Origin of the sequence: Parahoeflea alexandrii, from assembly GCF_027214025.1 — a bacterium.
GTDB lineage: Bacteria > Pseudomonadota > Alphaproteobacteria > Rhizobiales > Rhizobiaceae > Hoeflea > Hoeflea alexandrii_A.
This window is the reverse complement of sequence record NZ_JAPWHB010000006.1, coordinates 283,177-339,503: the sequence shown is the minus strand read 5'-3', so window position 1 is coordinate 339,503 and position 56,327 is coordinate 283,177. Positions and strand designations below refer to the sequence as shown.

The following is a 56,327-nucleotide window of genomic DNA, read 5'->3' as shown; positions in this document are numbered from 1 at the left end:
GTCATGATGCCGGTCATTCCGGCGATGCGGCCATTGAACATCATCAGCAAGACCGCCGATATGCCTATCAGGACACCGCCGGCCAGCGACATCCAAGGCGTGAATTCTGTTTCCATCGTTGCTTCCCTCCTAGATCAGGCCGATTCCCAGCCGCGGCGTCGTTGCGCCTGACTCACATATATATAAGCGATTTTCCATATTCAAGAGGTTATATATATTTGCAGACCCGGAATCTTCACGCAAAAAAGCGCCGCGATTGCGGCGCTTTCCGAGCTGCGGGAACAGGGGATGTTTCGACTTAGACGGCGGACATCTTCGGCTTGCGGACATCCGGGTGCAGGGTCTTGCCCAGAATGTGATCATCGGTGCCGATGACATGGCTGCTCGATCCGACGATCAGCCGGTCGGGATGATGCACGACCAGATGATCCTTGTTCGGATAGGGAAGGCTCGATAGGAAGTGCTTCATGCAGTTGAGCCGGGCGCGCTTCTTGCAATCGGACTTGACGATGGTCCAGGGCGCGTCGGCGGTGTCGGTGTAGAAGAACATCGCCTCCTTGGCCTCGGTATAGTCGTCCCACTTGTCGAGCGAGGCCTTGTCGATGGGAGACAGTTTCCACTGCTTGAGCGGGTCCTTCTCGCGCTCGCCGAAGCGCCTGAGCTGTTCGCCTTGCGTGACCGAGAACCAGTACTTGAACAGCAGGATGCCGGAGCGGGTCAGCATGCGCTCGATCTCGGGCGCCTCGCGCATGAATTCGAGATATTCGGTGGGCGTACAGAAACCCATGACCCGCTCGACGCCGGCGCGATTGTACCAGGAGCGGTCGAACAACACCATTTCCCCGGCCGCCGGCAGGTGCTCGATATAGCGCTGGAAGTACCATTGCGAGCGCTCGCGATCGGTGGGCTTGTTGAGGGCAACCACACGAGCCGTGCGCGGGTTGAGATGCTCCGTGAACCGCTTGATGGTGCCGCCCTTGCCGGCGGCGTCACGGCCTTCGAACAGCATCACCACCTTCTGCCCGGTTTCCTCGATCCAGCGCTGGGCCTTGAGCAGTTCGACCTGAAGTTTGGCCTTTTCCTGTTCGTAGGCCACACGGCGCATCCTGGTCTTGTAGGGATAGACACCCTGCTCGAACAATTGCGCGATGGCAGCATCGTCCTTGCGGATTGCCGCCGTGTTCAGTCGCGGTTTTGCAGCGGCGGCGGCTTCGCCCTCAGCCATCGCGCCATCAACCATCACGACATCGGCGCCGGTGCCGTCAACAGGCTTTTGCTCGGCAACCTCGGGAGCTGCGTCCGCGCCATTGGGTTTTGTGTTCAGTTCGCTCTTGACGTCCGTCATTCCGACCCCTCTTCGATTGAAGAAATAAATATGACTCCAAATCGCTCCGGGGGCTTTGACTCGCGTCAAACCGCATCAAATATATTTGTTGCCACTCGTGCCGCCCAAACAATCAGCGTGGCTTGAGGTGATCCATGAGATGGACGATGAGGCCTGCGAGCAGACCCCAGAAGGCCGCGCCGATCCCAAAGGCTGCAACACCGGAGGCCGTGACCGCGAACGTCGCGGCGGCTGCGAAACGGGTCGCCGGCAGTTCGAAGGCGGAGACCAGCGCGCCGATCAGCGGCGGGACCAGGGCGAGACCGGCAACCACGGCAATGATTTCGGGCGGCATCGCCAGGATGGCCGGCACGATGACCGGACCGGACAGGCCGAGCGTGATCCAGACCAGCGCATAGACCAGCCCCACCTTCCAGCGCTGGTTTCGGTCGGGATGGACATCGTCGCCGAGGCAGATGGCAGCAGTGATCGCCGCCATGTTGATGGTGTGGGCGCCAAACAGCGCGAAGAAGGCGGAGAGAATGCCGGTCACGCCGAGCGCTTCGGTGACCGGCGGCTCGTAGCCGTTGGCGCGCAGCACGGCAAAACCGGGCAGGTTCTGCGAGGCCATGGTGACAAGATAGAGCGGCACTCCGAGGCCGAGAAGCACTGCAGGATCGAACTCCGGACGGACAAAGCTCAGCGATGTCCAGTCGACATCCATGGAGGGAAGCGGCGCTCCGGCAATGGTGAAGGCGATGAGCAGCCCGGCGATCAGCGCCGCCAGAACCGCCATCAGCGGATGGACCATCCGCACGATCAGAAAGACCGCAATCAACGGCAGCACCAGAACTGCCTCATTGGCCGCATGCAGGGCGACGGCCATCGAGAAAGGCAGCAGCACACCGGCGAGCATGCCCGAGGCGACACCTGTGGGAATGGCGTTGACGGCACGGTTGAGCGGGCGGATGGCGGCGGTCAGGGCGATCAGCAGGCCGGCGAAGATGAACGCACCGACGGCCTGGTGGATATCGACCCCGGTGGAGGCGGCGATCAGGGCCGCGCCCGGCGTCGACCAGGCGAGCACCACCGGTACCTTCTTCCAGGAACTCAGCAATGCCGATCCGATGGCCTTGGAAAAGCAGATCGCCGCCACCCAGGATGCGGTCTGCCCGGCATCGGCGCCGACGGCGGCAGCGGCCGCAAGCACCAGCGCGATGGTCGAGCCGTAGCCGACAAGGGCTGCGACCAATGCGGCGGAAATCATCGAAACAGGCACTTTGACGCTCCGTGAATATGAAGGCGGAAAACCACTTCAACCCAGCGTGAAGGGCAGATCGCTCAGCCGGCCGCTCAGTTTGTGGCGGCCACCAGACGGGCAACCCGGTCGATCGCCAGCAGATAGCCTTGCGTGCCGCAGCCGGCGATGACGCCGTCGGCGCGCAGCGACACATAGGAATGGCGGCGGAATTCCTCGCGCTTGTGCACATTGGAAATGTGGACTTCCATCACCGGGCCTTCAAACGTGTTGAGCGCATCGAGGATCGCGATGGAGGTGTGGGTGAAGGCGCCGGGATTGATGACGATGGCTGCGCCGTCTTCGCGGGCCTCGTGGATCCAGTCGATCAGCTGGTGCTCGGCGTTGGATTGCAGAAACCGGACGCCGAGTCCGTAGCTTTCGGCCTGGCTCAGGCAGGCGGTCTCGACATCGGCCAATGTCTCGTGGCCGTAGATTTCCGGCTGGCGCTTGCCCAGAAGATTGAGGTTCGGTCCGTTGAGGACATAGATCGTGCCGGTCACCGGGTCTGCCTTTCGCTGAGAGTCAGGTCGCTTGCCCCCTGAAACGGGGCGATGCGAATTCCTAGCCCGAGCGGATGACATGCCGCAAGCCTTGCCGGCGATCATTCCAATCCGTAGGGCACTGTTTTGCGGGTGTTGGGATCGACCACCAGGCGGCGCTTGAGCGGCGGGACTGCGCGCTGATGGCAATTGCGGCGCTCGCAGATCCGGCAGGAGACGCCGATCGGCTCGAAGGCCTCGGCGCGGGCGATATCCAGATCATCGGCATAGACCAGCTCGCCCGCATGCGCCACCTCGCAACCGAGCGCCAGCGCGTAGGACTGCACCGGATCCCGCCAGCCGCCGGATGGCTTGGAGACCGCGGTGGCCAAACAGAGATAGCGCACACCATCGGGCGTCTCGGCCAGTTGCCTTATGATGCGGTTCGGTGTCTCGAAGGCCGAGTGCGCGTTCCACAACGGGCAGGCCGAACCGAAGCGGGCAAATTGCAGCTTGGTGGCGGAATGACGCTTGGTGATGTTGCCGGCCTTGTCGACCCGGGCGAAGAAGAACGGTACGCCCTTCTGCCCCGGCCGCTGCAGGGTGGAGAGGCGGTGCGCCACCTGTTCGAGGCTGGTCGAAAACCGATCCGCCAGCAGCACCAGGTCGTGGCGCAGTTCGCGCGCCGCGGCGCTGAAGGCGCCATAGGGCAGAATGGCGGCGCCGGCAAAGTAATTGGCAAGGCCGATGCGGCAGATGCCGGCGGCGTCGGCGGAACGGAAGCGGGCCTCGTCGATGATCCGGGTCATCACCGCGTCATGCTCGATCAGCGCGATCTGGCAGGCAATCTGGAAGGCTTGCGTCGAGACCGGCGTGCGCCGATTGAGCCAGAGCACGCGGCTGACCGGATCGAAACGGCGCAGACCGCCGCCACCGGCATCGCCCTGCCCTGCCCCCGGTTCACCGCCGGCGCCGATCACCACGCGCACCCGGTGGCGGCGCTCGATGTGATCGGCCAGCGCCTTGAGACTGACGCCGCGGCTTTTCGCCAGCTCCCGGCTCAGCGCCTCACCGGCGAGGTCGAGTTCGTGGATGTAGTTGTCGACGTAATGGAAGAAGTCGCGGACCTCTTCGTAAGGCGTCGGCTCGCTCAGGGCGCCGGAGCGTTCCAGCGTCTCGTCGAGTTCGGCGAGCTGGTCGCCAGATCGGCGCATGGCCTGATGCAGCGACAGGAAGGCGCGGGCAAAGGACGGGGCGTTCTGCACCACCAGCTTGACATCGGTCAGCGACGGCTGCGCCCCGCCCGACACCGGATCGGCGAGCGCCTCGGAAACATCGGCAAGCAGCCTGTCGCTGTCCTGGTCCGACAGCGTGGTGATATCGACGGAGAAGGCTTCGGCCAAGGCCAGCAGCACCGAGGCGCTGACATGGCGCTGGTTGTTCTCGATCTGATTTAGATAGCTGGTCGAGATGCCAAGCTTCTGGGCAAAGCCGGCCTGGGTCAGGCCGTGTTCGCCGCGAATGGCGCGGATCTTGCCGCCGATGAAGAGCTTGCGTGCGCGCATGGATATTCGCAACTTTGCAAAATTGCAGTTGCAAACATTGCTAGTGCAACATGCTTACCTTTTCAACCCTGTCGCAGGACGTTCATTCGCGCTACCACCGTCCAATCAATTCCCGGTTTCACGGAGTGTCCGCCTTGACCCTTTTTGCCACCCTGACCGCCACCCGGCCCGAAAAGCTGGCCATCGCAAGCCTTGTGGCCATTGCCGGCTCCGTTCTGCTGACGCTGTCGGCGAAGATCTCCATCCCCTTCTACCCGGTGCCGCTGACCATGACGACCTTCGTCGTCATCGGCCTGGGGCTGGCGCTGGGGTCGCGGCTCGGTTCTGCTGCGGTGGCGCTGTATCTGGTCCAGGGCGCGCTCGGCCTGCCGGTGTTTGCCGGAACGCCGGAAAAGGGCATCGGGCTTGCCTACATGATGGGACCGACCGGCGGCTATCTGTTCGGCTACCTGCTGGCCGCGTTTGCCGCCGGCACGCTGGCGGAGCGCGGCATGGACCGCTCGCCGCTGACCGCGTTCCTCGCGGCGCTGATTGCCAGCGCCATCATTTATGTGCCTGGATTGCTGTGGCTCGGGGCGCTGTTCGGATGGGACCAGCCGATCCTTGCCTGGGGGCTGACGCCGTTCATCCTGGGGGATGCAACCAAAGCAGCCTTGGCAGCGATTGTATTTCCGGCAACATGGGCGATGATTGCCAAAAAGGGAGGCCTGTGATGCGGGAGATAATAGAAGAAGTTGAACACCGGCGCGAACAGGCCCGCCTTGGCGGTGGCCAGAAGCGCATCGACGCGCAGCACGCCAAGGGCAAGCTGACCGCGCGCGAACGGCTGGACGTGCTTCTCGACGAGGGATCGTTCGAGGAATACGACATGTACAAAACCCATCGCTGCACCGATTTCGGCATGGAGGCCCAGGTGTTTCCGGGCGATGGCGTGATCACCGGCTGGGGCACCATCAACGGCCGCCCGGTCTATGTCTTCAGCCAGGACTTCACCGTGTTCGGCGGCTCGCTGTCGGAGACCCATGCCGAGAAGATCTGCAAGGTGATGGATCTTGCCGTCCAGAACGGCGCGCCGCTGATCGGGCTCAATGATTCCGGCGGCGCGCGCATCCAGGAGGGCGTGGCCTCGCTTGGCGGCTATGCGGAAGTTTTCTGGCGCAACGTGCAGGCCTCGGGCGTGATCCCGCAGATCTCGGTGATCATGGGCCCCTGCGCCGGTGGCGCCGTCTACTCGCCGGCGATGACCGACTTCATCTTCATGGTCAAGGACACGAGCTACATGTTCGTGACCGGCCCGGACGTGGTCAAGACCGTGACCAACGAGATCGTCACAGCGGAAGAACTCGGCGGCGCCTCGACCCACACCAAAAAGTCTTCGGTCGCGGACGGAGCCTACGACAACGACGTCGAGGCGCTGATCGAGATCCGCAGGATGTTCGATTTCCTGCCGCTGTCGAGCCGCGAAGCCCCGCCGGTGCTGCCCACCGCGGACGCGCCCGACCGGATCGAGAATGCGCTCGACACGCTGATCCCGGACAATCCGAACAAGCCCTACGACATGCGCGAGGTGATTGCCCGGGTCGGCGACGAGGGCGATTTCTTCGAGATCCAGGCAAACCACGCCAAGAACATTCTCTGCGGCTTCATCCGGCTCAACGGCTCGACCGTCGGCGTCGTCGCCAACCAGCCGATGGTGCTGGCCGGCTGCCTCGACATCGATTCGTCGAAGAAGGCCGCGCGCTTCGTGCGCTTCTGCGACGCCTTCAACATCCCGATCCTGACGCTGGTCGACGTGCCGGGCTTCCTGCCGGGTGTGAGCCAGGAATACAACGGCATCATCAAGCACGGCGCCAAGCTCTTGTTCGCCTATGCCGAGGCCACCGTGCCGAAGGTCACCGTGATCACCCGCAAGGCCTATGGCGGCGCCTACGACGTGATGGCGTCCAAGCACATCCGCGCCGACATCAACTACGCCTGGCCGACGGCGCAGATCGCGGTGATGGGCGCAAAGGGCGCGACCGAGATCCTCTACCGCTCCGAGCTTGGCGACCCGGACAAGATCGCCAGCCGCACCAAAGATTACGAAGACCGCTTCGCCAACCCGTTCGTCGCCGCCCAGCGCGGCTTCATCGACGAGGTGATCATGCCGCACTCGACGCGCCGCCGGGTGGTCCGTGCCTTCGAGATGCTGAAGACCAAGAAGGTAACGCAGCCGCTGCGCAAGCACGACAACATTCCGTTGTAAATCGCCGCGACCTCGGGAGGAGCACACCATGAAGATCACACGTGCAGGATCGACGCCCTCGGCCAAGGGGCCGGATGATTACTTCACCGGCACCGTCAGGCTCGACAAGCTGTTTGCGGCGGAGGCGCCGGGGCGGGTTCAGGGCGCGGCGGTGACGTTCGAGCCGGGCGCACGCACGGCCTGGCACACGCATCCGCTGGGGCAGACGATCATCGTGACATCTGGGCTCGGGCGGGCGCAGCGCGAGGGCGGTGCGATCGAGGAGATCCGGCCCGGCGACGTGGTCTGGTTCGAACCGGGCGAGAAGCACTGGCACGGTGCATCGCCTGAGGTGGCGATGACCCATCTCGCCATCCAGGAGGCGCTGGACGGGGTTGCCGTGACGTGGCTCGAGCAGGTGGAAGATGCAGATTATCTTGGCTGATACGACTTCGGACGGGCACTCACGGCTATTTGACAGTCTGTCCCGGGTAAAGGGCGGCTGCAATTTTCCGGCCTTCGGCCTATATGGTTCGGTGAGACAATTCTCGCCAACAAGGAACCTTTTTCATGACTGATGACACCACATTCCCGCCCGAGAAGAATTTTCCCGCCGGCTATCAGCCTGCCAAGGTGTGGGAATGGAAGCAGGGCAATGGCGGCCGCTTCGCCAATATCAACCGGCCGATCTCCGGCCCGACGCATGAGAAGGAACTGCAGGTCGGCAAGCATCCGCTGCAGCTCTACTCGCTGGCGACGCCGAACGGCGTCAAGGTCACGATCATGCTGGAGGAGCTGCTGGCCGCCGGCCACAAGGGTGCGGAATACGACGCATGGCTGATCAATATCGGCGAAGGCGACCAGTTCGGGTCGGGCTTTGTCGACGTCAATCCGAACTCGAAGATCCCGGCAATGGTCGACCATTCGACGCCGGAACCGACACGGCTGTTCGAAAGCGGCTCGATCCTGCTCTATCTCGCCGAGAAGTTCGGCGCCTTCCTGCCGAAGGATCCGAAGGGCCGTACCGAAGCGCTCAACTGGCTGTTCTGGCAGATGGGTTCGGGTCCGTTCCTGGGCGGCGGCTTCGGGCATTTCTATGCCTATGCGCCGATGAAGATCGAATACGCGATCGATCGCTTCGCCATGGAGGTCAAGCGCCAGCTCGACGTGCTCGACAAGCAGCTTGCCAAGAACGAGTTCATCGCCGGATCGGAATACTCGATCGCCGACATGGCGATCTGGCCATGGTACGGCACGCTGATGCAGGGCCATGTCTACAATGATGCGGCCACCTATCTCGACACCGGCATCTATACCAACCTGAAGCGGTGGACCGACCAGATTGCCGGGCGCCCGGCAGTCAAGCGGGGGCGCATGGTCAACCGGGCCTTTGGCGACCCGTCGGAGCAGTTGCCCGAGCGCCACGACGCCAGCGATTTCGAACTTCGCACCCAGGACAAGCTCGACGCCCAGAAGGAAGGCAAGGCCTGATGGCAAAATTGCCTGAAATGACCAAGCATCGCGGGATCCCGTCCGGCCTGCCCGGCACGGGGTTCCAGTTCACCATCCGCCGGGCGAACCCGCGCGGGGTTTCGCCGATCATCAACCGCCGCCGCATGGCGGACCGAACGGCGACGGAGAAACTCGCCGACGCGGCGTTCCTGCATGCGCTGTGGCACCGGTTCGGCGACGAACCGTTCGAGCGCGGCAATCTCGATGCGGGGCGGATCAGCTGGCTGTTCGGACGCGAGATCGTGCCCGCCGAAGAGCCCTTCGATCCGAAATCCTACACGGCGCTGCTCAGGATCGACGAACGCGCGGGGCGGGCGAGCTATCCCGCAGCATTCGAGGATGTGCTCGAAGTCTGAAGACAATGGCTCTCCCCTTCGATGGGGAGGGCCGACAACGGGCCTCCGCACCAGCGGCGGCAACAATACCCCGGGCACGGCCCGGGTGAAACGACTGGAAGTCATGGGCCATCGGCCCATCAGCGGGGGTAGAAGTGCATGTTTTCCAAGATCCTCATCGCCAACCGTGGTGAAATTGCCTGCCGGGTCATCAAGACCGCGCGGGCAATGGGCATCAAGACTGTTGCCGTGTATTCGGATGCCGACCGCGATGCGGTGCATGTGGCGATGGCCGATGAGGCGGTGCATATCGGGCCTCCTCCTGCCAACCAATCCTACCTGATCGCCGAGAAGATCATCGCCGCGTGCAAGGAGACCGGCGCGCAAGCCGTGCATCCGGGCTACGGGTTCCTGTCCGAGCGGGCCTCGTTCTGCGAGGCGCTGGAAAGGGAAGGCATTGCCTTCATCGGCCCGAAGGTCAAAGCCATCGAGGCGATGGGCGACAAGATCACCTCGAAGAAGATCGCCGCCGAAGCCGGCGTCTCCACCGTGCCCGGCCATATGGGGCTGATCGACGACGAGGCGCATGCGGCGCAGATCGCCGCCGAGATCGGCTATCCGGTGATGATCAAGGCTTCGGCCGGCGGCGGCGGCAAGGGCATGCGCATCGCATGGAACGACGCCGAGGCGCGCGAGGGCTTTTCGCGCTCGAAATCGGAGGCCGCAAGCTCGTTCGGCGACGACCGGATCTTCATCGAGAAATTCATCGAGGAGCCGCGCCACATCGAGATCCAGCTGATCGCCGACAGTCACGGCAACGCGATCTATCTCGGCGAGCGGGAATGCTCGATCCAGCGGCGGAACCAGAAGGTGGTGGAAGAGGCCCCCTCGCCCTTCCTCGACGCGGAAACCCGCAAGGCGATGGGCGAGCAGTCGGTGGCGCTGGCAAAGGCCGTGGATTACCAGTCGGCCGGCACGGTGGAATTCATCGTCGACAAGCACCGCAAGTTCTATTTCCTTGAAATGAACACGCGGCTGCAGGTCGAGCATCCGGTGACCGAACTGATCACCGGCGTCGACCTGGTCGAGCAGATGATCCGGGTGGCCGCCGGCGAGAAACTGCCCTTCACGCAAGCCGATGTGAAGCTCAATGGCTGGGCGGTGGAAAGCCGTCTCTATGCCGAGGACCCCTACCGCAACTTCCTGCCCTCGATCGGCCGGCTGACGCGCTACCGGCCGCCGCAGGAAGGGGTGACCGACGGCGTCACCATCCGCAACGACACCGGTGTGACCGAGGGCTCGGAAATCTCGATGTTCTACGATCCGATGGTGGCGAAGCTCTGCACCCATGCGCCGACCCGGCTCGAGGCCATCGACGCCATGGCCGACGCGCTGGACCGGTTCGAGGTCGAGGGTATCGGCCACAATCTGCCGTTCCTGTCGGCGCTGATGCAGCATCCGCGCTGGCGCGAGGGGCGACTGTCGACCGGCTTCATTGCCGAGGAATATCCCGACGGCTTCGGCCCGGTGCCGCCCAATGATGCGACCGTCGAGCGCTTTGCCATCGCGGCGCTGCTGCTCAGCCACATCTCGGGCGAGCGCAATGCAAAAATCTCCGGCGCGCGGTTCAGCCAGGCGGAGAAACGGGCGCACGAGGACAAGGTGGTCCGCATCGCCGGCCAGGAGATCACCGGGCATATCGACGATACCGACGACGTCTACATGGTGCGCCTGCCCGGCCGAGAGCCGATGGCGGTGGCGACCGACTGGATGCCCGGCGCGAAGCTGGCGATCTTTGACATCGATGGCACGATGCATGCGATCAAGGTGGAGCCGGCCGATGCCGGATGGCGGTTGAGGCAGCTGGGCGTCGATGTGCGCGTGCAGGTGTTTTCCCCGCGCGTCGCCGAGCTCGCCCGGCTGATGAAGGAAAAGGTGGCGCCCGACACGTCGAGCCTGCTGCTCTGTCCGATGCCCGGCCTGATCGTCTCGATCGCCGTCAACGAGGGCGACGAGGTGCAGGAGGGCCAGACGCTGGCCGTGGTCGAGGCGATGAAGATGGAAAACGTGCTGAAGGCAGAGCGCAAGGGTGTGGTCTCGCGCATTCCGGTGAAAGCCGGCGACAGCCTCGCCGTCGACGAAATCATCATGGAGTTCGCGAAATGAGCAAGACCACCCGCGACTGGCTCGAGCTTGCCACGAAGGATCTCAAGGGCAAGCCGGTCGAGAGCCTGAACACCGAGACGCCGGAAGGCATCACGCTGAAGCCGCTCTACACCGCCGAGGACCTGCCCGAAAGCGCGGCTGGCGAGCTGCCGGGCTTCGCGCCGTTCACCCGCGGCGTACGCTCGACCATGTATGCCGGCCAGCCCTGGACGATCCGTCAGTATGCCGGCTTCTCGACGGCGGAGGACTCCAACGCGTTTTACCGCAAGAACCTCGCCGCCGGGCAGAAGGGCCTTTCGGTCGCCTTCGACCTTGCCACCCATCGCGGCTATGATTCCGACCATCCGCGGGTCACCGGCGATGTCGGCAAGGCCGGTGTGGCGATCGATTCGGTCGAGGACATGAAGATCCTGTTCGACGGCATTCCATTGGGCGAGATGAGCGTGTCGATGACCATGAACGGCGCCATCATCCCGGTGCTGGCGATGTTCATCGTCGCAGGCGAGGAACAGGGCGTCGAGCGCAAGGCGCTCACCGGCACGGTGCAGAACGACATCCTCAAGGAGTTCATGGTCCGCAACACCTACATCTATCCGCCCGAGCCCTCGATGCGGATCGTGGCCGACATCATCGAGTTCACGGCCGCCGAAATGCCGAAGTTCAACTCGATCTCGATTTCCGGCTACCACATGCAGGAAGCCGGGGCGACGCTGGCGCAGGAACTGGCCTACACGCTGGCCGACGGCATGGAATATGTCCGTGCGGCGCAGGCCAAGGGGCTTGATGTCGACGCGTTTGCCGGCCGGCTGTCGTTCTTCTTCTGCATCGGCATGAACGTGTTCATGGAAGCCGCGAAACTGCGCGCGGCGCGTCAGATGTGGTCGAAGATCATGACAGACTTCGGCGCCAAGTCGGAGCGCTCGAAGATGCTCAGGACCCATTGCCAGACCTCGGGCGTGTCGCTGACCGAACAGGATCCGTACAACAACGTGGTCCGCACGGCGTTCGAGGCGATGGCGGCGGTGCTCGGCGGCACCCAGTCGCTGCACACCAACTCCTTTGACGAGGCGATCGCGCTGCCGACGGAATTCTCCGCCCGCATCGCCCGCAACACCCAGCTGATCCTGGCGCACGAGACCGGGATCACCAATGTCGTCGACCCGCTCGGCGGCTCCTATTACGTCGAGAAGCTGACCGCAGATCTCGCCGAAAAGGCCTGGGAGCTGATCGCCGAGGTGGAGGCGCTGGGCGGCATGACCAAGGCTGTCGAGCAGGGCCTGCCGAAGATGCGGATCGAGGAGGCAGCGGCAAGACGTCAGGCGCGGATCGACCGGGGCGAGGATGTGATCGTCGGGGTCAACCGGTTCCGGCTGGCCGACGAGCCACAGGTCGACATTCTCGACATCGACACCGACAAGGTGCGCGCCGGCCAGATCGCCCGGCTGAAGAAGATGCGCGACAGCCGCGATCCGAAGGCGCACGAAGCGGCGATCGCCGCACTCGAGCAGGTGGCGAAATCAGGCAAGGGCAACCTGCTCGCAGCCGCGGTCGACGCGGCGCGGGCCCGGGCTTCGCTGGGCGAGATCTCCGACGCCATGGAACGCGGTTTCGGCGGCCGCCACCACGCGGTGACCAAGGTGATCGGCGGGGTCTACGAGGATGTCTATCACGACGATCCGGAATACCAGGCGATCCGCTCGCGCATCGCTGACTACACCGCCGACAAAGGCCAGGCGCCGCATGTGCTGGTAGCCAAGATGGGCCAGGACGGTCATGACCGCGGCGCCAAGGTGATCGCCACGGCGTTTGCCGACATGGGCTTCAAGGTCAATCTCACCGACATGTTCGAAACGCCGGCGGAAGTCACCGACAAGGCCATCGCGCTTGGCGTTGACGTGGTCGGCGTTTCCTCGCTCGCCGCGGGCCACAAGTCGCTGGTGCCCGAACTGATCACCCGGCTCAAAGACAAGGGCCGCGACGACATCCAGGTGGTGGTCGGCGGCGTGATCCCGGAACAGGACTACGCGTTCCTGCGCGAAAAGGGCGTCGCCGAGATCTTCGGCCCGGGCTCGAACGTGCTCGATGCGGCGAATGCCGTGCTGGCGCGGATCTCGGGGCTAAAGCGGAACGTGTGAGCCCCCTCATCCGTCAGCTGCGCTGACACCTTCTCCCACGAGGGGAGAATGGAGGGGCGGCACGGCGGTTGGCTCAGCTTCCCCAGGTCCGCTCCAGTAGCGATACCCAGTTCTTTCGGGCGATCTTTTCGATCAGCGCCTCGCCGTACTGGCGTTCGCGCATCTGGTCGATCAGCGCCTGAACGCCGGTGACGTCGCCGATGACGTCGGGGAGTTCGGCGCCGTCGAAATCGGAGCCGAAGCCCAAATGGTCTTCGCCGAGCGTTTCAACGAGGTGATCGAGGTGGCGCATCACCGGGTCCCAGCCGCAATCGGTTGCCTTGCGACCGTCCTCGCGAAGAAACACGGTGGCGTAGTTGAGGCCGACCATGCCGCCGCTCTCGCGGATCATCCCGAGCTGGCGGTCGGTCAAGTTGCGGGTCGAGGGCGTGACCGCATGGGCGTTGGAATGGGTGGCGACCAGCGGAGCGTCCGAAAGGCTCGCGACATCGTCGAAGCCCTTCTCGTTCAGGTGCGACAGGTCGATCATGATCCTGAGTTCGTTGCAGGCCCTGACCAGCGCCTTGCCGGCGTCGGTGAGGCCCGGGCCGGTGTCCGGATCACCGGGGAAGCGGAACGGGACGCCGTGACCAAACACGGTCGGACGGCTCCAGACCGGGCCGAGTGAACGCAGGCCCATGGCGTGGAAGGCGTAGAGCGCATCTAGATCGGGGTCAATGGCTTCCGCGCCCTCCATGTGCATGATTGCGGCGATGGTGCCGGTTTCCATGCAGACGCGGAGGTCGGCGGAGTTGCGGCAGATCTTCAGCGCGCCCCGGGAGGCCCGCTCCATCCACATCAGCAACGCCGCCATCTGCAAGGCGGTCGACTGAGCTTCGCTCGCGGTCATCAGGTCAGGCAGGGGCAGATCATAGGGCGGCGCGTCCATCATCGCCTGATAATCGGGTTCATCGTCCTCGTGCGGCGAAGGAATGTAGATGGCGAAGAAGCCGCCGGCAAAACCGGCCTTCTTCATCCGCGGCAGATCGAGATGGCCCTCCTGGCCTTCTTCAAGCCAGAGGGCTTCGCGGCGTTCAGGCTCGCGCAGCAGGCGCAGCAGGAAATCATTGTGGCCGTCGAAAAATGGCATTGTCGCCATGGCTGGCTCCATCAGCGCTGAACGGCGGGATCCCGGGTGAACCCCTCGCTCGCCGTCAGCAGGTTGCGGGTGTAGTCCTCGGTCGTAGCATGGGCCTGCAGAGCCTCGCGGGTCAACTGCTCGACCACCTCGCCGCCCTGCATCACCACCAACCGGTCGCACATGTGCGAGACGACGGCCAGATCGTGGCTGACCAGAACATAGGTCAGGCCACGCTCGGCGCGCAGCCGGTCGAGCAGATTGAGAACCTCGGCCTGGATCGAGGCATCGAGAGCCGATGTCGGCTCATCGAGCAGGATCACTTTCGGCTCCAGGATGAGGGCGCGGGCGATGGCGACGCGCTGGCGCTGGCCGCCGGAGAGCTGGTGCGGATAGCGGAAGCGGAATCCCGACCCCAGGCCGACATCCTCGAGCGCCTGTTCGACCCGGTGCTCGGCGTGGTCAAAGCCATGGATGGCGAGCGGTTCGGAGAGCACGCGGTCAACCGTGTGGCGGGGATGCAGCGAAGCATAGGGATCCTGGAACACCATCTGGACGCGGCGGTAGAAGGCCGGGTCTCGCGGCGTCTGCACAGGCTCACCGGCAATGCTGATCCGGCCGCCGGTGACCGGCGCCAGGCCGCACAACGCGCGCAGCACGGTGGACTTGCCGGAGCCGCTCTCGCCGACGATGCCGAAACTCTCCTCTTCGCCCACGGCGAGCGACACGCCCTTGAGCGCACGCACCTGCCGGCCGCTGCCTTCAAAGGTGACTTCAAGGTCTTCGATATCGATAAAAGCCATCAGGGCGCTCCTACTCGAGCCAGGCATCGTCGCGCGCCAGCACGGGCAGCGGGCGGCTGTCGCCGGTGATGGTCGGCAGGCAGTTGAGCAAGCCCCTGGTGTAGGGGTGCGTGGCCTCGTTCATCCTCCGGGCGTCAAGTTCCTCGACCACCCGGCCGGCATACATGACCAGCACCCGGTCGCAGAAGGTCGAGACCAGCCTCAAGTCATGGCTGATGAAGATCAGCCCCATGCCGCGCTCGGTGACCAGGCGGTCGAGAATGCGCAGGACCTCGATCTGCACCGTCACATCGAGCGCCGAGGTCGGTTCGTCGGCGATCAGCAGATCGGGTTCGGTGACCAGCATCATGGCGATCATGGCGCGCTGGCCCATGCCGCCGGAGAGTTCGTGCGGATAGGCCGCCATCACCCGTTCGGGATCGCGGATCTGCACGGCCTCGAGCATGGCGATCGACTTGTCGTGCGCCTCGGACTTGCCACCGTGCAGCTTGACCGCCTCCATCAGCTGGCGGCCGATGGTCATCACCGGGTTCAATGAAAATTTCGGGTCCTGCATCACCATCGACATGCGCGCGCCGCGAAGCTTGCGCCATTGCCTGGTGCTGGCGTTGCGCAGATCGACACCGTCGAATTCCAGCCGGTCCGCGGTCGCGGTTCCCGAGACCGGCGTCAGCCCGAGGATGGCGCGGCCGGTCTGGGACTTGCCGGAGCCACTCTCGCCGACGATGCCGAGCCGTTCGCGGCCCAGACTGAAACTGACGCCGCGCACCACCTCGACCGGCCCCTGGCGCGAAGGGAAGGCAATGCGCAGGTTCTCGACCGACAGCAGCGGGCTCATTTTTCGGCCTTCGGATCAAGCACGTCGCGCAGGCCGTCGCCGAGCAGGTTGAAGCCGAGCGAGACGGTGAAGATGGCAATGCCGGGCATGGTCGCGACCCACCAGTAATCGATGATGAAACGGCGGCCGCCGGCGATCATCGCGCCCCATTCCGGCTGCGGTGGCTGCGCGCCGAGCCCCAGGAACCCGAGGCCGGCGGCGGTGAGGATGATGCCGGCCATGTCGAGGGTGACGCGGATGATCACCGAGGACAGGCAAAGCGGCACCACGTGGCCCCAAATGATGCGCCCCGAGGAGGCACCCTGCAGGCGGATCGCGTCGATGTGATCGGCGTTGCGGATGGTCAGCGTTTCGGCGCGCGCCAGCCTTGCATAGGGCGGCCAGGAGGTGATCGCGATGGCGATGATGGCGTTCTCGATCCCGGGTCCCAGCGCGGCGACGAAAGCCAGCGCCAGGATCAGCCGCGGAAAGGCCAGGAAGATATCGGTGATCCGCATCAGCACGGTGTCGACCCAGCCGCCGAAATAGCCCGAAACGGTGCCGACCAGCAGGCCGATCGGCGTGGCGATGATGGCGACCAGCGCCACCACCATCAATGTCAGCCGCGCGCCGTGGACCACCCGGCTGAAGATGTCGCGTGCCAGGTCGTCGGTGCCCATCAGGTGATCCATCGACGGCGGCAGCAGCCGCATCGTCCTCAGGTCACCGCCCAGCAGCGGATCATAGGGCGCGATGACATCGGCAAAGATGGCGACAAGCACCAGCAGAAGCACAATGGCGAGGCCGATCATACCGAGCCGGTTGCCGGTGAACAGCAGCCAGGTGCGCCAGGCCTGGCCGAGACGGGCCTGGCGGCGCGAGGCCGGCTGTTCGGTCTGCAGCCATTCACTGAGGCTCTGGCGGGAGGCGCCGATGCTCATGCCCGCCTCCTGACCCGGGGGTCGAGCACGGTGTAGAGGAAATCCGAAAGCAGGTTGAGGCCGACAAAGATGATGCCGATCAGCAGCGTTCCGCCCAGCACCGCGTTCATGTCGGCGTTCTGCAGCGAGTTGGTCAGGTACTGGCCGAGGCCGGGCCAGGCAAAGACGGTCTCGGTCAGCACCGAGCCTTCCAGCAGGCTGGCGTAGGACAGGGTGACAACGGTGACCAGCGGCACGGCGGCGTTCCTGAGCGCGTGCACCCAGATGATGCGCCATTCGGCGACGCCCTTGACCCGGGCGGTGACGACATATTCCTGCGCCAGTTCGTTGAGCATGAAGCTGCGGGTCATCCGGGCGATATAGGCCATCGAGAAATACCCGAGCAGCGAGGCGGGAAGCGCGATGTGCGAGACGACGTTGCGGAACGCGCTCCATTGGCCCTGCATCGCGGTATCGATGAGAAACAGGCCGGTGGTCGGCGTGAACCCATATTCATAGGAGATGTCGATACGGCCCGGGCCTGCGACGATGCCCCATTTGGCGTAGAACACCAGAAGGCCGAGCAGGCCGAGCCAGAAGATCGGCGCGGAATAGCCCATCAGGCCGACGATGCGCACCACCTGGTCGACCAGCTTGCCCTGCCGAACCGCGGCCCAGACGCCGACCGGAATACCGAACAGCGTGCCGATCAGGATCGCCACCGTTGCCAATTCGAGCGTGGCGGGAAAGGCCCGGGCGATGTCATCGATGATCGGTTTCTTGGTCAGCATGCTTTGACCGAAATCGCCGGTCACCGCCTTTTCGACATAGAGGCCGAACTGCACGTAGAGCGGACGGTCGAGACCGAGCTCGACAAAAGCCTTGTCGTAGGTCGATTGCGAGGCACGGTCGCCGACGACGGCAAGCACCGGGTCGACCGGTACCACGCGGCCGATCAGGAAGGTGACCACAAGCAGGCCGAAAATGGTGACGGCAATGGTGGCAAGCAGCCGTATGGTCTTGCCGAGGAAAGCCGGAAGGGCGCGGGAGCGCCCTTCCGCGAGAGCGTTTGCCACAGACACTTACTTGGTCACGGCCTTGAACGAGTTGTCGTTGAACGACGGGCCGACGACAAAGCCCTCGACGTTCTTGCGACGCGCCAGAACCTCGATCTCCTGGAACATGATAACAAACGGAGATGTCTGCTGATGCTCCGTCTGGAGATCGACATACATCTGCGCCCGCTTGGCCGCATCGGCTTCAAGGATCGCCGCATCGGCCTTCAGCGTCATTTCCGGGATGTCCCAGGCATTGCGCCAAGCCAGCGGCTTGGAGGCGGCATCATCGGAGTTGTCTGGGTTGCGGGCAAAGGTATCGGCATTGGTGTGCGGATCCTGATAGTCCGGCCCCCAGCGGCCGATATAGATGTCGTGATTGCGGGCACGGTACTTGGTCAGCGTCTGCTGGCCGTCGCCCGGGATCAGTTCCATCTTGATACCGGCCAGCGCCATGGTCTGCTGGATGGCCTGGCCCATCGCGGTGATTTCAGGCGTGTTGCGGGTGTCCATGGTGACGGTGAAACCGTCGGGCAGGCCTGCTTCGGCAAGCAGTTCCTTGGCCTTTTCGACATTGAGCGAGAACGGCGTGTCCTCAAGAGCACCCAGGAAGCCGCGCGGCAGGAACGCCTGATGCGGGATCACCTTGCCCTTCATGATGGTGTCGGCAATAGTGGCGTAATCGACCAGATACTTCATAGCCTGGCGGACCTGCGGCTTGGCCAGGTTCTCGTTCTTCTGGTTGAGCCCGAGATAGTAGATCGATCCCTTGACGCCGCTCTCGACGACGATGTCGGGATTGTCGGACAGCGCGGTGATTTCCTCGGCGCCGACATTACGGGCAATATCGATGTCGCCCTGCTCGAGCAGCAGGCGCTGGGTCGCGGTTTCCGGGATATGGCGATAGATGGCGCGCGCCATCGGCGGGGCTTCGCCCGAATAATTGTCGTTGCGTTCCAGCACGATGGCTTCGTTCGCACGCCAGTCGCGAATGGTGAAGGCGCCCGAACCGGCATAGTTGGTCTTGAGCCAGTTGTAGCCGAAGTCGCCGTCAGCCTCGTGGCTCTTGACCAGTTCGCTGTCGACGATAAAGCCCACCGTCGATGTCAGGCAATACAGAACCAGCGTCGGCGCATAGGCCTTGTCCATCTCGAATTCGAAGGTCATGTCGCCGGTTTTGCGGATCATCGCGTCAACATTGTCGGCACTCAATCCGAACTGGGTGAGGATGAAGGCCGGCGACTTGTCGAGCTTGATGGCGCGCTGAAGCGAGTAAACCGCGTCCTCGGCGGTGATCGGATTGCCCGAGGCAAACTTCATGCCGGGACGAATAGTGAAGGTGAAGGTCTTGCCGTCGGCGGAGACTTCCCATTTTTCGGCAATCACGCCGAAGATTTCCGAGACATCCTTGACGTTGTAGCCGATCAGCCCCTGATAAGCGTTGCCCAGCACCTCGGAGGCGCTGAATTCGAAGACCTCCGCCGGATCGAGCGTGATGATGTCGTCGATCGCCCATGCCTGGACCAGCGTATCGGGCGGCGTTTCCGCTTTCGCGGTCACCGGCGCCAGTGCAGCGGCGGTGCACATCAGCGCGACTGCCACGAATTTTTGAACGTGTTTCACAACAAAACTCCCAGGTAAACGTGTTCCCGAATGAATCCTTGCGGGGGCAGGCTTTCTGCCTTGTCACCCTGCGGATACTGCATTGAGGTCACAGCCCAAGGGGACTGTCAAGCGTGCTGGCGGGAGGCGGTTGAAGCAGCAATCCCGCGCTGCCACGCGAATGGCGGGAAAAGCCTATACCCCGACAACGGCGAAGCCTCCGGTCAGATAGCTCGTTGTAATGGCTTGAACAATCGAAACCGGGTCCGGCTCGGGTCGGGGTCAGATGCCTGCCAGGCCAAAAGAAACCGCAGCCCAGGCCAGGGCCAGCAGAAACACCGTTTCCAGCACGATGACGGCAACATGGCGCCAGCCCAGATCCATCATGGCTTTCATGTTGGTGCGCACCCCGAGCGCCGAGATGGCGATGACCAGAAACCATGAAGACGCATCGACCAGCAATGCCGCGACAGCAGCCGGGATCAGGCCGATGCTGTTGGCGATGGTGACGGCGCCGAAGCCGATAACAAACAGCGGCAACCGCACCTGGGAAAACCCGGTTCCACGCCGCGCCGTCGACAGCGCGACAATGATCAGCACCACCGGCAGAAGTGTGACGCGGAGCAGCTTGACGATGGTTGCGGTGTCGCCGGCCTCGGTCGAGATCGAGTATCCGGCGCCCACCACCTGTGCCACGTCGTGCACGGTTGCGCCGATCAGGAAGCCGCTTTGCTGGTCGCTCAGTCCAGCGAGGCCGAACAGCACCGGATAGATGATCATGGCGATGGTCGACAGCGTGGTGACGGCAACGACGGTGAACAGCACGTTGCGTTCGGTCTTGTCGTTGGCGGGAATCACCGCTGCCAGCGCCAGCGCCGCCGATGCGCCGCAGATGGCGACCGATCCACCGGTCAGGATGGCAAACCGCCATCCCCTTGAGAACAACCTGGCGCAGACGAAGCCGAAGCCGATGGTGAGCGCCATCAGGCTTGCCACCGTCACCAGACCCGAGGTCCCGATTCCGGCAATATCGCCCAGCGTGATTCGGGCGCCCAGGAGCACAATGCCAAGCCTGAGCAGCGTTTTGGAGGCAAAGACCACGCCTTCTGAGGTGCGTTCCTGGTCGGCCATGAAGTTGAAGGCCATGCCGATAAGCAGTGCGAACAGCATCACCGGCGCAGCATAATGCTCGGAGAGGAACTTCGCCGCCGCAGCGATGGTGAGAGCCAGCAGCAGACCGGGAAACAGGGTTTTAGCGCGCAAGGGTATATTCAACATGGAGGTTATCTATCCTGCTCTGCAGACCAACACTTCAAAAAACGATATCCGGCAAGACATTCCCGGCGAACATGCCACCAGGCTCCCCCCGCTTCGACCGGAGCTTAAGGGCCTTGTTACCGAAAAACTCAAGCCACCCCGGCAATTAAGGGGTGACTTCACGCATTGCAAAACGGCGGACGATGGCGCGCGGGCCGATCCCGCGCTCAAGGTTTGAGAATGATCTTGGGTGCTGCGGCCCGCCCGGCCAGGATATCGGCGAATGCCCCGGCTCCATCTTCCATGGCGCGCTCCTCGGCCCAGTCGAGACTGCCGAGACGGCCATCGAAGATAGCCGCAGCCGTCTCGCGAAAATCCTGCGGCGTGTAGGTGTAGGCACCAATGAAGGCGATCTCCTGCAGCGTGAGACGCCTTATATCAAGTCCGGCGGACGCGTCGCCCAATCCGATGTGGACAATGACGCCGCCTGGCCGGGCCGCACGGCTTGCCGTCGCCCGTGTCGCTGCAAAGCCGACACCGTCAATCACCAGATCGTAGCCGCCCGGATCCTCCGCCATGATCTCGTCGGGCGTGGCTATCCTGAAGGCGCCAGCAGATTTCAGGGCGGGAAGCCGACGCTGGTTGGCTTCGCTGACCGTGATGTCGGCGACGCCGTTGGCTCTCAGCGCCAGGGCAGCGCCAAGGCCGATTGCACCACCGCCGATAACAAGGCAGCGGGCGGCCGGCAAAGGCACCTCCCCGGCCCGCGCTCCCAACCGCACCGCGTGCCAGCCACAGGCCAGCGGCTCGGCGAGGCAGGCCTTCTCGAAGGAGACATGCTCCGGCATCTCGACCAGGTTATCCGCCGGAATGGCGATGTATTCGGCAAAGGCGCCCTGGCGCGGCGCCATCGACAGGATCTGACGCTTCACACAGAGATTGTTGCGCCCGGTCTTGCAGGCTCTGCACTTGCCGCAGGTGGCGAGCGGATTGACGGTAACCCGCCGGCCGGAGCCCGGGCCCTCGATGACGACGCCGGCGGCCTCGTGGCCGAGGATCAGCGGCGCCGGGCGGCGTTCGTCATGGCCGAGATAGGCGTGCATGTCGGAGCCGCAGATGCCGACCGCCTCGACCCGGACAAGGCATTCGCCTGACGGCAGATCGGGTTCGGGCTCGTCGCGCCAGACCAGGCTCTCGGGAGCCGTGTAGACAAGCGCTTTCATTTCGCGGTGTATCCCCCATCGACGAAAAGCAGCTGCCCCGTGACATAGGCCGATGCGTCGGAGGCCAGGAACAGCAGCGGTCCCTCGATATCGGCCATCTCGCCGTTGCGGCCGATGCAGGTGGCTGCCGCATGCATGGCGGACACCGACGGGTCGGCAAACACGGGGCCGGTCAGTTCGGTGTGAAAGAAGCCCGGCGCCAGCGCATTGGCGTTGATGCCGTCGCGCGACCAGGCCTCGGCCATGGCGCGGGTCATCTGCTCGACCCCGCCCTTGGAGGCGCCATAGGCGATGCCGTTGGTGAACGCCCGGCGTGATTGCAGCGAGGCGAAGTTGATGATCCGGCCCCAGCCCTTCTTGCGCATGCCCGGTACAAGCGCCTGGGCGAGAAAGAACGGCACCGTGAGGTTGAGCGCGAGGGTTTTCTCCCAGCCGTCAGGCGTTACCTGATCGGCCGACTGGCGCAGATTGAGGCCGGCGGCATTGACCAGGATGTCCGGTGGACCGAAGGGTTCCGCAGCCTTGGCTGCAATGGAAACGGGGTCCTCGCCGGAAGCCAGGTCGGCGGCAAGGCTGGCCGTCTGCCCCTCCGTCTCGGCGCGCCATTGTTCAAGCGAGTCCGCACGGCGCGCCAGCCCCACCACTCGGGCACCGGCCCGGGCGAGATAGGTCGCCGCCGCCCGCCCGAGCCCCGAACTCGCACCGGTGACGAGCGCGACGCGGCCCTTCAGTCCGAACAATGCATTGCCTTCCATTTCAGATATCCTCTCCCGTGCCGGAGAGATCGAAATTCTCGCCGGGGAAATATTTGCGCAACCGTATGTCGGCGGTACGTGCATGCCCCTCCATTCCCTCGAGCCGCGAGATCCGCGCGGTCGCCTCGGCAATGGACTTCGATCCTTCCCGGGTGGCACGTTGCCAGGTGACGATCTTCATGAACTTGTGAACCGACAGGCCGCCGGTATAGCGCGCGGCACCCGAGGTCGGCAACACGTGGTTGGTTCCCGACGCCTTGTCGCCAAATGCCACCGTGGTTTCCTCGCCCAAAAACAGCGAACCGTAGCAACCAAGCCGGCCCAGCCACCAATCGGTGTCAGCCGCCTGAACGGTGAGGTGCTCGGGGGCGTATTCGTCGGAGGTTGCGGCCATTTCCTCGCGACTGTCGCAGAGGATAACCTCGGCGAAATCGCGCCAGGCGGCGGTGGCGTTGTCGCGGTTGACCTCGGGCAGGGTCTCGATGTGCTTTGGGACAAGCGCCATGACCGTTTCGGCCAGCGCGCGATCGTCGGTGACCAGCCAGACCGGCGAGTTGTAGCCGTGCTCGGCCTGGCCGACGAGGTCGGCGGCAACGATTTCCGGGTCGGCGCGTTTGTCGGCCAGGATGAGGCTGTCGGTGGGCCCGGCAAACATGTCGATGCCGACGCGGCCAAACAGGATGCGCTTGGCTTCGGCGACGAACTGGTTGCCCGGCCCGACGAGGATGCCCGAGGGCGGGACATCGAACAGGCCGAAGGCCATCGATGCCACGCCCTGGACGCCGCCCATGGCAAGGATGGTGTCGGCGCCGCAGATGTCGGCGGTGTAGAGGATCGCCGGATGGACGCCGACATCGGGACGCGGAGGCGAGCAGACGGTGATGTGCCTGCAGCCGGCCACCTTGGCGGTGGTCACGGTCATGATCGCGGAAGCCACGTGGCTGTAACGCCCGCCGGGCACGTAGCAGCCGGCTGCCTCGATCGGGATTGTCTTCTGGCCCGCCGTCAGTCCCGGGACGATCTCGACCTCGATGTCGGTGAGCGTCTTTTTCTGGGCCTCGGCAAACTTGCGCACATTGTCGTGGGCGAAGCGGATATCGTCCTTGAGCTTTTGCGGCAGGCTTGCCGCGGCGGCCTCGATCTCCTCGCGGGTGACCTTGATGTTGCCGGTGTAACGGTCGAACTTCTCGGCATAGCCGCGTGCCGCCGCCTCGCCGCCGGCTTCGATCTCGTCGAGGATCGACTGGACTGTGTCGCGGACGGACCCGGAATCCGAAGTCGAGGTCTTGACGGCTTTCTTGAGATAGGTGCGGGACATGTCCCCGGTCCTCCTATTGGTATGTGCGGGCTATTGATAGATTGCGGGCAGCAGCGTGGTGGACAGCGCCGGAACGAAGGCGATGAACAGGACCACGATCAGCATGAAGAATACGAAGGGGATCGCTTTCCAGGCAATTCTCAGGATCGATTCCCCGGTAATGCCAGATACGACGAACAGGTTGAGGCCAAGCGGCGGCGTGATGAAACCGACGCCGAGCGCGGTGATCATCATGACGCAAAACTGGATCTCGTTCATGCCGATATTGTCGGCAAGCGGCTTGAGGATCGGGGCGAGGATGACGATGTTGGGCGTCGTTTCCATGACACAGCCGGCGGCGATCAGGATGAAGATCATCATCAGGATGATGACCGTGGGATCCTCGCTGAGCGATGTCACCGCCGCGACGAAGCCCTGCGGCACGCCCATGATCGCCAGCGCTTCGGCCAGCGGGGCGGAAAAGGCGATGATCGGCAGGATCACCCCGTTCACCTTGGCGGAACTGAGCAGCATGGCCGGGAAATCCTCAAGGCTGAGCGTCCGCAGGATGAACCCCATCAGGATTGTCACGACAACGGCCGTGGCTCCGGCCTCCGTCGGGGTCAGCCGCCCGGAGAAGATGCCATAGAAGATGATGCCGGGGACGATAAAGGCATACCAGCCCGATTTCAGCGCCTTGAGGAGGTTTGCGCCCCACTCGCCGAAGGTCATCGGTTCGCCGCCCTCGTATTTGTAGAGGCGGTTGACGACGATATTGGTGATCAGGATCGAGGCGAGGATGCACAGTCCCGGAATGAGGGCTGCCAGGAAAAGGGTGGAGGCGGAGATGCCGAGCACCAGACCGATGATGATGTAGGCGATCGAGGGCGGGATCAGGATGCCGGTGCAGGCCCCGGCCGCGACCAGCGCGCAGGCATAGGGCCGCGGATAACCGCTTTCAACCAGCCGGGCGATGGTCATGCGGCCGACTGCAGCGGCGCCGGCGGCGTCGGAGCCGGAGATCGCCGAGAACATGCCGCAGACCAGCACCGTAGCCGAGCCGAAGCCGCCTCGCGTCCAGCAGGTGAGCGCCTCGGCCACGTCGAGGAACTTGCGGCTGAGCCCGGTGCGCACCAGCACGTCGCCGGTGAGGATGAACAGCGGAACGGCGGTCAGCGCGAAGGCGTCGATGCCGGTGAACAGGCTTTCGCCGACGGCGCTCAGCGGCATGTCGCCGGACATGACGAGCATCAGGATCGCGGCCGATCCGATCGCCGCCCAGACCGGTACGGCGAGCGCGATCAGCGTGACAAAAAGGATGACGGGGGCGTAGAAGTCCCAGCCCAGTTCGACAGTCTGATTGAGTTGTTGCCACAGCATGATCCGGTCCTCAATCGAACAGTTGGTCGCCTTCGTAGACGGGCGTGCCGTCACGAAGGCTCTTGAGATCACGGGCAAGCGACTGGATCAGGCGCCACAGCATGATCGCAAATCCAGCTGGCACCGCCATCAGGAACCAGACCATCGAGACCCTGAGACCGGCACTGACCGATCCGAACTTGGCCGAGACCAGCACCGTTTCGAACGACCAGTAAAGTGCGATGAGGGCGACCACGAACATCACCAGGTCGCCGAAGATGTAGAGCGCCGCCTTGGCGCGTGGCCCGAGGTAATGCATCACCACGTCGATGCGGATATGGCCGCGCTCGCGCACCGCGGAGGCGGCGCCGATCCAGACGAGATAGATGAAGGCGTAACGCACCACCTCCTCGCCCCAGATCGACGAGTAAGCGAAGACCTCGCGGCGAAGCACCTCGACTGCCATCGTCACCACCAGGAGAACGTAGAACATGAGCAGCGCCCACCGCTCCAGGTTCCGGTCCAGCGCGCTTAGAAACTTCGACACGGCGCCCCCTTGCGGCCCGGGCAGGATTCAGCCCGTCCGCCTGAGAAGTTGGGTTGATGAAGTCCCCGCCGCCGGGTCGGTCCGGCGGCGGAGCAGTGCGGGAAACTCAGGCGTCGTGGACGTAGTACTTGCCTCGCGTCCCGGCCGCCTCGACCAGCTTGTCGAAGGTGTCCATCGAGCCGGCCAGTTCGGTCTTGAAGCCGTCCCATTCGGACCGCTGGTAACCGACGGTGTCCTTCCACTCGTTGAGCTGGTCTTCGGTGAGCGAATGGAATTCGACGCCGGACTTGGCCATCTCGGCCATCGCGAAGGCGCGGGCCGACGGCACCTTGGCGAGGTTCTGGTGGAAGCTCATCTCCGACGCCCAGGCGATCGCGTCCTGCACGTCGCCGGGCAGCGTGTTGTACCATTCGAGATTGCAGGCATAGGTCTGGCTGTCGGGAACGGCCTGGGTGAAGGTCACGTGGCTGAGGATATCCTTGAAGCCGAAGGCATAGAGCGCGCCGACCGACGGATCGAGCGCATCGGCCACGCCCTGCTTGATCGCCGAAGGCGTTTCGCCCCAGGCAACCGGCGTCGGATTGGCGCCGCCCATGCGGTAGAACTGCTGCAGCATCTTGGAGCCCGGCACGCGGAATTTCACCCCTGCCAGATCCGCGGGCGTGATGATGGCGGAACCGCCCTGGCGCACGGCCATCACGCGGGGGTCGATGCAGAAATAGAACATCGGCTTGAAGCCGCGCGCCTCGACCAGCGCATCGACTTCCTTCTTCCAGATGCCGGACGTCACGAGATTGACGAAGCGCTGATTGGCGCCGCAGAAATAGGGCATGTTGATGAGGTCAACCGCCGGCGCGAAGGGCGCGAAGTTTGACAGCGAGAACTGGCCGGCATTGACTGTGCCGCCCTGCACCTTCTGAGCCAGCGCCGAGCCGATGCCGAGCTGACCGCCCGGAGCGAGCTTGACATAGACCTTGCCGTTGGAGGCATTCTGGATGTTTTCCTTCACATCGAGCTGCATCATCGGATAGCTGCGCGAGGTGCCGATCACATATTCGGTGGCAAGCGTCATCACGTGCGCTGCCGCGGCTTCACGGTCCCGCTCTTCCTTGGCGGTCTGCGCAACGGCCTCGTCGGACCACAAGGTGCCCGCCGCGCCCAGCAGCATGGCCGCGGTGAATGCTCCTGCGCCAGTCAGCTTGAGAAAGTTGCGTCTTTCTGCGGAAGCCAGTTCGGTTTCGATCTTCTTGTCTGTCATCGGGTTTCCTCCTCCCTATGCATTGCGGTGGAATCGTCGCGCCCGGCCTGCCTTTCGAGCAGGAGAATGCCGGCGACAAAGAAACTGCAGGAGATCGCAAGCATTACCGCCTGCATGACGTCGGACAGGAAAGCTGCACGGAAAAATGCGCCAGCGACCACATCGGCGCCAAACACCGCCATGAACAGGGCTGCGATCCGGAATGCCGGTCTTCCTGCTTGCGTCATGACCCCTCCCAAGGTTCCAACAAAAATCAGTGTAAGCGCTTACATTAATTTGTGCAAGCGCTTACATCGTGCATTCCGTATTTCGCGGGTATAGTGAGCGCAAGAGGGGCAATGAGCGAACTGGCAAAACCAACGCTGGATGACGTGGCGCGCGCGGCAGGGGTGTCGACGGCGACGGTGTCGCGTTGCCTGAACGCGCCGGACCTGGTGATCGCGGCGACGCGCGAGCGGGTGATGCAGGCTGTCGAAGCGCTTGGCTATACGCCGGATTTTGGCGGGCGGGCGCTGGCCTCGCGCCGGACCAACACGGTCGGCGCCATCATTCCCACCATGGACAACGCCATCTTCGCGCGGGGGCTGCAATCGTTCCAGGAAGCGCTGTCGCGCTTCGGCAAGACCCTGCTTGTGGCAAGCTCGGGCTATTCGCCGGCGCGCGAACGCGAACAGATGGAAGTGATGGCGGGCCGCGGCGTCGACGGCCTGTTACTGATCGGCTCTGCGCGACCCGAGGCAAGCGTCGAGTTCCTTCGCCGCCGTGGCATTCCGTTTCTCGGCGCCTGGAACCTGGGCGGCGAGGACGGCTATTTCGTCGGCTTCGACAACCGCGCCGCCGCGGCCGGGCTGACCGAGAAGGTCCTGGCAAAGGGGCACCGCCGGCTCGCCATGATCGCCGGCATCACCGAGATGAACGACCGCGCCGCCGACCGGATGGAAGGCGTACGGTCCGCTGCCGAGCGGGCCGGGATCGGTGCGGACCAGTTGCCGGTGATCGAGGCGGCCTACACTTTCGACGATGGCGCGCGGGCCTTCGGGGAACTGATGGCACGATCGCCGCGGCCGACTGCGGTGCTGTGCGGCAATGACGTGCTTGCGGTGGGCGCGCTGCAAAAGGCCCGCGAGCTCGGCCTGCGGGTGCCCGGGGACGTGTCGATCACCGGCTTCGACGACATCGATCTCGCCGGCGTGGTCGATCCGAAACTGACCACCGTGCGGGTGCCGCACAACCGCATGGGCGAGGCTGCAGCCGAGATGCTGATCAAGCTGATGAGCAAGCAGCCGGTGGAACGGCGCATCGAGATTCCGACGGAGGTCGTCGAGCGCGGAACGCTCGGTCCGCCGCCTGCCGATCCGGTCGCGTGATCACTCCGCCTACCCTGCCCCGCCTGCCTGCATGTCAGTGGAAGTTCCTGCCTTTCGGCAGGGCGCGGGTTGCGGCCCTGGCGGTCGCCAGCTCTTCATAGTCCCGGCGCAGTTCCGGCGCCTCGCGGATCAGCCTGACGATGCGGGCGGCAGGCTTGGTGCGCGGGCGCATGTCCTCGATCGGGCGGCGGACCTCGTCGGCATTGGCAAGCCCGCCCATGTCAGCCGCCATGTCCGAGATCTGCGCCATCATCGGGGTCAGGTCCTCGAGATACTCGGCCACGACATGGATGACGCCGTCCTCGTTCTGCAGCCTGCCACGGACGCCGACGCAGCGGCTGCCGAGCACGATGGCGCGGAACTTCTCGAACACCTTGGGCCAGACGATGATGTTGGCGACGCCGGTCTCGTCCTCGATGGTTTCGAACACCACGCCCTTGGCCGAGCCCGGCCGCTGCCGGACCAGCACAAGGCCCGAGACCTTGACCTGCCGGCCGGAGCGGATGTCCTGCAGATCGGAGTTGGGCCGGCAGCCCTTGCCCGCAAGTCGCTCGCGCAGGAAGGACATCGGGTGCGCCTTCAATGAAAACGACAGCGCCTGGTAGTCATTGATCACCTGCTCGCCCAAGGGCATCGGCGGCAGGTCGACATCGGGTTCCTTCTGCAGATCCTGGGTGTCGGCCGCGGCGAACAGGGGCAGCCGCTCGGCGCTCGAGAGCGGATCGAGCGCCTTGACCGCCCACAGCGCATCACGCCGGTCGAGCCCGATCGAGCGGAAGCAATCGGCCTCGGCCAGCTGTTCGATGGCACGGCGCGGCAGGCCGGATCGCATCCACAGATCGCGGACGCTGTCATAGCCGCGGCCGCGGTTCTGCATGAGCTGCAAGGCCTCGGCTTCACCGAATCCCTTGACGTGGCTCAGCCCCAGCCGCACCGCGTGGGCGTGCTTCATGACATGCTTCATCTCGCGGTGACGCGGCGACAGCGGCTGCGGTTCCGCGCCGGGCTCAAGGGTGGAATCCCAGCCGGAGCAATTGACGTCGACCGGCCGGATCTCGACGCCGTGCTCACGGGCGTCGCGGACAAGCTGGGCGGGGGCGTAGAAGCCCATCGGCTGGGAGTTGAGGATGGCGGCGCAGAAGACATCCGGATAATGGCATTTGAGCCAGCACGAGACATAGACCAGCAACGCGAAACTGGCGGCGTGGCTTTCGGGGAAGCCATATTCGCCAAAGCCCTCGATCTGGCGGAAGCAATGTTCGGCGAAGTCGCGCTCGTAGCCATTGTTCACCATGCCCTCGACCATCTTGGTCTGGAACGAGCCGATGGTGCCGACACGGCGGAAGGTGGCCATGGCGCGGCGCAGCTTGTCGGCCTCGCCCGGCGAAAAGCCGCCGGCAACGATGGCAATGTTCATCGCCTGCTCCTGAAACAAGGGCACGCCGAGCGTCTTGCCGAGCACTGTCCGCAATTCCTCCTTCGGATAGGAGACCTGCTCCTTGCCCTGCCTGCGGCGCAAGTAAGGATGCACCATGTCGCCCTGGATCGGGCCGGGACGGACAATCGCCACCTCGATGACCAGATCATAATAGGTGCGCGGCTTAAGCCGCGGCAGCATCGACATCTGCGCGCGGCTTTCGATCTGAAAGACGCCGATGGTGTCGGCACGGCAGATCATGTCATAGGTGGCGCGATCGCCATCGGGCAGCGAGGAAAGCGTTTCGGCGCGGCCGTAATGGCTCTTGAGCAGATCGTACGCCTTGCGGATGCAGGTCAGCATGCCGAGCGCCAGCACGTCGATCTTGAGCATGCCGAGGCTTTCCAGATCGTCCTTGTCCCACTCGACGATGGTGCGGTCCTCCATCGCCGCGTTCTCGATCGGGATCAGCGACGACAGCTTGTCGCGGGTGATGACGAAGCCACCGACATGCTGCGACAGATGGCGCGGAAAACCGGTGATCTGGCTCGCAAGATCGAGCATCTGCGCCAGGTGCTTGTCGGTGGGATCAAGCCCGGCGCGCCGCGCGTCCTCGGTATCAACCTCACGCGACCAGCCGCCCCACTTGGTGCCGGATATGGCGGAGATCGCATCGTCGGAGAGGCCGAACACCTTGCCGACCTCGCGGATGGCAGAGCGGGCGCGGTAGGTGATGACGGTGGCAGCGAGCCCTGCCCGGTCGCGCCCGTACTTCGAGTATATGTACTGGATCACCTCCTCGCGCCGCTCGTGCTCGAAGTCGACATCGATGTCGGGCGGTTCGTTGCGTTCCTCGGAGATGAAACGCTCGAACAGGAGATCGACCTTGCCTGGATCGACCTCGGTAATTTCGAGGCAATAGCAGACGGCGGAATTGGCGGCCGAGCCGCGGCCCTGGCAGAGGATTTTTTGCGAACGGGCGAAGCGGACGATGTCGTAGACGGTGAGGAAATAGGGTGCGTAGTCGAGTTTTTTGATCAGCTCCGTCTCATGAGCGATGGCCTTGAGCACCTTTTCAGGCGCGCCACCCGGATAACGCTTCTTCAGGCCGACGGCGGTGAGCTTTTCGAGCGCCTCCTGCGCGGGCAGAGGCTCCGGCCCGAGTTCCTCGAACAGCGGCGCGTCGGGGTACTGATAGCGCAACTCATTGAGCGAAAACCGGATGCGCCTGAACAGAATGGCTGCCTGCGCCACCGCTGCCTCGTAGCCCCTGAACAGATGCAGCATCTCGGCATGCGGCTTCAGGTGCCGCTCGGCATTGATCTCAAGCCTTGTGCCGGCGGTGGCCAATGTCCTGCCTTCGCGGATGCAGCTCAGCACGTCCTGCAGCGGGCGGCGTTCGGGCGCGTGGTAGAGCACATCGCCGATTGCCAGCAGCGGCAGATCAAGCTCGCGCGCCAGCCGCGCAAGGCCTGCCATGCGGCGCTGGTCGGCGCTGCCATGGGCGCGCGACACGGCCAGATACAGATGATCGGGGAAACACGTGCGCAACCGCTCCAGCACGGAGGCGAGGCCCGTCCCGGCGACTGCAGCAGGCGCGACGACAGCCATCAGCAGGCCCTGGCCGTGGGTGAGCAGATCCTCGAGCGTCAGATGGCATTCGCCCTTCGGCGCACGGCGCTTTCCGGTGGTCAGCAATTCGCAGAGACGGCCCCAGGCCGCGCGGTCCTCGGGCCAGACCAGAATATCGGGGGTGGCGTCCATGAACACCAGCCGGCAGCCCGGCGCGTAGGCAAGGCCGGCCTCCTTCGCCGCCATGTGACCGCGGACGACGCCGGCCAGCGAATTGCGATCGGTGATGGCGATGCCGCCAAGGCCGAGCCGGGAGGCCTGCACCACCAGTTCCTCGGCATGCGAGGCGCCGCGCAGGAAGGAGAAATTGCTGGCGGCGGCGAGTTCGACATAGGCCGGCCCGGGTGACGGCGCGTTCATGCGAACAGCCCGTGCATGTACCAGGCGGGCTCGCTGGTCTCGCGGCCGTACAGGCCATGACGGAACATCCAGAAGCGGTAACCCTGCCAGTCCTCGACGCGGAAGTAATCGCGGGTGCGGGCGCCGCGGCCATCCCGCCACCATTCGCAGGCAATGCGCTCGGGACCCTCGGAACGGGCAACCTCATAGGAGACACCGCGCCAGCGAAACCTGAGCGGCGGACCGTCCGGCACCTCGGCGATGGTCTGCATCAGTTCCGGCCGGTCGAACAGGATCAATGGCCGGGTGATGATCTCGCCGGGGGCCTCCGGTGCAAGCGCAAGGGCGGCATTGCCGGCTGACGCTCGCCGGGCGGCCAAGCCGGGCGCGCCAAGATGGGCCACCGGCTGGCGGCCGAAACTGCGTTCGGGAATATGGGTGTCGGCAAGCACGAAGCGCTGCACCCGGTCGAGACCGAGCCGGGCGCCGAGCCGGTCGACCAGGGCATCATGGCCCTGCCCGGCGGCTTGGTGCGCCATCATGTCCGTCTGCCCGCCGTCGAACGGGTCGGCATGGACCACGTCGAGCCGGATCAGGTCGAAACCGAAACCGGCGTCGAGATCGTCATGCAGGCCGGCGATGCGTTCGGCGAACAGGCGGGCGATCACGCGGGCATCGCGCAGCGGCCTTGCGGTCTGCACATCGAGCTGGCTGACATGGCCATCGACCCGGAACAGCTTGATCCGGCAGCGGCGCAGGCCGAGGCCGCGGCGTTCCAGCGGCTCGATGATGCCGGCGGCGAGGGCCGCGATCACATGGCCGATCTCGTCCTGGTGGGTGACCGGCTCGGCGAAACGGCGTTCGGTGGAGAGCTCCGCCACCGGCATGATCGGCGAGATCGCCTCCGCCTCGCGGCCCAGGGCCTGGTCGAGCCGTTGCATCAGCCGGACGCCGAAGCGGGCGGCCAGCGGCGCGCGCGGCAGGCTGGCGATGCAGCCGATGGTCTTGAGGCCGACGCGGCCGAGCGAGGCGACCATGTCCGGCGGCAGGCGCAGACCGCTGAGCGTCAGCGGCAGCACCGCCTCGGCATGCGCGCCCTCGGCGATGATCCGGTCCTGGCCATAACGCGCCATGGCCCAGGCGGCGCCCGGTGTGTCGGCGAGGCAGAGCCGGGCATGAAAGCCCTGCGCGTGCAGCCTTGCCTCCAGATCGGCGACCAGCGCCTGTTCGCCACCAAGCAGATGGGCGCAGCCGGTGATGTCCATGAACAGGCCATGATCGCGCCCGGACTCGGGGTCCGAGCCGAGGGCGATCAGCGGCGTGTAGCGCTCGCACCACCCGGCGATCTTCATCAGCAGCGCCCGGTTCGCCTCGTCGTCGGCAGAATGACAATCGAGGTCGGGCACCAGCGCGCGGGCATCGCTGAGCGTCTGGTTCAGACGCACGCCGCGGGAACGGGCGCGCTGATCGAGCGCGACGATGCGGATGGCGTTCTTGACCGTATCTGTGACGACGACAGGCGGTGTGTCAGGATGCGCGTCCAAAATCCTGCCGGCGATCCAGGACTTGCCCCATCTGGCCCGGTGCACCCGGTCGGTCGGCAGGTAGGGGAAGGCGATCGAGAGGATGCGCTGACGGGTTGGCGCGGGATCTTGGATCTGGAGCGGCATGGTGGAAACTTCTGTCTTTGGGGTTCCAGGCTAAAAGCCATTGGCCGGTCCGTCCGGCGCGGTTTCGTTCCAGCGTGAGCAACAGCCGCATTGCCCCCACGCCACGTTCAAGATCGTTGTCCGCCCCCGATATCTCCGTGTTCACCCGCCAGCGCGTTGCCGCTGCACTGGCCTCCTCCTCGCCGCTCTGGCGCAGCGTCAGCGCCAGTACCCCGCTTTGCCGCGCGCGCAGCATCAGCCGCCGCGTGGCGGTGATGTCGAAGCGCGCCGGATTGCCCTTGATCTGGAAGATCAGCGCCGCCAGCCCGGCGCAGCCCGCCGCCTCGTCGGCCGCCCACATGGCGCCCTGCAGATCGCCCGGCTCGACAATCGTGATCGATGACGGGTCGAGCCCGTACTGGGCAAGGCCCGCCGGAAAAAGCCCGCCGCCATCAACGCGGGTGGCCGGATCGCTGACCCAGACGATGCCGCGGCGCCCCATGCGATCAGCCTTGATGGCCCGGGCCGCGAGCCCGAGCGCAAACCCGGTGGCAGCACCTATGTCGCGCGCCAGCGGGCTGCGCACCTCATGCAAACCGCCGCAGGCGAGCCCGCCATCGAGGCAATGGTCGACCGCGCTGGCGCCCAGCGGCAATGGTTGAGCCTCGCTTCCGTCGCCAAGCGCCATTCCCCGGTGCGCCTGGTACGCCTGGGCCTCATAGGCGCGGGTGCGCGCCTTCAAGATATCGGTCGCGGTCTGCAGCCTCGAAAGACTCATGCTTGATCCAGCTTGTTCCTGTTATGTTCTAATAAACACCGGACTCGACGCGAGAGTCAATGAGCAGATTCTTACATAACGACAGATTGGATTTTGACCAGCTTGCGCTTCCGGGCAGACTTCAGAGTTTTCGGCGGATGGTGCCCGAGAGCATCTCGCCGGACAGCAGGCCCGCGTACTTCTTCTTCCAGTTAGAATACGTTCGCGGGCTGAATGTCGGCTTTGCGGGAAATTTCCGCAACGGGCACGCCATCGTCACACTGCTTCAGAATGAACGACTTCCGGGCGTCTGAAAATTGGACGCTTTCATCACCGTGCCTGTTTCCAGCCAGGAAATTACTGCGGAAAACCCTAAACAAAACCGATCCCGTTTCCAGGGATCAGAGCACTTCTGATCACCACACGGAGTAGGTGAATTTCGTCCCGTTCTGACTGACAGTCGCGTTCTTACCAGTTGCTTTGTCGTACGTCTGACCATCCTTTACGACCACATATTGCTCCATAAACTCGGCAAAACCTTTCGTATCGTAGCTGCCTTTTGTACCACTATTGCGGCCATCCGCGTCATAGTAACTGGTCTGGGTCATCGTTGATGTCACGCCCATGGTGGACATATCAAATTCCTGAAGCGTTCCGTCTTTCATTGCTGCAAGATAGGACCGCATGCGCTCGGCATCGGCTCCAGTCCCTTGCGCCCTCTCAATTATAAATTTCATTGCTTCCTGCTCAGAAGAGACTGTTCCCTTTCCGGTCTTCGTCAGACTATAGCTGCCGTCCGCATTATCCGTTCTTTGCGCGCCATCCATGGTGAAAGCGCCTACGGACTCGGAGCTCTTCATGCCTGCAACGATAGCGATGATGTTGCCAATGGCATTCCCGGTCTTGAGCACGTCGTCCGTGTAGCCAGTTGCTTCACTTAGCAATTGCGGTCCGGCTAAAACGGGAGTTGTTGCAGATGTGCTGCTCGCTCCGAAGAGCAAGGAAATCGAGCTGGTGGGAAAAGAATTTAAGGAGGATATCATGATGTCTTCCTATCAAACCATAACGACCGCAATCACATGGCGGCCTTAAAATTTAAATGCTTCACGCTGAATTTTAGCCTTTAACATAATCATTAATATCCGGTTAACTTCTCCCTCAGGTTGCATATTCTGCCAGCCGTCTTTTTAGGTAAAAGACAGCTTGATGTCGAAACTCGCGGCACATCTCCGACAGACAGCCTCGATCAAAATCAGGCTCAAACCGCGATGATCACATCACCGCGCCCATCTGCCAGGGAACGAATTCGGCGCCGCCGAAGCCAAGCTCTTCGCTCTTGGTTTCCTCACCGGAAGCCACGCGCAGGAACAGCTCGAAGATCTCGCGTCCCTTGTCCTCGAGGCTGACGGCATCGGTGATGATGTCGCCGCAATTGACATCCATGTCCTCGGACATGCGGGCATACATTTCCGAATTGGTGGCGAGCTTGATGCAGGGGCTGGGCTTGTAGCCCGAGACCGAACCGCGGCCGGTGGTGAACACAATGAGGTTGGCGCCCGAGGCGATCTGACCTGTCACCGAGCAGGGATCGTAGCCCGGGCTATCCATGAACACGAAACCGCGCTCGGTGATCGGCTCGGCGAACTTGTAGACCTGGGTCAGGGGCGCGGTGCCGCCCTTGGCCACGGCGCCGAGGGATTTCTCGAGAATGGTGGTCAGGCCGCCCTTCTTGTTGCCGGGCGAGGGATTGTTGTCCATCTCGCCGCCATTGCGCGCGGCGTAATCCTCCCACCAGTGAATGCGCTCGACGATCTTGGCGCCGACCTCGGGCGTGACCGCGCGGCGGGTGAGCAGGTGCTCGGCGCCGTAGATTTCCGAGGTCTCAGACAGGATGGTTGTGCCGCCATGGGCAACCAGCAGATCGGACGCGGCGCCCAGCGCCGGGTTGGCGGTGATGCCGGAATAACCATCGGAGCCGCCGCACTGCATACCGATCACCAGATGCTCGAGGCCGGCGGGAGCGCGCGCAATCTTGTTGGCCTCCGCGGCCATTTCCTTGAGCTGCTCAACCCCACGTTCGATGGTCTTGCGGGTGCCGCCTGACTGCTGGATCGTCATGTAGCGGAAATTGCCATCGGCGCGCATGCGCCCACGGCCGATCAGATCAGGCACCTGCATGACCTCGCATCCGAGTCCCAATAGCAGGATGCCGGCGAAATTCGGGTTTCTTGCATAGCCCTGCAGGGTGCGGAACAGGGTGTCGTAGCCCTCGTCCTTGCCTGACATGCCGCAGCCGGTGCCGTGAACGATCGGCACGACGCCGTCGACATTCTCGAACCCGTCGAGCCAGCCCTGCTTCTCCACCGCCTCGGCGATGAAACGAGCGACGGAGCCCGAGCAGTTCACCGAGGTGAGAATGCCGAGATAATTGCGGGTGCCGACACTTCCGTCGGCCCTGTGGTAGCCCATGAAATGCCGCTGCTCCGACGGGGCGGGCAGCGCCCTGACTTCGGTTGAGAATTCCTTTGCCTCGGCATGGCCGCCCATGCCCAGATTGTGGACATGAACATGTTCGCCAGGCGCAATCGCACGGGTGGCGATGCCGATGGTCTGGCCGTACCGGAGAACCTTCTCGCCTTCGGCAATCGGGCGCACGGCAATCTTGTGGCCGCGCGCGATCGCTTCGGCAAGCGGCACATCGAGCCCGGATACGGTTGTGCCGCCGGCAAGGTCCTTGAGGGCAATGATCACATTGTCGGCTGCGTTGAGGCGGATGGTCTGCGGGAGATCTCTTGTCATCGGTCAGAGTGCTTCGTGGTTGCAAAGCCGGGACGGCGCCGGATCTCGGGCCGGATCGTGGCTTGACAGGAGGATAACTCTATCTAACATGTTAGTATGCCAGTCAGCGAGGATAGTCCACTGCGAGATGCGAAAAAATCCGTGCCCGCGCTTCAGCCTCTGGATGACTTTCCCGGCTCGCTTTCCCAGAAAGTCTACATGTCGCTGAAGCAGGCGATCCTGTCGCTGGCCTTCCGGCCCGGCGAACTGATGCAAAAGTCCGAGATCTGCAAACAGCTCGGTGTCTCGCGCTCGCCGGTGACGGAGGCCATGGCGCGGCTTGCGAGCGAGGGACTGGCCGACATCGTGCCGCAGGCGGGAACCTATGTGACGCGGTTCTCGATGGCGGAGATCCGCGAGGGCGCGTTCCTGCGCGAAGCGCTGGAACTGGCGGCGGTGGAGGCAGTCGCCGCCACGATCACGGAAGAGCAACTGGTCTCGCTCAAGCGTAACCTGCGCATCCAGGAAGCGCTGATGGAGGACGGCGACACGGCCGGCTTTCACCAGATGGACGCCGAACTGCACGAGATGATCCTGTCCTTTACCGGCTACCGGCGGCTGGCATCGCTGGCGGAAACGGCCTGGATTCACGTCAACCGCGCGCGCCAGCTCAACCTGCCGATGCCGGGCCGGATGCAGGCCACACTCGAAGAACACAAGGCCATCGTCGCCGCGCTCGAGGCACGCGATCCGGAAGCCGCGCGCAAGGCAACGCGGCATCATCTGAGCCAGTTGATCCTGCTGTTGGAGCCGCTGGTCATCGAGCGGCCGGAGCTTTTCACCAGCGGTTAGCGGCCATACACGAGGTATGGCTGCGTATCCTTCACCTCCCGATGGGCGCATCCTGCCGCATCAACCCCTCGGCTTTCAGGTCCGACCAGAGCGCCGGCGGGATTTCCGCGCTTGCGGCCACCGCGTTGGCTTCCATCTCCGCCACCCCCTGCCCGCCCGGAATCACGGAGACGACCGAAGGATGGCGCAGCGGAAACTGGAACGCCGCATCGACCATACGCGTGGTATGGCGCTCGCAGACCGCCTGAATGCGGGCAACGCGATCCAGGATCGGCTGCGGCGCGGGGTCGTAATTGTAGAAAGCCCCCGGCTTCGGCCCCGTCGCCAGAATGCCCGAATTGTAGGGGCCGCCGATGACAATGCCAATGCCGCGCTGCGCGGCCAGCGGCAGGAATGTCTCAAGCGCTTCCTGCTCCAGCAGCGTGTAGCGGCCGGCGAGCAGGAACAGGTCGAAATCGCCGCGCTCGGTCAGCCACTGGCAGGCCTGCCATTCGTTGACGCCTGCGCCGAAGGCCTTGATGACGCCCTGATCGCGCAAGGACACGAGCGCCCTGTAACCGCCGGCCATCAGCTCTGCGAGTTTTCCGTCACGCGCGGCCTCGCTGCCATGGGTGAAGACATCGAGATCGTGAGCGTAGAGGATGTCGATGCTGTCGACGCCGAGCCGCTCCAGCGAGAATTCGAGCGAGCGCATGACGCCGTCATAGCTGTAGTCGTAGACTTCCCGGCGCCGGGGCACGTCGAAGAACTTGCCCTCGCCGGTGCGTTGCTCGCCGGGTTCACAGCGGCGCAACAGGCGTCCGATCTTGGTCGAGAGCACGTAGTCGCCGCGCTGCTTGACGCGCAGGAACCGGTTGAGCCGGGTCTCGGCAAGACCTAAGCCATAAAGCGGCGCGGTGTCGAAATAGCGCACGCCGAGATCCCAGGCCTTCGTCAGCACAGCATGGGCCTCATCGTCGGAGATGGCGCGGTAGAGATTGCCGAGCGGCGCCGTGCCGAAACCGAGCTCGGTGAATGTCAGCCCGCCATTGCCGGTGCGGTCCCAGTGACGTGTCTTCATCTGCAAAAGCTCCTCCCTGTCGGCCCGGCAACCTAGCCGATCCTCCCGCCGCTCGCATCCCCCGCGTGAGCGTGGGCCACAATTTGCAGTGGGAGAACACCAGCACCAGCCGATTGGGCTTGAATGGCAAGCTGTCCGGCTGCAGGATCGGGGCAAAGCGCGGCTCCGGTAACGGTCCGCAGGATGTTATCGGGAGGACTTCATGCTCAAGGGACTGGATCCGCGGCTCAATGCCGAGGTGCTTTACGCGCTTCGCGCCATGGGACACGGCGACACGCTGATCATCGCGGACACGAACTTTCCGTCTGACACGCTGGCCCGCCAGACGGTGCTGGGGGAGTTGCTGAGGATGGACAACCTGACCTCGGCCCAGGCAGCGGAAGCCGTGCTGTCGGTGCTGCCGCTCGACACCTTCGTTGATGATTTCGCCGGCCGGATGGAAATCGTCGGCAGTCCGGATGAAATCGCCCCGGTACAGGCGGAAGTCCAGGCGGTGATCGATGCCGCGGAGGGCAGGCACCGGCCGATGGTCGGCATCGAACGGTTCGCCTTCTACGACACGGCCAAGCAGGCTTATGCGGTGATCCAGACCGGCGAACGGCGGTTCTACGGCTGCTTCATGCTGCGCAAGGGCGTCATCCCGCCGGACGCTTAGGAACGGGGCACATTACGCGTCAGACCACGCTTAGACGGCAAGGGCTGCTCGCATCGCTTGAGCCCGTTCAGGTCGCGGGAACATAGAGCAGATACTTGCGGTTTTCCGCGACCGCCGTGACGGTGTCGCCGAAGCGGGCCAGGAACTGGTCCTGATAGTGCTTGGGCACCAGGACGCCGTCGCCGGGAGCAAGCCAGGTGCCCACATCCTCGATTGTCTTCAGCCGCTTGATCCGGCCTTGCGTGTAAAACTCGGCCGAGAAGCTTCGCGCGTCGAGGATGGCGAGACGGCCCGAACCCTGGAAGGCCTCGATCAGCTGTGCCTCTGACGGCACCGCCGAGCGGCCGAGACCGAGGAACGCAGCAAGGGTAAGAGCTGCGGAAACGATCAGGACTTCGGACACGCCGAGATGCACCCATTTGGTCTGCATGGGTCCGCTTCGGGCCCAGAGCATCACCGAGAGAAGCGCTGCAGCCGGCACGCCCGGCAGGACGTAAGTGACAATGATGTTCGCCGCGGGCGTGAACAGCGCCAGCGGCGCCAACGCGAACATGAGAAGGTAGAGATAGAGACCACCGTCGCCGGGCCGTTCGCGCGGAATGCCCCCGCGCAGCCGCCAGAGCAGGATCGGCAGCAGCGGGCTCCAGGGAAGCGTGGCCAGGATCCAGAACAGCCAGATCATTCCCTTGGGATGGGCACGCCCGGCGCCGTAGAGATCTCCCGACCAGCCCGGCTGGAGGAAGCGCTGGATGTGCTCGCCGACAATGAAATAATAGAGATAGCCGGGCGTGGCGATTTCAGCAGCCAGATACCAGGGGATGACCAGAACCGCGACCAGCACGGTTCCGCCGAGCCATGGCAGTTGCAAGAGATCCTTCCAGTTGCCGCGCCAGATCATGAAGGCCGTGATCGGCATCATCGACAGAACCGTCGCCACCGGCCCCTTGGCCAGAAGCCCGATAGCCAGCCCGAGAAAGAACAGCCAGCCCCAGCGGCGGTCTCCCTGCAGCCCGCCATAAAAGCCGGCCATGCAGGCGGTCACGCCAAGCGTGAGCGCCATGTCGGTCTGAACGAACCCCAACGCGACGAAGAACAGCGCCGAACTCGCCGCCACCAGCACGGCAACGCCGGCGGTGATTCGGTCGGTGAGGGTGCGGGCCCAGAACCACAGGATCGCCAGCGTCGCCAGCGCCGACAGTAAGATCCCGAGCCTGACCGCAAAAGGCGTCACGCCGAAGGCGGCGATGCCCATTGCCGAAAGCCAGGTGTGCAGCGGCGGCTTGGCCCAGAACGGCACGCCGTAGTCGAACTGCGGGGTGATCCAGTTGCCGGTTTCGACCATCTTGCGGGCGATTTCGGCGTAGCGCGCCTCGGTCGGGTCGGTCAGCGGCACCCAGATCATCGCCGCCACACGCACGGCGAGCAGCAGGAACAAACCCCAGAGGATGGCACGGCTTTTGGTCAATTCACTGTCCCTTGAAGCAGGATGTTTGTCTCGCAGTCGCGGCTCTCCGGAGCATGGCCGGCGCATTGCATCTCGTCATCGGCATCCCCGGGGTGCACCATCATCAGGCAGTCCGGGCCCGCCGCTGCCAGCAGGCGAGGTAACCAGTGCCGAACACTGGCCGGATCGTCAAGACGGAGGAAGCCGGAGAAATCCTCGTTGACCTCGTGTCCCGCTTGCCGGAAGACCCGCCGCGCCCGCGCAGCCAGCGCCATGATCAGCACGCCCTTTGCGCCACCGGCGCGAAGGTTGCGCCACCGCCCCGTCCATGTGGCAGGCAGCGGAACCCTGATCCAGGTCTTCGGCCCCGAAGGCAATTGCGCGACCAGCGGCGCGATCCACGGAATGCAGTGGCAATGCTGGTGGCCATCATAATAATCGGGAAAGCTGCCGAAGAGGGAAATGAATTCGTCCGTCTGCCGATTTAGCGAGGCCGCGGCGGCGGCGCGCACCCGGGAAGGCAACCGCGGCCGCAGCAGCGTCGAGAGCGGCCAGACATCGGCATGTCCTGGCAGCGCCTGGGTGAGATTGAGATGCAGACCGACCTCTGCGCCAGCATCCCTCAATGCCTTGAGCCGCGCAACGTCACCGGCGTCGATGGCATCGTTGACCATGACGGAGGTTGCATCGAGCCGCCGGGCTTGCATCAGGGACAGGATGACCCGGTCGTGCTTGCGGCCAAGCCCGAAATCGTCAGCGATCCTCAACTGCATCCCCCTTGCGGCTGATGTCTTCCGCCAGGATGTAGGGGGGGCGCTTCTTGGCCTCGAGGACGGACTTGCCGATATACTCGCCAAGCAGCCCGAGGAAGATCATCTGGACGCCGCCGAAGAACGCGATCAACGTCAGGACCGAGGCAATGCCGTTGGTCACCCCGGTGAAGAACAGGGTCTCGATGACGACATACAGACCGTAAGCCGCGCTGAACATGGCTATGACGATGCCTGCCATGGCCATCAGCCGCAGCGGCGTGGTGGTGAAACTGGTGATGGCGTCGATCGTCATCGACAACAGACGGAACGCCCCGAAGCTGCTCTTGCCATGCTCGCGCACCGGCGGATCAAGCGGCAGGCCGGTCTGGCGGAAGCCGACCCATCCGTAGAGCCCCTTCATGAACCGGTCGCTCTCGGGAAGCGAGCACAGGGCCTTCATGAAGCGATGGTTGATCAGGCGGAAATCGCCGGCGCCCGGCGGGATCTGATAGCGGATGTTGCGGTTGATGACCCAGAAGAACAGCCTGGAGGCGGCAGCCTTGAGATATCCTTCCGAGGACCGGCGGCTGGCCTTGTAGGCATAGACGCTGTCGGCGCCCTCGTTGAGCCAGATGCGGACAAACTCGGTGATCATTTCCGGCGGATGCTGAAGATCGGCGTCCATCAGCACCGCCGCATCGGCGGATTGCGCGGCGTCTATGCCTGCCGACAGGGCGGCCTCCTTGCCAAAATTGCGGGAGAACTGCAGCAGACGGACCGGGCGCGGACCGAAATCATGGGTGTTCAGAATGGAAAAACTGTCGTCGCCGCTGCCGTCGTCAATGAAAATGAACCCGACCGCCAGCTTGAACTCGGCCGCCAGAGTGCCGGCAATGGCTTCCAGCCGGTCGAGCAGCTCGGGCAAAACCTTGGCCTCGTTGTAGACTGGAACGACAATCGACAGGGTTTTTCCGGTCATGACTGCTTCTTTGCGAAAATAACTGCTGACGAGACAGCGAAATTGATGATCGACGCCAGACCGATCGCCACAAGCAGCGCCATGGCCAGGGGCAGACCGGCGTAAAGCGAGAGTTTTAACACCAGGGCGCGCAGAAGAAAGACCAAACCGCTCCAGGCCATGAACATCAGATAGCGCCGCAGCAGATTGTCGTTGGCTTCTTGAAAGGTGATGCGGCTGTGAAAGCGGAACACCACGGTCGCACTGACGATCATCGTGAGCGCGAGGGCGATGGCCGGATCAAGGCTCGTCCAGCGGGCCAGCGCAAGGGTCACCAGATAGTCGATGGCAGCACCGATGACCGATCCGCTGGCGAATAGGGAGAATTTCCTGAGCATCGTCAGTTCTTCCGGTTGAGGGCAAGCCCTGACCGGTGCGATCCAATCCGGTGACGCACGCTGCAGCCGCTGACGCGGCAAGCCCCAAGTTCAAAGCCGTTCGGGAGCCGGTATATTGGTTGGCGCCATCAACGGCAATAGATGGATTGGGCGCCGCCGGGTACGGGCATCGCGATCACTGCCCTTGCGAGAAGGCAAGGCAAGCCTGGAAGCTCGTGGCGCGCAGCCCCTCTCCGGACGTGTCCCGACCGTGGCGAGGCCGCGTCTATCTGCGGTTCATTCGGCCAGCAATGTCCGGTAGGCATCGCGCAGCACGTTCTTCTGCACCTTGCCCATGGTGTTGCGCGGCAGTTCATCGAGCACGACGATGCGCTTGGGCTGCTTGAAGCGGGCGATCTTCGGCTTGATGCTGTCCAGGATCGTGGCCTCGTCGAGCTTCGCGCCGGGCCGGGGCACCAGCACGGCCACCACACCCTCGCCGAAATCGGCATGGGGCACACCGATGACGGCGGATTCGAGTACGCCCTCTTCCTCGTCGAGCAACAGTTCCAGCTCTTTGGGATAGATGTTGTAGCCGCCGGAGATGATCAGGTCCTTGGAGCGGCCGACGATCTGGACATAGCCGTCGGCATCGATGACGCCGACATCGCCGGTGATGAAGAAGCCGTCGTCGCGGAATTCCTCCTTGGTCTTCTCCGGCATCTGCCAGTAGCCGGAAAAGACGTTGGGGCCCTTGACCTCGATGATGCCGATTTCGCCCTGCGGCAAGACCTTGCCGCTCTCGGCGTCGACTATGCGCAGGTCGACGCCCGGCAGCGGGAAGCCGACGGTGCCGGCGCGGCGTTCGCCGTCATAGGGGTTGGAGGTGTTCATGTTGGTCTCGGTCATGCCGTAGCGCTCGAGAATGCGGTGACCGGTGCGCTGCTCGAAGAGCACATGGGTTTCGGCCAGCAGCGGCGCGCTGCCGGAGACGAACAGGCGCATGTGCCTGACCAGGTCACCGGTGAAGGCAGGCTCGTCGAGCAGCCGCGTGTAGAAGGTCGGAACCCCCATCAGCGCGGTTGCCTCAGGGATATTGGCGATAATCGCCTCGGCGGAAAAACCGGGCAGGAAGATCAGCGACGCGCCTGCGCTCAAGGTCACGTTGGTGGCGACGAACAGGCCGTGGGTGTGGAAGATCGGCAGCGCGTGCAGAAGCACGTCGTCGCTGGTGAAGCGCCAGACATCGACCAGGGTCTGAGCATTCGACAGAAGGTTGGCGTGGCTCAGCATGGCGCCCTTGGAGCGGCCGGTGGTGCCGGAGGTATAGAGAATGGCGGCCAAATCATCGGCGCTGCGCGCGATCGTTTCGAAAGCGGTGGGTGCGGCAAGACCGGCGTCATTGAGCGAGCCGGCAGAAGTCTCGTGGTTCTGCCAGACGCCCATGGTCTCGAGCCCGATGCCGAGGCTCGCGGTCAGCGCCTCGTAGTCGGCGCGCTTCTTCGGATCGCAGACGAAGATCCGCGGCGTGGCGTTGCCGAGAAAGTATTCGATCTCCGCCGGCGTGTATCCGGTGTTGAGCGGCAGGAAGACCGCGCCGGCGCGGACAACGGCAAGATAAAGCATGATGGCTTCGATGGATTTCGGCACCTGCACGGCGACGCGGTCACCGGGCTTGACCCCGAGATCGACAAGAACGTTGACAAACCGGCCGGAGACATCCTCGACATCGCCATAGGTGAAGCGTCGACCGTCTTCCGGCAGAGTCGCAAACAGCGCGTTGCGGCCTTCGGGCGTCGACAGCTTGTCGGCGAGCAGTCCGTCAAAGAGATAATTGTCAGCCATTTTCATTTCCTGCCATTGCTGTTTGCGGCCGCTGCGTCTGCCAGCGACTTGACCTCCCGCGAAGCCACCACCGTGTGGTTCTCGGCGAAGCCCTCGTGGAATTGACCGATCTTCCTGAGATCATAAAGGTAGTTCACCATCAAGCCGCAGGACTGCCGCACCCCGTTTTCCGACAGGTCGGCGCCGGCGTGGATGTCGTGCACCATGGCACCGTTGTTGAGGTGAAAGCGCGCCACCGGATCCAGCGGCAAGCCGTTGCGATCCTTCTGGTTGATCAGGTAGTGGGCTGCCTGGCGGCGCAGCCATTGCGCCTGGTCCTTCAGCCCGGCCAGATCACCGGTTTGCGTGGCAACCCTGACAGCGTCGGCAACAGTGCCCGCATCCGGCTCTCCGGCGAGCGACTGGCGGAGCCAGCGGCAGAATCCCGGGATCGGCGACAGGGTGACGAAGGTGGTGATCGACTTCACCTCGGCCTGCAGGTCCTCGACCACCTGCTTGATCAGCGAATTGCCGAAGGAGACGCCGCGCAGGCCAGCCTGGCAGTTGGATATGGAGTAGAACACCGCCGTATCGGCGCTTGCGGGATCGAGGGGCTCGCGGTTTTCCGCCAGGATGTCCTGCACCGAGCCCGGTACGCCCTTGACCAGCGCCACCTCGACGAAGATCAGCGGGTCGTCCGGCATGGCGGGATGGAAGAAGGCATAGCAGCGCCGGTCGGCGGGCTCGACCCGGCGGCGCAGATCGTCCCAATCATCGATGGCGTGGACGGCTTCGTATCTGATGATCTTCTCGAGAATATTGGCGGGGCTCTGCCAGTGGATGCGGCGCGGCACCAGGAAGCCACGGTTGAACCAGGAGCCGAACAGGTGCTGAAAATCGAGATCGGTTCGCCCGAAGGACGGATTGTCCTTGAGCAGCGGGAGCAACCGGGCCCGCATCTTCACCAGTTCGCCGGTGGCGCCGGGAACCCGGTTGATGCGGCGCAGCAGTTCCTGCCGCCCGGGTTCGGCAGTCTCGAGCAGGCCGGCAAAATTTTCGGGCGACCGGTCTGCCTGGTAGGCTGCGGTCAGCGCCTGCAGCCGCTCGGTGTCGATATCCAGTTCCTCGGTGAGATAGCGGAAGAAATCGACTTCGGCCTCGGGCGTCAGTTCGCTGAAGCGCGACAGGATCTGCTGGCCCATACTGTGAGAGGCTCCCTCGCTCGAACTGGCAATCAACGCCTCGCAGAGTGCGGTGATCGTACGCCCGTCGCCCTTGACCCGGGCAAGGTTGGGCCGCTCGAACAGCGTCGAGAGCAGATCGTAGAAGAAGCCCGACCGGTTCAAAACCCTGCCCCCATCACCAGATTGGGCAGGAAGGTGGCGATCGAGGGGAAGATGCACAGAAGCACGATGGCGAAGACCATGCACATCACGTAGGGCAGCGAGCCGCGCAGGATGGTGCCGAGCGAGATATCCGGCGCGATCGAATTGATGACATAAAGATTGAGGCCGACGGGCGGGGTGATCAGGCCGATTTCCATGTTGATGGTCAGCACGACCGCGAACCAGTAGGGATCGAAGCCGGCCGAAGTGATGATCGGCAGCAGGATCGGCGCCGTCATCAGGATCACCGCCACCGGAGGCAGGAAGAACCCGGCGATCAACAGGAAGACGTTGATGATCGCCATCAACACCCAGCGATTGACCTCGAGGTCGGAGATCCAGCCGGCAATGGACTGGGTGACGAAGGTCGAGGACAGGGTGAAGGCGAACAACTCGGAGGCGGCGATGATCATCATGATCATCACCGACTCGCGGGTGGAATCCCGGAACATGTCGAAAAACGGCCTGGCCGAGAACATCCTGTAGACCACGACCACCAGCACCAGGCAGAACAGCGCGCCGACGCCGGCGGCTTCGGACGGGGTCGCGACCCCGCCATAGAGCACGAACAGGATGCCGGCGACGATGGCCAGGAACGGCAGCACGCGCGGCAGGATCTCGAATTTCTGTTTCAGCGAATAGTGCTGCGTCACATCCGACAGCTTCAGACCGCTGCGCCAGCAGGAAAACAGCGTCCAGGCCATGAAGATGGCCGTCAGCATCAGCCCCGGGATGACGCCGGCGAGAAACAACCGGCCGATCGAGGTTTCGGTCGAGATGCCGTAGACGATCATGGTGATCGAGGGCGGAATGAGAATGCCGAGCGTGCCGCCGGCGGCAATCGATCCCGCGGAGATCTCGTCGGGATAGCCGCGCTTGCGCATTTCCGGAATGCCCATCTTGCCGATGGCGGCGCAGGTTGCGGGCGACGAACCGGACAGCGCCGAGAAGATCGAGCATGCGCCCAGATTGGAGAGAACCAGGCCGCCCGGCACGCGGTTGAGCCAGCGGTCGAGCGCCTCGTAGAGATCCTTGCCGGCCGGCGAATTGGAGACCGCGGCGCCCATCAGGATGAACATCGGGATCGAGACCAGGGTGAACGAATTCAACCCGGAAAAGAATGTCTCGCCGAGAATGTCGAGCGAGCGGAACCCGTCGATCAGCAGCAGCGTTCCGATGGAGACGGCGCCGAGCGCAAAGGCGATCGGCATGCCGATGGCAAACAGGGCGACCAGAACCAGAAGAATGAGAAGGCCGATTTCGAGCGGGCTCATGCGAGGGTCTCCCCGGTTCCGGTCCAGTTCTTGTAGATCTCGGCGATGTATTGAAGGCACAGGATGATGATGCCGAGCGGCAAGGGCAGGAGCGGAATCCACAGGGGCAGCGCCCAGACGGTATCGGTGGTCCAGCCCTTCGACAGCGCCTCGTAGAAATAATGCCAGCCCGACCAGGCGAGCAGGCCGCAGAACGCCAGGCTCAGAACCGCAGCCAGGACATCAAGCAGACGCTTGGCCGTTCCACCCATCAGGTTGGGCAGGAGATCGACCGAGACATGCCCCTTGAGCATCAGCACGTAGGGCGCGCCGATGAAGGTGGAGGCGATCATGGCGTAGACCACGAATTCGGTCTGCCAAACGGTGGAAGCGCCGAGGAAATAGCGCATGAACACCATATGCGAGACCACGAGCGTGGAAGCGGCGATCAGCAGCATCGACACCAGGCCGCACAGCCGCGACACCGTCTCGACGACCGAAACAAAGCGTTTCATCTCCGGGCAATCCTCGAATTTGAAAACAGGACAGGCAGGACGGAAAGGGGGAGGCGAACCTCCCCCCGGTCCGCCGCTTATTCGACTGCGAGTGCTGCGTCGATCAGCTTCTGGCCACCATCCACCTTTTCGGCGAACTGCTTGTAGGCCGTTTCCTTGGCGATCGCCAGCCAGGCGTCATAATCGTCCTTGGACATCGACACCACTTCAACGCCGGCCTTCTTGAAGGTTTCGACCATCTTGTCGTCGAGGCCTGCAGCCTCCTTGTCGAAATACTCCTCGGCCTTCTTGCCGGCGGCCATGACGGCTGCCTGCTGTTCCGGCGTCAGACGCTCGTAGGTTTCCTTGGAGATCAGCATCGGTTCGTACATGAACCAGAGCGAGTTCTCGCCCGGCTCGGTCAGGCACTTGACCTGCTCGTAAAGCCGGTAGGAGACGAAGGACCCCGACGAGGTGTTGGTAGCATCGAGAACGCCGGTCTGCATGCCGGTGTAGATTTCCGAAGACGCCATCGAGGAAATCGATGCACCGGCGCCAACCAGCATCTGCTCGAAGGCAGGTCCGGCAGCGCGGGTCACCTGACCCTTGATCGTGTCGGGCGAAGTGATGCAGTTCTTCTTCGAGGCGAAGGCGCCGCCGAGCCAGGCGTCGGCAATGACGATGGCGCCATTGTCCTCGACCAATTTCTTGATCTCATCCATGAAGGGTGAGGCATTGAGCCGCTTGGCGCGCTCATGGTTGCGCACCAGGCCCGGCATCAGGGTGGCCGAGAATTGCGGCACGCGGCCCGAAGCATAGTCGAGCGGGAACGAGGTGATGTCGAGCTGGCCCTTGGTCAGTGCGCCCCACTGCTCCTTGGCCTTGTAGAGCGACTGGCCCGGATAGACCTGAACATCCAGCCCCACATTGGCGGCAGCCAATTCCTTGGCGAAGAGCTGAACCATTTCGTCGCGCGCGTCGCCCTTGCCGCCCGGAAACTGGTGCGATGCCTTCAATGTCTCGGCCTGAGCAAGGCCCGTCATGGCGATGGATGCGGCGAGCATGCCCGCGAACGCAGATAATCCTAGTTTCATGTCTACCTCCCAGAAGATTTTCGTCGCAGAACCTCCTCCGGTCCTGGCGCGGATCAATGGGACCATTTTCTGAATGCAATGTCAAATCTCTTGTATACAAGAAGAATGAATTTGCATTTCCGGGCGGATTGAGCATGATGCGGAGCATGGGCACACGCATCGCAGACACCATTCGCGAACGCATCGAACAGATGATCGTCACCGGCGAATTCGCCGACGGCGAGCGTCTCGACGAGGTCAAGCTCGCCGAGCAGTTCGGCGTGTCGCGGACCCCGTTGCGCGAGGCGTTCCAGTCGCTCGCAGCCTCCGGTCTGCTGACGCTGGAAGCCCGCCGCGGCGCCTTCATCCGGCATCCGGATTTCGTCGAACTGGTCGAGATGTTCGAAGTGATGGCGGAGCTGGAGGCGATGTGCGGCTTCCGCGCCGCGCGGCGGGTGAGCGAGCAGCAGATGCGCGATATCGGCCGCACCATCGAGGCCTGCGAAGCGGCGATCGCGCAGGGCGATTCTGACGAATACTACCGCGAGAACGAGACCTTTCACCACCTGCTCTACGAGGCCAGCGGCAACAGCTTCCTGGCGCGCGAGGCGGCGCGGCTGCACAAGCGGCTCAAGCCCTACCGGCGCATGCAGTTGCGCGTCAACGGCCGCATGCCGCAGTCGATGCGGGAGCACCGGGCGATCTATGCGGCGCTGGAGAAATCCGACCCGAAAGCCGCCGCCGCCATGCTGCGCCAGCACGTTTCCATTCAGGGCGAACGCTTCAACGACCTGATGGCCAGCTACCGCCAGATGGCGCCGCGCAAGGCCGGCTGAGCCGACTCGGCGTCTCTAACCGCGACCACGACACCAGGCTTCAAAGACTGGCGATGAAGGCCTTGAGATTGAGTTCGGCGAAATCCAAGATCGCCTCGTCGGCGAGATGCCCATCGGCCACCTTGGCGTTGGCCTGCGGAATGACGATTTCCTGGCAGGTGAACGGTCGGGCCAGCATGCCGTTGAGAATGTATTTGAGGTGCGCCTGGGCGCGCACGCCGCCGAGCGCTCCGCCGGAGACACTGACGATGAAGCAGGGCTTGTCCTTGAACACAGAATTGTAGGCCGGCCGCGAGGCCCAGTCGATGGCGTTCTTGAGCAAGCCCGGAACGCTGTAATTGTACTCGGGCGTGACGAAAACCACGCCGTCGGCCGCGGCCACGTCCGCAAGGAAGCGTTCAACCGCCGGATCCTTGTCAAGGTCGGCATTGTAGTGCGGCAACAGGCCGGGATCGGCGACCTGGCAGGTGACGCCGGCTTCGAGGCGGCTGACAAGCGCCCGCACCGTGGCGCGGGATGAGGATGCCTCCCGCAGGCTGCCGGGAATGAAGAGAAGCTGTGTCATGAAGTCACCTGTCTAGAGACGCGCCAGCCATGTGGCGATTTGCGGAAACGCGATGATGATCGCAATCGAGACCAGCATGGCGCCGACGAAGGGCAGCGTGCCGCGAAATATCTCGCCAACCTTGAGGTCGGGATCGTCCATTGCCGATTTGATGATGTAGACCGAGAGCCCGAAGGGCGGGGTCAGCAGCCCGACCTCGACCGTGACCACCGTCAGCACGCCGAACCAGACCAGATCGAAGCCTGCCGCTTCGGCGACCGGCAGGGCGATGGGCAGCAGGATCAGCATGATCGAGATCGAATCGATCAGGCAGCCCAGCACGATGATCAGCAGCAGATAGATGATCAGGAAGCCATAAGGCCCGATGGAACCCTCCAGCAGGAATTCGGCCAGCCCGCGCGGCACGCCCGAAAGCGCCAGCATGCGGCTGAAGAAGGTGGCGGCCAGGATCAGGAACAGGACGGAGACCGTGATCTGCCCCGCCTCGAGCAACAACCGCCAGAACGACCTCGCATCCAGCGAGCGCCGCTTGAGCGCAATGACGAGGGCACCCAGCGCACCCGCTGCACCGGCTTCGGTTGGGTTAAGGAAGCCGCCATAGAGGCCTCCGAGGACCACCAGCATCAGCAGCAGGATGGGCACCGACTTGGTTGCAATCGCAAAGCCACTCATCGGCTCATCGGCCGGGCCGGTATCAGCCGCTGCGAAGACGAAATCCCGCCGGAACCGGGCAAGCAGGATGATTGTGATGGAGAAGGTGACCGCGAGCAGGATGCCCGGACCGATGCCGGCCAGGAACATGCGGCCGACCGATTCCTCGGCCAATACGGCATAGACGATCATCAGCAGCGAGGGCGGGATCAGCATGCCCAGCACCGACGATCCGGCAACCACGCCGGTGGCAAACTTGCGGGTGTAGCCATGGCGGACCATTTCCGGCACCGCCACGCGGCTGAACACGGTGGCGGACGCGATCGATATGCCGGTGATGGCTGCAAACACCGCATTGGCAAAGACGGTGGCGATGCCCAGACCGGCGGTCACGCGTCCCAGCAGTTGCTGGAACACATCGAACGTGTCCTTGCCGACCCTCGAGACCGTCACCAGCAAGCCCATCAGCACGAACAGCGGCACGACGGCGAAGAGATATTCGCGCAGGGAATCGTTGGCGACCTGGCCCATCATCCTGAGCGAGACGACGTCTCCGCGGATCGCCGCGACACCCAAAAAGGACACCGTCAGCATGCCGATCCCGATGGGCATGCCGAGATAGATCAGGACCAGCAGGGCCAGGGTTGCCAGGGCTCCGATTTCGATTGGGCTCATGGCCTTGCCTCACGGGTCACGATCGAACGGAGATCGGCGATCATCCGGACCAGGAATTCGAGCGAAGCGATCGTCATGCCGGCCAGGATCAGCGCGCGAAAGGGCCATGTCGGCAAGGTCGCGATCCCGATGATCCCGATGTAGTCGCCCGACGACCAGTCCTTGCCGAGAATGCGGATCGATGCGTAGGCGATGAGGCCGATGATGGCCGCTCCGACCAGATTGAAGACTGCCGACAGCAAGGCCGCGGTCCTTGGACGGGAGCGTTTCAGCCCGACGAGAAACAGGTCGGTGCGGGCGAGACGGTCGGCATGGATCGCAGCCGCAAGCTGAAGGCTGACGATCATGACCAAGAGCAGCGCCCCGAGTTCCGAAACCAGAGGCAAGGACGCCCCCATCAGGTTGCGGGCGACGATGTCGGCGCAGATGATAACCATCAGCACACCGATCAGCACGGTTCCGAGGGCGGCGAAGCCCTCGACCAGCCATTGCCAGGCGCGCCCGACCGCAGCGCCGGGGCGCTGCGGTCGGGCAGGATCATGCCCGTCTTGATGGTTTGATTGCATGATCCCGCCCGCGCCCGGTTACTTCTTGTCCCAGTCGCGCGCCGGGGTTTCGCCGGCGGCCCGCAGGGCGTTCATGTATTCTCCGAGAAACGCGGTACCCTGGCCGCCCTGCGCGTCGATGCTTGCGGCCCATTCGCCGGCTAGATCAGGCAGCATGTCGACCCATTTCTGGCGTTCGCTCGCAGGCATCGGCACGATGGTAACCGGCGGCGACTGTTCGGCGCCGTTCTTGACCATGAGGTTGAGCATCAGCTCGTGGCGATCCACCAGGTCCTGTCCGTGCGACCTGGTGTAGTACTTGCCGGCTTCGATCATCGCCGCCTGCACTTCCTCGGGAAGGCCATCCCAGCTGTCCTTGTTGATGGCGACCGCGCCAGAGAAGGCAGCGCCGGCATCAAAGCGGTTGATGTAGGGCGCCACTTCGTAAAGCTTGATCGGCATCGCGCCGAGCGCCAGGGTCAGCGCGCCGTCGGACACGCCGGTCTGCACGTCGGTGTAGAATGTCGTCAGCGCGCCGTCGACCGCATTGGCGCCGGTGCCGCGCAGCCAGCTTCCCAGCACGCCGGGGGCAGACAGCTTCATGCCGTTGATGTCGGCAATGCCGGTCAGCGGCTTCTTGGTGTAGATGTCATAGAGGTCGGTCGCGGTCAGGCCGAGGACCTTGAGGTTGTGGTCTTCCCACTCGCTGCGGAAGGCTTCGTTGGTTTCGAGAAGCTTCTCCATGACTTCGAGCAGAACCGGCGGGTTGGCCGTGGCGAACGGGGTGTTGGTGGAAACCTGGCTCAGCGGCAGCTTTGCCGCCTCAAGGAAGGAAAACACCCAACCCACATCGGTGATGCCTTCCTCAACCGAGCTCAGCGTGGCGTTCGCCTTGTAGAGCGTGCCGCCGAAGGCTTCGTTCCACTCGATCTTGTAATCGCCCTTTTCAGCGAGGATTTCATCCGTGCGCGCCATGAAGTGGGTTTTGATCATCCCCACCCACGGCACCACCGTCGGGTGGCTCGAGGCCACCGTGAGGTTGATTACTTCCTGCGCCGAAGCGGCATGCGGCAGCAGCAGCATGCCTGCCGTCATCATTCCCAATAGCTTTTTCATTTTCTCTCTCCCAATTGTGCTTCAGGCCAAAGTGAAAGTCTGGCTGGAATAGTCGAGCCGGACGGTGATCGTTCCCTCATTGATGAGCCAGGGGCGGACGTGAAAGCTGCGGGCGCCGCTCGCATGCATCGGGTCGCGTTCGGCAATGGCGATTGCTTCCTGCCGTGAGGCCGCCCGCACCACGACCATTCCTTCGCCCTCCCAGCTCTGCTCGTCGTCGCTCCACATCGGACCGGCGGCGAACATGATGCCGTCGCGCTCAAGGCCGACCTGGAATTCGAGATGCGCTTCCAGATTGTCGAAGACCGGGCCCATGCCGTTCACCGGTTTGGTGAAGATGGCGTAGAGCTGCTTCTGCAGCATGGCCTTGCTTGCTTCCATCACGCCGGCGGCGGGCACCGACGTGACCATTTCCTCATTGCTCATGCTTTCCTCCCCCTGTTGCAGCTCATTTCGATTTGCCTGCCGCCAGTTCGGCACGCAGTTCGGCGCCATGCTGATCCAGTGTCGGCGGCGGCGTCATGTCGAGATCAGGCTCACCGTCGAAGCTGTAGGGAGGCCGAACGGTTTTGGATTCGCCCATTTCGGGATGGCTGGTCTTGACCGCTAGCTGCAGATGCAGCGCCTGCGGATCCTCGAGCGCCTCGTTGGAATCGTAGGCCGGCGAATGCGGCACCTCGAGTGCGAGCAGCTTTTCGCACCATTCGTCGCGGGTCCTGGTCTTGAAGATCGGCGTAAAGATCTCGATCATGTCATCCTGATGCCGGATGCGGTCGAGACGATCCGCAAACCGGGGATCGGTCGCCAGCGCCTGCTGGCCGGTGGCCTCCAGGAAGCCTTCCCAGAATTTCGGCGGCGAGGACATGTGGATGGCGATCCACTTTCCGTCGCTGCATTCGAAGGTGTAGCTCTGCGACACCACCGGGCGCGACAGCGGCCCCATGATTTCGCCTTCCGAGAAATAGTGCGTGAAACTGTCGAGGTTGAAATGCGCCATCGCCTCCAGCATGGAGATGTCGATGCGCCTCCCCTTGCCGCTCTTGCTGCGCTCGAGAAGTGCCGCGAGGATTGCCGTTGCCGCGTATTGCCCGGTGACGGCATCGGCAATCGCCGGCCCGATGACGCGCGGGTTGGTCGGCGGCGTCAGCAGCCTGAGATAGCCGCTTGCAGCCTGCGCCACGGTGTCGAAGGCGGGCCGGTCGCGCGAGGGGCCTGACTGGCCGAAACCGGAGATCGCACAATAGATCAGCTTCGGATTGATCTTGCGCAGATCATCTTCGCCGACGCCGAGCTTCTCGGCAACGCCGGGACGGAAATTCTGGATGAACACGTCGGCGGTGGCGATCAGCTGGTAAAGCGTGTCGAGATCAGCCTGATCCTTGGTGTCGAGGGCGATCGAGCGCTTGTTGCGGTTGTAGGTCTGGTAGTGCGGGGAGTAGAGCCCGCCCTTGAAGGCGCGGAACGGATCGCCCGTGCCGGGACGCTCGACCTTGATCACATCGGCACCGAGATCGGCCAGATGCAGGGCGGCGGCGGGTCCGGTGATGTAGGTGCCGAGCTCAACCACCCGGATGTCCTTGAGAATCTTGACCATGGGTGCGCCCTATGCCTTTGACTTCGGATGCGATGAGGGGGCGCCGTCATAGCCGATGGCGAGATCAGCCTTGTGCGACATGATGAACCCGATCGAGCGCAGCGATTCCTCGTAGAGGTGGGCGGCGAGGCCGGCCGTGCGCGCCAGCAGCGGCACCGCCTTGATCGCCTCGAGCGGCCAGCCGGCATCGAGGATCGCGGCCGGAATGGCGCCGGAGACATTGATCGGCAGGGGCCGCTCGATGATGCCGGGCGCATGTTCGGCCAGGGTCCGCAGGGTTGAAATGTAGCGGCCCGAAATGCCCAGTTCGTCGGCAATCTCGAGCAGGCGGTCGGCGCGCGGGTCGCCGGCATTGTGCTGCGGATGGCCGAGACCCGGCACCTTGCGGCGCTGAGCCTTGAGTTCTTTCAGGCTGGCAATCGCCGCTGTCTCGACATCGGTGCCGTTTTTCTCGGCATCGGCCAGAACCTCGGCAAGATACTGCCCGGCGATTTCCGAACTGCCGGCGACGACGCTGCCCATGCCGAGAAGGCCTGCCGCCATCGCTCCCTGCCAGGCGTCAGGACCGGCCGCGAGCGTCATGCGCGCTGCCTGCACGCTCGGCACGAGGCCGTGCTCGGCAATCGCCACCAGGCAGGCATCCATCATTTTGCGCTGGGCAGCAGTCGGCTTTTCGCCCACGACCAGAAGCCAGAAGTAGTCGGTAAAATCGATCTTGCCGATCAGGTCGTTGCACAGGTCATACCCCCGTACCGTGATCGAGTCGGCGTCCGACGTGGCGATCGCCGTGAATGCCTGATCCTGTTTTCCAATGCGCATTTCGGGTCCTTTTTTCGCATACCGAAAATATTTCCTCTTGCCGAAAAGATTGCACTGATTTATCGTCCCGTCAAGTCACCGCCGGGATCTGTGAAAATGGCCGGTCAAGCCGTAGGAAGGGAGCATCGCAGCAATGAAAAAGGTTCCACTTCCCCATGACTGATCATCCGTCCGCAAACCTGCAGATCTCCGCCGCACCCGGGGGAGACTCCAAGCCGGCCAAGCCCGACGAGTTCGTCGAGGCTCTGGCCAAGGGGATTTCGATCCTCGAGAGCTTCGACGCCGCTAATCCGGAAATGACGCTGAGCGAAATTGCCAGAAAGGTGGGGTATTCGCCCGCCGCGGCGCGGCGCAGCCTGATCACGCTAATGGCGCTCGGTTACGTCGGCCAGACCAACAAGCGCTTCCAC

At 63.7% G+C, this 56,327-nt stretch carries 54 protein-coding genes and 1 pseudogene (2 of these 55 only partly in view); 13 read left to right on the top strand and 42 right to left on the bottom strand.

Going from position 1 to position 56,327, the window contains the following annotated elements:
- From O4H62_RS20800 to O4H62_RS20780, 5 genes are all read right to left on the bottom strand, one after another.
- Positions 1–116, bottom strand: the 5' portion of a protein-coding gene (locus O4H62_RS20800; RefSeq protein ID WP_269390752.1) for a YeeE/YedE family protein. The gene continues 310 nt to the left of window position 1, outside the view; the window shows 116 of its 426 coding nt (coding positions 1–116); it begins with the start codon at positions 114–116; the stop codon falls past the left edge of the window.
- A gap of 182 nt (positions 117–298) precedes the next feature.
- Positions 299–1,345, bottom strand: coding sequence for a polyphosphate kinase 2 (gene ppk2 / locus O4H62_RS20795; RefSeq protein WP_269390751.1), 1,047 nt, complete (start codon positions 1,343–1,345; stop codon positions 299–301).
- Positions 1,346–1,457: 112 nt separating this feature from the next.
- Positions 1,458–2,603 carry a benzoate/H(+) symporter BenE family transporter gene (locus O4H62_RS20790; RefSeq protein ID WP_269390749.1) on the bottom strand — a complete coding sequence of 382 codons (1,146 nt, stop codon included), beginning with the start codon at positions 2,601–2,603 and terminating at the stop codon, positions 1,458–1,460.
- A 74-nt stretch (positions 2,604–2,677) separates the two neighbouring features.
- Positions 2,678–3,124, bottom strand: a complete 447-nt coding sequence (aroQ, locus tag O4H62_RS20785) for a type II 3-dehydroquinate dehydratase (RefSeq protein WP_269390748.1) — start codon at positions 3,122–3,124, stop codon at positions 2,678–2,680.
- 101 nt (positions 3,125–3,225) lie between these two features.
- Positions 3,226–4,668 (bottom strand): helix-turn-helix domain-containing protein, encoded by a 1,443-nt coding sequence (locus O4H62_RS20780; RefSeq protein ID WP_269390747.1) that lies wholly within the window; start codon positions 4,666–4,668, stop codon positions 3,226–3,228.
- A gap of 134 nt (positions 4,669–4,802) precedes the next feature.
- Between O4H62_RS20780 and O4H62_RS20775 the strand changes: the two genes are divergently transcribed.
- The 7 genes from O4H62_RS20775 to scpA all read left to right on the top strand — a co-directional run bounded on the left by O4H62_RS20775 (position 4,803) and on the right by scpA (position 13,040).
- A complete protein-coding gene (locus O4H62_RS20775) occupies positions 4,803–5,381 on the top strand; it encodes a biotin transporter BioY (RefSeq protein ID WP_269390745.1) in 579 nt (192 codons plus the stop codon).
- Positions 5,381–6,913, top strand: coding sequence for an acyl-CoA carboxylase subunit beta (locus tag O4H62_RS20770; protein ID WP_269390744.1), 1,533 nt, complete (start codon positions 5,381–5,383; stop codon positions 6,911–6,913). Before O4H62_RS20775 ends, O4H62_RS20770 begins: the two co-directional genes overlap by 1 nt.
- A 28-nt stretch (positions 6,914–6,941) precedes the next feature.
- A complete protein-coding gene (locus O4H62_RS20765) occupies positions 6,942–7,337 on the top strand; it encodes a (R)-mandelonitrile lyase (protein ID WP_269390743.1) in 396 nt (131 codons plus the stop codon).
- Between the two features lie 125 nt (positions 7,338–7,462).
- Positions 7,463–8,383, top strand: coding sequence for a glutathione-dependent disulfide-bond oxidoreductase (yghU, locus tag O4H62_RS20760; protein WP_269390742.1), 921 nt, complete (start codon positions 7,463–7,465; stop codon positions 8,381–8,383).
- Positions 8,383–8,760: a hypothetical protein gene (locus tag O4H62_RS20755; RefSeq protein WP_269390741.1), complete on the top strand. Its 378-nt coding sequence runs from the start codon at positions 8,383–8,385 to the stop codon at positions 8,758–8,760. The genes yghU and O4H62_RS20755 overlap by 1 nt, the downstream gene beginning before the upstream one ends.
- A 138-nt stretch (positions 8,761–8,898) precedes the next feature.
- On the top strand, positions 8,899–10,905 hold the full coding sequence (locus O4H62_RS20750) for an acetyl-CoA carboxylase biotin carboxylase subunit (RefSeq protein ID WP_269390739.1): 2,007 nt from the start codon (positions 8,899–8,901) through the stop codon (positions 10,903–10,905).
- Positions 10,902–13,040, top strand: coding sequence for a methylmalonyl-CoA mutase (gene scpA / locus O4H62_RS20745; RefSeq protein WP_269390738.1), 2,139 nt, complete (start codon positions 10,902–10,904; stop codon positions 13,038–13,040). Before O4H62_RS20750 ends, scpA begins: the two co-directional genes overlap by 4 nt.
- Before the next feature lie 73 nt (positions 13,041–13,113).
- On the opposite strand, the gene O4H62_RS20740 is transcribed toward scpA, so the two are convergent.
- The 7 genes from O4H62_RS20740 to O4H62_RS20710 form a co-directional block, all read right to left on the bottom strand.
- Positions 13,114–14,178, bottom strand: coding sequence for a dipeptidase (locus O4H62_RS20740; RefSeq protein ID WP_269390737.1), 1,065 nt, complete (start codon positions 14,176–14,178; stop codon positions 13,114–13,116).
- Between the two features lie 11 nt (positions 14,179–14,189).
- Complete coding sequence (locus tag O4H62_RS20735; protein WP_269390736.1) at positions 14,190–14,960, bottom strand: ABC transporter ATP-binding protein; 771 nt, start codon at positions 14,958–14,960, stop codon at positions 14,190–14,192.
- Positions 14,961–14,970: 10 nt separating this feature from the next.
- The gene (locus tag O4H62_RS20730) at positions 14,971–15,798 is read right to left on the bottom strand and encodes an ABC transporter ATP-binding protein (RefSeq protein WP_269390734.1); all 828 of its coding nucleotides are present in this window, start codon (positions 15,796–15,798) and stop codon (positions 14,971–14,973) included.
- Positions 15,795–16,718, bottom strand: a complete 924-nt coding sequence (locus tag O4H62_RS20725; RefSeq protein ID WP_269390733.1) for an ABC transporter permease — start codon at positions 16,716–16,718, stop codon at positions 15,795–15,797. Before O4H62_RS20725 ends, O4H62_RS20730 begins: the two co-directional genes overlap by 4 nt.
- Complete coding sequence (locus O4H62_RS20720) at positions 16,715–17,779, bottom strand: ABC transporter permease (protein WP_269390730.1); 1,065 nt, start codon at positions 17,777–17,779, stop codon at positions 16,715–16,717. Before O4H62_RS20720 ends, O4H62_RS20725 begins: the two co-directional genes overlap by 4 nt.
- The gene (locus O4H62_RS20715) at positions 17,780–19,339 is read right to left on the bottom strand and encodes an ABC transporter substrate-binding protein (protein WP_269390919.1); all 1,560 of its coding nucleotides are present in this window, start codon (positions 19,337–19,339) and stop codon (positions 17,780–17,782) included.
- Between the two features lie 297 nt (positions 19,340–19,636).
- The gene (locus O4H62_RS20710) at positions 19,637–20,632 is read right to left on the bottom strand and encodes a YeiH family protein (protein WP_269390729.1); all 996 of its coding nucleotides are present in this window, start codon (positions 20,630–20,632) and stop codon (positions 19,637–19,639) included.
- Here O4H62_RS20710 and O4H62_RS20705 point away from each other — a divergent pair.
- Complete coding sequence (locus O4H62_RS20705; RefSeq protein WP_269390728.1) at positions 20,631–20,849, top strand: hypothetical protein; 219 nt, start codon at positions 20,631–20,633, stop codon at positions 20,847–20,849. The genes O4H62_RS20710 and O4H62_RS20705 overlap by 2 nt on opposite strands.
- Here the strand turns inward: O4H62_RS20705 and O4H62_RS20700 are convergent.
- The 7 genes from O4H62_RS20700 to O4H62_RS20670 form a co-directional block, all read right to left on the bottom strand.
- Complete coding sequence (locus O4H62_RS20700) at positions 20,839–21,834, bottom strand: alcohol dehydrogenase catalytic domain-containing protein (protein ID WP_269390727.1); 996 nt, start codon at positions 21,832–21,834, stop codon at positions 20,839–20,841. The two genes, O4H62_RS20705 and O4H62_RS20700, sit on opposite strands and share 11 nt — an antisense overlap.
- Positions 21,831–22,589: an SDR family NAD(P)-dependent oxidoreductase gene (locus O4H62_RS20695; protein ID WP_269390725.1), complete on the bottom strand. Its 759-nt coding sequence runs from the start codon at positions 22,587–22,589 to the stop codon at positions 21,831–21,833. The genes O4H62_RS20700 and O4H62_RS20695 overlap by 4 nt, the downstream gene beginning before the upstream one ends.
- 1 nt (position 22,590) lies before the next feature.
- Positions 22,591–23,907, bottom strand: coding sequence for a histidinol dehydrogenase (gene hisD / locus O4H62_RS20690; protein ID WP_269390724.1), 1,317 nt, complete (start codon positions 23,905–23,907; stop codon positions 22,591–22,593).
- Between the two features lie 30 nt (positions 23,908–23,937).
- Positions 23,938–25,266, bottom strand: coding sequence for a TRAP transporter large permease (locus O4H62_RS20685; RefSeq protein ID WP_269390723.1), 1,329 nt, complete (start codon positions 25,264–25,266; stop codon positions 23,938–23,940).
- A gap of 10 nt (positions 25,267–25,276) precedes the next feature.
- Positions 25,277–25,792 (bottom strand): TRAP transporter small permease, encoded by a 516-nt coding sequence (locus O4H62_RS20680; protein ID WP_269390722.1) that lies wholly within the window; start codon positions 25,790–25,792, stop codon positions 25,277–25,279.
- Between the two features lie 106 nt (positions 25,793–25,898).
- Positions 25,899–27,050, bottom strand: coding sequence for a TRAP transporter substrate-binding protein (locus tag O4H62_RS20675; protein ID WP_269390721.1), 1,152 nt, complete (start codon positions 27,048–27,050; stop codon positions 25,899–25,901).
- Complete coding sequence (locus O4H62_RS20670; protein ID WP_269390718.1) at positions 27,047–27,277, bottom strand: hypothetical protein; 231 nt, start codon at positions 27,275–27,277, stop codon at positions 27,047–27,049. The genes O4H62_RS20675 and O4H62_RS20670 overlap by 4 nt, the downstream gene beginning before the upstream one ends.
- Before the next feature lie 111 nt (positions 27,278–27,388).
- Between O4H62_RS20670 and O4H62_RS20665 the strand changes: the two genes are divergently transcribed.
- Positions 27,389–28,417: a LacI family DNA-binding transcriptional regulator gene (locus O4H62_RS20665; RefSeq protein WP_269390716.1), complete on the top strand. Its 1,029-nt coding sequence runs from the start codon at positions 27,389–27,391 to the stop codon at positions 28,415–28,417.
- A 34-nt stretch (positions 28,418–28,451) separates the two neighbouring features.
- Here O4H62_RS20665 and O4H62_RS20660 read toward each other — a convergent pair whose 3' ends face one another.
- From O4H62_RS20660 to O4H62_RS20635, 6 genes and pseudogenes are all read right to left on the bottom strand, one after another.
- Positions 28,452–31,826 carry an error-prone DNA polymerase gene (locus O4H62_RS20660; RefSeq protein WP_269390715.1) on the bottom strand — a complete coding sequence of 1,125 codons (3,375 nt, stop codon included), beginning with the start codon at positions 31,824–31,826 and terminating at the stop codon, positions 28,452–28,454.
- The gene (locus O4H62_RS20655) at positions 31,823–33,424 is read right to left on the bottom strand and encodes a Y-family DNA polymerase (RefSeq protein WP_430538496.1); all 1,602 of its coding nucleotides are present in this window, start codon (positions 33,422–33,424) and stop codon (positions 31,823–31,825) included. The genes O4H62_RS20660 and O4H62_RS20655 overlap by 4 nt, the downstream gene beginning before the upstream one ends.
- Complete coding sequence (locus O4H62_RS20650; RefSeq protein WP_269390713.1) at positions 33,333–34,232, bottom strand: ImuA family protein; 900 nt, start codon at positions 34,230–34,232, stop codon at positions 33,333–33,335. Before O4H62_RS20650 ends, O4H62_RS20655 begins: the two co-directional genes overlap by 92 nt.
- A gap of 151 nt (positions 34,233–34,383) precedes the next feature.
- Positions 34,384–34,564, bottom strand: a pseudogene (locus O4H62_RS20645) (transposase); the annotation flags it as partial.
- Between the two features lie 63 nt (positions 34,565–34,627).
- The gene (locus tag O4H62_RS20640; protein WP_269390712.1) at positions 34,628–35,254 is read right to left on the bottom strand and encodes a hypothetical protein; all 627 of its coding nucleotides are present in this window, start codon (positions 35,252–35,254) and stop codon (positions 34,628–34,630) included.
- A 229-nt stretch (positions 35,255–35,483) separates the two neighbouring features.
- Positions 35,484–37,010 carry a UxaA family hydrolase gene (locus O4H62_RS20635; protein ID WP_269390711.1) on the bottom strand — a complete coding sequence of 509 codons (1,527 nt, stop codon included), beginning with the start codon at positions 37,008–37,010 and terminating at the stop codon, positions 35,484–35,486.
- Between the two features lie 141 nt (positions 37,011–37,151).
- On the opposite strand from O4H62_RS20635, the gene O4H62_RS20630 reads away from it, so the two are divergent.
- Entirely contained in the window at positions 37,152–37,841 is a 690-nt protein-coding gene (locus O4H62_RS20630; RefSeq protein ID WP_269390709.1) for a GntR family transcriptional regulator, read from the top strand.
- 31 nt (positions 37,842–37,872) lie between these two features.
- On the opposite strand, the gene O4H62_RS20625 is transcribed toward O4H62_RS20630, so the two are convergent.
- Positions 37,873–38,901 (bottom strand): aldo/keto reductase, encoded by a 1,029-nt coding sequence (locus O4H62_RS20625; protein WP_269390707.1) that lies wholly within the window; start codon positions 38,899–38,901, stop codon positions 37,873–37,875.
- Positions 38,902–39,103: 202 nt separating this feature from the next.
- Here O4H62_RS20625 and O4H62_RS20620 point away from each other — a divergent pair, with 202 nt between their 5' ends.
- Positions 39,104–39,556, top strand: a complete 453-nt coding sequence (locus O4H62_RS20620; protein ID WP_269390706.1) for an RbsD/FucU family protein — start codon at positions 39,104–39,106, stop codon at positions 39,554–39,556.
- 67 nt (positions 39,557–39,623) lie between these two features.
- Here the strand turns inward: O4H62_RS20620 and O4H62_RS20615 are convergent, their stop codons facing one another.
- The 9 genes from O4H62_RS20615 to dctP all read right to left on the bottom strand — a co-directional run bounded on the left by O4H62_RS20615 (position 39,624) and on the right by dctP (position 49,137).
- Positions 39,624–41,021 carry an ArnT family glycosyltransferase gene (locus O4H62_RS20615; RefSeq protein WP_269390705.1) on the bottom strand — a complete coding sequence of 466 codons (1,398 nt, stop codon included), beginning with the start codon at positions 41,019–41,021 and terminating at the stop codon, positions 39,624–39,626.
- Positions 41,018–41,773 carry a ChbG/HpnK family deacetylase gene (locus O4H62_RS20610; protein WP_269390703.1) on the bottom strand — a complete coding sequence of 252 codons (756 nt, stop codon included), beginning with the start codon at positions 41,771–41,773 and terminating at the stop codon, positions 41,018–41,020. Before O4H62_RS20610 ends, O4H62_RS20615 begins: the two co-directional genes overlap by 4 nt.
- The gene (locus O4H62_RS20605) at positions 41,754–42,731 is read right to left on the bottom strand and encodes a glycosyltransferase family 2 protein (protein ID WP_269390701.1); all 978 of its coding nucleotides are present in this window, start codon (positions 42,729–42,731) and stop codon (positions 41,754–41,756) included. Before O4H62_RS20605 ends, O4H62_RS20610 begins: the two co-directional genes overlap by 20 nt.
- On the bottom strand, positions 42,728–43,108 hold the full coding sequence (locus O4H62_RS20600; RefSeq protein WP_269390700.1) for a GtrA family protein: 381 nt from the start codon (positions 43,106–43,108) through the stop codon (positions 42,728–42,730). The genes O4H62_RS20605 and O4H62_RS20600 overlap by 4 nt, the downstream gene beginning before the upstream one ends.
- 276 nt (positions 43,109–43,384) lie before the next feature.
- Positions 43,385–44,938, bottom strand: a complete 1,554-nt coding sequence (locus O4H62_RS20595; RefSeq protein WP_269390699.1) for a malonate--CoA ligase — start codon at positions 44,936–44,938, stop codon at positions 43,385–43,387.
- The gene (locus O4H62_RS20590) at positions 44,935–46,257 is read right to left on the bottom strand and encodes a malonyl-CoA decarboxylase (protein WP_269390698.1); all 1,323 of its coding nucleotides are present in this window, start codon (positions 46,255–46,257) and stop codon (positions 44,935–44,937) included. The genes O4H62_RS20595 and O4H62_RS20590 overlap by 4 nt, the downstream gene beginning before the upstream one ends.
- Positions 46,254–47,570, bottom strand: coding sequence for a TRAP transporter large permease (locus O4H62_RS20585; protein ID WP_269390696.1), 1,317 nt, complete (start codon positions 47,568–47,570; stop codon positions 46,254–46,256). The genes O4H62_RS20590 and O4H62_RS20585 overlap by 4 nt, the downstream gene beginning before the upstream one ends.
- Positions 47,567–48,064, bottom strand: a complete 498-nt coding sequence (locus tag O4H62_RS20580) for a TRAP transporter small permease subunit (RefSeq protein ID WP_269390695.1) — start codon at positions 48,062–48,064, stop codon at positions 47,567–47,569. Before O4H62_RS20580 ends, O4H62_RS20585 begins: the two co-directional genes overlap by 4 nt.
- A gap of 77 nt (positions 48,065–48,141) precedes the next feature.
- On the bottom strand, positions 48,142–49,137 hold the full coding sequence (dctP, locus tag O4H62_RS20575; RefSeq protein ID WP_430538486.1) for a TRAP transporter substrate-binding protein DctP: 996 nt from the start codon (positions 49,135–49,137) through the stop codon (positions 48,142–48,144).
- A 146-nt stretch (positions 49,138–49,283) separates the two neighbouring features.
- Between dctP and O4H62_RS20570 the strand changes: the two genes are divergently transcribed.
- A complete protein-coding gene (locus tag O4H62_RS20570; protein WP_269390693.1) occupies positions 49,284–49,952 on the top strand; it encodes a GntR family transcriptional regulator in 669 nt (222 codons plus the stop codon).
- A gap of 40 nt (positions 49,953–49,992) precedes the next feature.
- Here the strand turns inward: O4H62_RS20570 and O4H62_RS20565 are convergent, their stop codons facing one another.
- Genes O4H62_RS20565 through O4H62_RS20535 form a run of 7 tightly spaced genes read right to left on the bottom strand, consistent with a single transcriptional unit; the run spans position 49,993 to position 55,917 of the window.
- Positions 49,993–50,517: an NADPH-dependent FMN reductase gene (locus O4H62_RS20565; protein WP_269390692.1), complete on the bottom strand. Its 525-nt coding sequence runs from the start codon at positions 50,515–50,517 to the stop codon at positions 49,993–49,995.
- Positions 50,518–50,529: 12 nt separating this feature from the next.
- Complete coding sequence (locus O4H62_RS20560; protein WP_269390690.1) at positions 50,530–51,843, bottom strand: TRAP transporter large permease; 1,314 nt, start codon at positions 51,841–51,843, stop codon at positions 50,530–50,532.
- Positions 51,840–52,409: a TRAP transporter small permease subunit gene (locus tag O4H62_RS20555; RefSeq protein WP_269390689.1), complete on the bottom strand. Its 570-nt coding sequence runs from the start codon at positions 52,407–52,409 to the stop codon at positions 51,840–51,842. The genes O4H62_RS20560 and O4H62_RS20555 overlap by 4 nt, the downstream gene beginning before the upstream one ends.
- A gap of 18 nt (positions 52,410–52,427) precedes the next feature.
- Positions 52,428–53,504: a C4-dicarboxylate TRAP transporter substrate-binding protein gene (locus tag O4H62_RS20550; protein WP_269390687.1), complete on the bottom strand. Its 1,077-nt coding sequence runs from the start codon at positions 53,502–53,504 to the stop codon at positions 52,428–52,430.
- A 21-nt stretch (positions 53,505–53,525) separates the two neighbouring features.
- A complete protein-coding gene (locus O4H62_RS20545; protein WP_269390686.1) occupies positions 53,526–53,930 on the bottom strand; it encodes a YciI family protein in 405 nt (134 codons plus the stop codon).
- Positions 53,931–53,952: 22 nt separating this feature from the next.
- On the bottom strand, positions 53,953–55,098 hold the full coding sequence (locus tag O4H62_RS20540) for a CaiB/BaiF CoA transferase family protein (RefSeq protein WP_269390684.1): 1,146 nt from the start codon (positions 55,096–55,098) through the stop codon (positions 53,953–53,955).
- Positions 55,099–55,107: 9 nt separating this feature from the next.
- The gene (locus tag O4H62_RS20535) at positions 55,108–55,917 is read right to left on the bottom strand and encodes a citryl-CoA lyase (RefSeq protein WP_269390681.1); all 810 of its coding nucleotides are present in this window, start codon (positions 55,915–55,917) and stop codon (positions 55,108–55,110) included.
- Between the two features lie 155 nt (positions 55,918–56,072).
- Here O4H62_RS20535 and O4H62_RS20530 point away from each other — a divergent pair, with 155 nt between their 5' ends.
- Positions 56,073–56,327, top strand: partial view of an IclR family transcriptional regulator domain-containing protein gene (locus O4H62_RS20530; protein ID WP_269390680.1) — the 5' portion only. It continues 597 nt past the right edge of the window; 255 of the gene's 852 nt are visible here — the first part of the coding sequence; it begins with the start codon at positions 56,073–56,075; its stop codon lies off the right edge, out of view.

Excerpts from the sequence above, each read along its gene's own strand:
- ppk2 (WP_269390751.1), bottom strand. The coding sequence starts at position 1,345 with ATGACGGACGTCAAGAGCGAACTGAACACAAAACCCAATGGCGCGGAC.
- O4H62_RS20780 (WP_269390747.1), bottom strand. The coding sequence starts at position 4,668 with ATGCGCGCACGCAAGCTCTTCATCGGCGGCAAGATCCGCGCCATTCGC.
- O4H62_RS20770 (WP_269390744.1), top strand. The coding sequence starts at position 5,381 with ATGCGGGAGATAATAGAAGAAGTTGAACACCGGCGCGAACAGGCCCGC.
- O4H62_RS20765 (WP_269390743.1), top strand. The coding sequence starts at position 6,942 with ATGAAGATCACACGTGCAGGATCGACGCCCTCGGCCAAGGGGCCGGAT.
- yghU (WP_269390742.1), top strand. The coding sequence starts at position 7,463 with ATGACTGATGACACCACATTCCCGCCCGAGAAGAATTTTCCCGCCGGC.
- O4H62_RS20755 (WP_269390741.1), top strand. The coding sequence starts at position 8,383 with ATGGCAAAATTGCCTGAAATGACCAAGCATCGCGGGATCCCGTCCGGC.
- O4H62_RS20750 (WP_269390739.1), top strand. The coding sequence starts at position 8,899 with ATGTTTTCCAAGATCCTCATCGCCAACCGTGGTGAAATTGCCTGCCGG.
- scpA (WP_269390738.1), top strand. The coding sequence starts at position 10,902 with ATGAGCAAGACCACCCGCGACTGGCTCGAGCTTGCCACGAAGGATCTC.
- O4H62_RS20740 (WP_269390737.1), bottom strand. The coding sequence starts at position 14,178 with ATGGCGACAATGCCATTTTTCGACGGCCACAATGATTTCCTGCTGCGC.
- O4H62_RS20735 (WP_269390736.1), bottom strand. The coding sequence starts at position 14,960 with ATGGCTTTTATCGATATCGAAGACCTTGAAGTCACCTTTGAAGGCAGC.
- O4H62_RS20730 (WP_269390734.1), bottom strand. The coding sequence starts at position 15,798 with ATGAGCCCGCTGCTGTCGGTCGAGAACCTGCGCATTGCCTTCCCTTCG.
- O4H62_RS20725 (WP_269390733.1), bottom strand. The coding sequence starts at position 16,718 with ATGAGCATCGGCGCCTCCCGCCAGAGCCTCAGTGAATGGCTGCAGACC.
- O4H62_RS20715 (WP_269390919.1), bottom strand. The coding sequence starts at position 19,339 with ATGTGCACCGCCGCTGCACTGGCGCCGGTGACCGCGAAAGCGGAAACG.
- O4H62_RS20705 (WP_269390728.1), top strand. The coding sequence starts at position 20,631 with ATGGAGGTTATCTATCCTGCTCTGCAGACCAACACTTCAAAAAACGAT.
- O4H62_RS20710 (WP_269390729.1), bottom strand. The coding sequence starts at position 20,632 with ATGTTGAATATACCCTTGCGCGCTAAAACCCTGTTTCCCGGTCTGCTG.
- O4H62_RS20700 (WP_269390727.1), bottom strand. The coding sequence starts at position 21,834 with ATGAAAGCGCTTGTCTACACGGCTCCCGAGAGCCTGGTCTGGCGCGAC.
- O4H62_RS20695 (WP_269390725.1), bottom strand. The coding sequence starts at position 22,589 with ATGGAAGGCAATGCATTGTTCGGACTGAAGGGCCGCGTCGCGCTCGTC.
- hisD (WP_269390724.1), bottom strand. The coding sequence starts at position 23,907 with ATGTCCCGCACCTATCTCAAGAAAGCCGTCAAGACCTCGACTTCGGAT.
- O4H62_RS20685 (WP_269390723.1), bottom strand. The coding sequence starts at position 25,266 with ATGCTGTGGCAACAACTCAATCAGACTGTCGAACTGGGCTGGGACTTC.
- O4H62_RS20675 (WP_269390721.1), bottom strand. The coding sequence starts at position 27,050 with ATGACAGACAAGAAGATCGAAACCGAACTGGCTTCCGCAGAAAGACGC.
- O4H62_RS20670 (WP_269390718.1), bottom strand. The coding sequence starts at position 27,277 with ATGACGCAAGCAGGAAGACCGGCATTCCGGATCGCAGCCCTGTTCATG.
- O4H62_RS20665 (WP_269390716.1), top strand. The coding sequence starts at position 27,389 with ATGAGCGAACTGGCAAAACCAACGCTGGATGACGTGGCGCGCGCGGCA.
- O4H62_RS20660 (WP_269390715.1), bottom strand. The coding sequence starts at position 31,826 with ATGAACGCGCCGTCACCCGGGCCGGCCTATGTCGAACTCGCCGCCGCC.
- O4H62_RS20650 (WP_269390713.1), bottom strand. The coding sequence starts at position 34,232 with ATGAGTCTTTCGAGGCTGCAGACCGCGACCGATATCTTGAAGGCGCGC.
- O4H62_RS20640 (WP_269390712.1), bottom strand. The coding sequence starts at position 35,254 with ATGATATCCTCCTTAAATTCTTTTCCCACCAGCTCGATTTCCTTGCTC.
- O4H62_RS20635 (WP_269390711.1), bottom strand. The coding sequence starts at position 37,010 with ATGACAAGAGATCTCCCGCAGACCATCCGCCTCAACGCAGCCGACAAT.
- O4H62_RS20625 (WP_269390707.1), bottom strand. The coding sequence starts at position 38,901 with ATGAAGACACGTCACTGGGACCGCACCGGCAATGGCGGGCTGACATTC.
- O4H62_RS20620 (WP_269390706.1), top strand. The coding sequence starts at position 39,104 with ATGCTCAAGGGACTGGATCCGCGGCTCAATGCCGAGGTGCTTTACGCG.
- O4H62_RS20610 (WP_269390703.1), bottom strand. The coding sequence starts at position 41,773 with ATGCAGTTGAGGATCGCTGACGATTTCGGGCTTGGCCGCAAGCACGAC.
- O4H62_RS20605 (WP_269390701.1), bottom strand. The coding sequence starts at position 42,731 with ATGACCGGAAAAACCCTGTCGATTGTCGTTCCAGTCTACAACGAGGCC.
- O4H62_RS20600 (WP_269390700.1), bottom strand. The coding sequence starts at position 43,108 with ATGCTCAGGAAATTCTCCCTATTCGCCAGCGGATCGGTCATCGGTGCT.
- O4H62_RS20595 (WP_269390699.1), bottom strand. The coding sequence starts at position 44,938 with ATGAAAATGGCTGACAATTATCTCTTTGACGGACTGCTCGCCGACAAG.
- O4H62_RS20585 (WP_269390696.1), bottom strand. The coding sequence starts at position 47,570 with ATGAGCCCGCTCGAAATCGGCCTTCTCATTCTTCTGGTTCTGGTCGCC.
- O4H62_RS20580 (WP_269390695.1), bottom strand. The coding sequence starts at position 48,064 with ATGAAACGCTTTGTTTCGGTCGTCGAGACGGTGTCGCGGCTGTGCGGC.
- dctP (WP_430538486.1), bottom strand. The coding sequence starts at position 49,137 with ATGAAACTAGGATTATCTGCGTTCGCGGGCATGCTCGCCGCATCCATC.
- O4H62_RS20570 (WP_269390693.1), top strand. The coding sequence starts at position 49,284 with ATGGGCACACGCATCGCAGACACCATTCGCGAACGCATCGAACAGATG.
- O4H62_RS20565 (WP_269390692.1), bottom strand. The coding sequence starts at position 50,517 with ATGACACAGCTTCTCTTCATTCCCGGCAGCCTGCGGGAGGCATCCTCA.
- O4H62_RS20560 (WP_269390690.1), bottom strand. The coding sequence starts at position 51,843 with ATGAGCCCAATCGAAATCGGAGCCCTGGCAACCCTGGCCCTGCTGGTC.
- O4H62_RS20555 (WP_269390689.1), bottom strand. The coding sequence starts at position 52,409 with ATGCAATCAAACCATCAAGACGGGCATGATCCTGCCCGACCGCAGCGC.
- O4H62_RS20550 (WP_269390687.1), bottom strand. The coding sequence starts at position 53,504 with ATGAAAAAGCTATTGGGAATGATGACGGCAGGCATGCTGCTGCTGCCG.
- O4H62_RS20545 (WP_269390686.1), bottom strand. The coding sequence starts at position 53,930 with ATGAGCAATGAGGAAATGGTCACGTCGGTGCCCGCCGCCGGCGTGATG.
- O4H62_RS20540 (WP_269390684.1), bottom strand. The coding sequence starts at position 55,098 with ATGGTCAAGATTCTCAAGGACATCCGGGTGGTTGAGCTCGGCACCTAC.
- O4H62_RS20535 (WP_269390681.1), bottom strand. The coding sequence starts at position 55,917 with ATGCGCATTGGAAAACAGGATCAGGCATTCACGGCGATCGCCACGTCG.